This window comes from Klebsiella sp. PK01 (assembly GCF_057624675.1).
The window spans coordinates 287,292-333,511 of the sequence record NZ_JBYEZM010000006.1 but is presented as its reverse complement, the minus strand read 5'-3'; the positions used below and the strand labels follow the sequence as shown (position 1 = coordinate 333,511).

32 protein-coding genes, 1 tRNA gene, 1 rRNA gene and 1 pseudogene (1 of these 35 only partly in view) are annotated in these 46,220 nt (G+C 53.7%); 24 read left to right on the top strand and 11 right to left on the bottom strand.

The window, feature by feature from the left end:
* Positions 1-81 (bottom strand): 16S ribosomal RNA (locus AC22LX_RS20325); the annotation flags it as partial.
* A 594-nt stretch (positions 82-675) separates the two neighbouring features.
* Between AC22LX_RS20325 and AC22LX_RS20320 the strand changes: the two genes are divergently transcribed.
* A complete protein-coding gene (locus tag AC22LX_RS20320) occupies positions 676-1,797 on the top strand; it encodes a ribosomal protein uL16 3-hydroxylase (RefSeq protein ID WP_045394793.1) in 1,122 nt (373 codons plus the stop codon).
* Between the two features lie 92 nt (positions 1,798-1,889).
* Here AC22LX_RS20320 and AC22LX_RS20315 read toward each other — a convergent pair whose 3' ends face one another.
* The 3 genes from AC22LX_RS20315 to cusR all read right to left on the bottom strand — a co-directional run bounded on the left by AC22LX_RS20315 (position 1,890) and on the right by cusR (position 4,435).
* A complete protein-coding gene (locus tag AC22LX_RS20315; protein ID WP_045394792.1) occupies positions 1,890-2,210 on the bottom strand; it encodes a hypothetical protein in 321 nt (106 codons plus the stop codon).
* A gap of 109 nt (positions 2,211-2,319) precedes the next feature.
* Positions 2,320-3,762: a Cu(+)/Ag(+) sensor histidine kinase gene (locus AC22LX_RS20310; RefSeq protein WP_047078540.1), complete on the bottom strand. Its 1,443-nt coding sequence runs from the start codon at positions 3,760-3,762 to the stop codon at positions 2,320-2,322.
* The gene (gene cusR, locus AC22LX_RS20305) at positions 3,752-4,435 is read right to left on the bottom strand and encodes a copper response regulator transcription factor CusR (RefSeq protein ID WP_008807068.1); all 684 of its coding nucleotides are present in this window, start codon (positions 4,433-4,435) and stop codon (positions 3,752-3,754) included. The genes AC22LX_RS20310 and cusR overlap by 11 nt, the downstream gene beginning before the upstream one ends.
* A 173-nt stretch (positions 4,436-4,608) precedes the next feature.
* Here cusR and AC22LX_RS20300 point away from each other — a divergent pair, with 173 nt between their 5' ends.
* The 6 genes from AC22LX_RS20300 to AC22LX_RS20275 all read left to right on the top strand — a co-directional run bounded on the left by AC22LX_RS20300 (position 4,609) and on the right by AC22LX_RS20275 (position 12,320).
* Positions 4,609-5,994 (top strand): efflux transporter outer membrane subunit, encoded by a 1,386-nt coding sequence (locus AC22LX_RS20300; RefSeq protein ID WP_087876791.1) that lies wholly within the window; start codon positions 4,609-4,611, stop codon positions 5,992-5,994.
* Between the two features lie 17 nt (positions 5,995-6,011).
* Complete coding sequence (gene cusF / locus AC22LX_RS20295; RefSeq protein WP_015368490.1) at positions 6,012-6,356, top strand: cation efflux system protein CusF; 345 nt, start codon at positions 6,012-6,014, stop codon at positions 6,354-6,356.
* Positions 6,357-6,401: 45 nt separating this feature from the next.
* A complete protein-coding gene (locus AC22LX_RS20290; RefSeq protein WP_087876790.1) occupies positions 6,402-7,664 on the top strand; it encodes an efflux RND transporter periplasmic adaptor subunit in 1,263 nt (420 codons plus the stop codon).
* A 10-nt stretch (positions 7,665-7,674) separates the two neighbouring features.
* The gene (locus tag AC22LX_RS20285) at positions 7,675-10,827 is read left to right on the top strand and encodes a CusA/CzcA family heavy metal efflux RND transporter (protein ID WP_487334175.1); all 3,153 of its coding nucleotides are present in this window, start codon (positions 7,675-7,677) and stop codon (positions 10,825-10,827) included.
* Positions 10,828-11,140: 313 nt separating this feature from the next.
* On the top strand, positions 11,141-11,860 hold the full coding sequence (locus AC22LX_RS20280; protein WP_487334174.1) for a DNA/RNA non-specific endonuclease: 720 nt from the start codon (positions 11,141-11,143) through the stop codon (positions 11,858-11,860).
* Positions 11,861-11,975: 115 nt separating this feature from the next.
* Complete coding sequence (locus AC22LX_RS20275) at positions 11,976-12,320, top strand: DUF1294 domain-containing protein (RefSeq protein ID WP_047053152.1); 345 nt, start codon at positions 11,976-11,978, stop codon at positions 12,318-12,320.
* A gap of 126 nt (positions 12,321-12,446) precedes the next feature.
* On the opposite strand, the gene AC22LX_RS20270 is transcribed toward AC22LX_RS20275, so the two are convergent.
* Both AC22LX_RS20270 and AC22LX_RS20265 read right to left on the bottom strand, forming a co-directional pair.
* Positions 12,447-12,716: a hypothetical protein gene (locus AC22LX_RS20270; protein WP_042894158.1), complete on the bottom strand. Its 270-nt coding sequence runs from the start codon at positions 12,714-12,716 to the stop codon at positions 12,447-12,449.
* Between the two features lie 233 nt (positions 12,717-12,949).
* A pseudogene (locus AC22LX_RS20265) lies at positions 12,950-14,097 on the bottom strand (IS3 family transposase).
* A 235-nt stretch (positions 14,098-14,332) separates the two neighbouring features.
* Here AC22LX_RS20265 and queD point away from each other — a divergent pair.
* The 9 genes from queD (at position 14,333) to dpdD (ending at position 32,734) form a co-directional block, all read left to right on the top strand.
* A complete protein-coding gene (queD, locus tag AC22LX_RS20260; RefSeq protein WP_047053975.1) occupies positions 14,333-14,695 on the top strand; it encodes a 6-carboxytetrahydropterin synthase QueD in 363 nt (120 codons plus the stop codon).
* A gap of 383 nt (positions 14,696-15,078) precedes the next feature.
* A complete protein-coding gene (gene dpdE, locus AC22LX_RS20255; RefSeq protein WP_047063876.1) occupies positions 15,079-18,186 on the top strand; it encodes a protein DpdE in 3,108 nt (1,035 codons plus the stop codon).
* Entirely contained in the window at positions 18,186-20,666 is a 2,481-nt protein-coding gene (gene dpdF / locus AC22LX_RS20250) for a protein DpdF (RefSeq protein WP_047053971.1), read from the top strand. The genes dpdE and dpdF overlap by 1 nt, the downstream gene beginning before the upstream one ends.
* Positions 20,653-21,528 carry a protein DpdG gene (gene dpdG / locus AC22LX_RS20245; RefSeq protein WP_047053969.1) on the top strand — a complete coding sequence of 292 codons (876 nt, stop codon included), beginning with the start codon at positions 20,653-20,655 and terminating at the stop codon, positions 21,526-21,528. Before dpdF ends, dpdG begins: the two co-directional genes overlap by 14 nt.
* Complete coding sequence (gene dpdH, locus AC22LX_RS20240; protein ID WP_487334173.1) at positions 21,525-24,731, top strand: protein DpdH; 3,207 nt, start codon at positions 21,525-21,527, stop codon at positions 24,729-24,731. The genes dpdG and dpdH overlap by 4 nt, the downstream gene beginning before the upstream one ends.
* Entirely contained in the window at positions 24,728-25,576 is an 849-nt protein-coding gene (locus AC22LX_RS20235) for a hypothetical protein (protein WP_047053965.1), read from the top strand. Before dpdH ends, AC22LX_RS20235 begins: the two co-directional genes overlap by 4 nt.
* A 3-nt stretch (positions 25,577-25,579) precedes the next feature.
* On the top strand, positions 25,580-30,016 hold the full coding sequence (gene dpdJ / locus AC22LX_RS20230) for a protein DpdJ (protein ID WP_487334172.1): 4,437 nt from the start codon (positions 25,580-25,582) through the stop codon (positions 30,014-30,016).
* 11 nt (positions 30,017-30,027) lie between these two features.
* Positions 30,028-30,558 carry a phospholipase D-like domain-containing protein DpdK gene (gene dpdK / locus AC22LX_RS20225; RefSeq protein ID WP_047053963.1) on the top strand — a complete coding sequence of 177 codons (531 nt, stop codon included), beginning with the start codon at positions 30,028-30,030 and terminating at the stop codon, positions 30,556-30,558.
* Positions 30,551-32,734 (top strand): protein DpdD, encoded by a 2,184-nt coding sequence (dpdD, locus tag AC22LX_RS20220; protein WP_047053961.1) that lies wholly within the window; start codon positions 30,551-30,553, stop codon positions 32,732-32,734. Before dpdK ends, dpdD begins: the two co-directional genes overlap by 8 nt.
* A gap of 23 nt (positions 32,735-32,757) precedes the next feature.
* Here dpdD and dbpB read toward each other — a convergent pair whose 3' ends face one another.
* The 5 genes from dbpB to AC22LX_RS20195 all read right to left on the bottom strand — a co-directional run bounded on the left by dbpB (position 32,758) and on the right by AC22LX_RS20195 (position 38,112).
* Complete coding sequence (gene dbpB, locus AC22LX_RS20215) at positions 32,758-33,885, bottom strand: DGQHR domain-containing protein DpdB (RefSeq protein WP_047063873.1); 1,128 nt, start codon at positions 33,883-33,885, stop codon at positions 32,758-32,760.
* A complete protein-coding gene (gene dpdA, locus AC22LX_RS20210) occupies positions 33,882-35,132 on the bottom strand; it encodes a tRNA-guanine transglycosylase DpdA (protein WP_047053959.1) in 1,251 nt (416 codons plus the stop codon). The genes dbpB and dpdA overlap by 4 nt, the downstream gene beginning before the upstream one ends.
* Before the next feature lie 73 nt (positions 35,133-35,205).
* Positions 35,206-36,057 carry a hypothetical protein gene (locus AC22LX_RS20205; RefSeq protein ID WP_176555971.1) on the bottom strand — a complete coding sequence of 284 codons (852 nt, stop codon included), beginning with the start codon at positions 36,055-36,057 and terminating at the stop codon, positions 35,206-35,208.
* A 539-nt stretch (positions 36,058-36,596) separates the two neighbouring features.
* The gene (locus tag AC22LX_RS20200; protein WP_227504708.1) at positions 36,597-37,784 is read right to left on the bottom strand and encodes a tyrosine-type recombinase/integrase; all 1,188 of its coding nucleotides are present in this window, start codon (positions 37,782-37,784) and stop codon (positions 36,597-36,599) included.
* Between the two features lie 243 nt (positions 37,785-38,027).
* A tRNA-Leu gene (locus tag AC22LX_RS20195) sits at positions 38,028-38,112 on the bottom strand.
* Between the two features lie 573 nt (positions 38,113-38,685).
* Here AC22LX_RS20195 and AC22LX_RS20190 point away from each other — a divergent pair.
* The 8 genes from AC22LX_RS20190 to AC22LX_RS20155 form a co-directional block, all read left to right on the top strand.
* Complete coding sequence (locus tag AC22LX_RS20190) at positions 38,686-39,324, top strand: carbonic anhydrase (protein WP_487334171.1); 639 nt, start codon at positions 38,686-38,688, stop codon at positions 39,322-39,324.
* On the top strand, positions 39,321-40,790 hold the full coding sequence (locus tag AC22LX_RS20185; protein ID WP_045394735.1) for a SulP family inorganic anion transporter: 1,470 nt from the start codon (positions 39,321-39,323) through the stop codon (positions 40,788-40,790). The genes AC22LX_RS20190 and AC22LX_RS20185 overlap by 4 nt, the downstream gene beginning before the upstream one ends.
* A gap of 113 nt (positions 40,791-40,903) precedes the next feature.
* Positions 40,904-41,923 carry an NADPH-dependent aldehyde reductase Ahr gene (gene ahr, locus AC22LX_RS20180; protein WP_487334170.1) on the top strand — a complete coding sequence of 340 codons (1,020 nt, stop codon included), beginning with the start codon at positions 40,904-40,906 and terminating at the stop codon, positions 41,921-41,923.
* 142 nt (positions 41,924-42,065) lie between these two features.
* Complete coding sequence (locus tag AC22LX_RS20175; protein ID WP_015368525.1) at positions 42,066-42,938, top strand: carbohydrate ABC transporter permease; 873 nt, start codon at positions 42,066-42,068, stop codon at positions 42,936-42,938.
* Positions 42,928-43,815: a carbohydrate ABC transporter permease gene (locus tag AC22LX_RS20170; RefSeq protein ID WP_487334169.1), complete on the top strand. Its 888-nt coding sequence runs from the start codon at positions 42,928-42,930 to the stop codon at positions 43,813-43,815. The genes AC22LX_RS20175 and AC22LX_RS20170 overlap by 11 nt, the downstream gene beginning before the upstream one ends.
* 10 nt (positions 43,816-43,825) lie before the next feature.
* Positions 43,826-44,650 carry a phosphodiesterase gene (locus tag AC22LX_RS20165; RefSeq protein WP_045394731.1) on the top strand — a complete coding sequence of 275 codons (825 nt, stop codon included), beginning with the start codon at positions 43,826-43,828 and terminating at the stop codon, positions 44,648-44,650.
* A 5-nt stretch (positions 44,651-44,655) separates the two neighbouring features.
* A complete protein-coding gene (locus AC22LX_RS20160) occupies positions 44,656-45,729 on the top strand; it encodes an ABC transporter ATP-binding protein (RefSeq protein WP_045394729.1) in 1,074 nt (357 codons plus the stop codon).
* Positions 45,722-46,220, top strand: partial view of an ABC transporter substrate-binding protein gene (locus tag AC22LX_RS20155; RefSeq protein ID WP_047063867.1) — the 5' portion only. 812 nt of this gene lie beyond the right edge of the window; only the first 499 of its 1,311 coding nucleotides appear in the window; it begins with the start codon at positions 45,722-45,724; the stop codon falls past the right edge of the window. The genes AC22LX_RS20160 and AC22LX_RS20155 overlap by 8 nt, the downstream gene beginning before the upstream one ends.

Here is a 46,220-nt window from a genome sequence, read left to right as displayed (position 1 = left end):
CTCTCTGTGCTACCGCTCGACTTGCATGTGTTAGGCCTGCCGCCAGCGTTCAATCTGAGCCATGATCAAACTCTTCAATTTAAGTTTGATGCTCGTGAATTAAACTTCGTAATGAATTACGCATGTTCACTCAGAGACTTGGTATTCATTTATTGTCCGAAGACATTAAGAATCCATGTCACTTTGAGTGCCCACACAGATTGTCTGATAAATTGTTAAAGAGCAGTTGCAACGCGGCTTTCAGCTCACCGTTGCGAGGTCCCGTATATTACGTTTTCCTCTTTCAGAGTCAACCCTGAATTTCAGAATTTTTCTCTTCAACCGAACCGGCTGTTTGTGTGAAGTGATTCACATTTGCCGTGTCAGTGGGAGCGCATTATAGGGAGCTGCTGAGATATAGCAAGCCTTAAAATACAAAAAACTTATCAAGCGCTCATTAATTAAACTTTTCACGTTTATCCGCGTTAAGACCGAACCGACAAAACCCAGTATTCACGCGGCCTGCAGAGCATTCCCTACCGAAACCACTTTTTTGCGAAAACGCGATTTTTCTCGTTCTCCCATCGCCGCTATTACGCCAATGGTGAATTAAGCACCACTCTTGACCCATGACAAAGCGCTCAGCTTCCTCTCCTTTCTATAATCAGAGCCGTTTCTTCCTACTGGTAATAATCTATGGCTTATCAACTCAACATTAACTGGCCCGAGTTTTTAGAGAAGTACTGGCAAAAGCAGCCGGTCGTATTAAAGAAGGCGTTTCCGAACTTCATCGACCCCATTACGCCAGACGAACTGGCCGGGTTAGCCATGGAGCCGGAAGTCGATAGCCGGCTGGTCAGCCTGGTTAACGGTAAATGGCAGGCCAGTAACGGTCCATTTGAGCATTTCGACGGGCTGGGCGAAAGCGGCTGGTCATTGCTGGCCCAGGCGGTAAACCACTGGCATATGCCGGCCGCCGAACTGGTGCGCCCGTTCCGCGTGCTGCCTGACTGGCGTTTAGACGATCTGATGATCTCCTTCTCCGTCCCCGGCGGCGGTGTGGGCCCGCATATCGATCAGTATGACGTCTTTATTATTCAGGGAATGGGCAGCCGCCGCTGGCGCGTGGGCGATAAGCTGCCGATGCGTCAGTTCTGTCCGCATCCGGCACTGCTGCACGTCGATCCGTTCCCACCGATCATTGATGAAGATCTGGAGCCGGGCGACATCCTCTATATTCCACCGGGATTCCCGCACGACGGCGTAACCCACGAAACGGCACTGAACTACTCCGTCGGCTTCCGCGGGCCAAACGGCCGCGACCTGATCAGCAGCTTCGCCGACTATGTGCTGGAAAACGACCTCGGCGGCGAACACTACAGCGATCCTGATCTCACCTGCCGCGAGCATCCGGGCCGGGTTGAAGAGTATGAACTCGAACGTCTGCGCAACATGATGATCGACATGATTCGCCAACCCGAAGACTTCAAGCAGTGGTTCGGCAGTTTCGTCACCACGCCGCGTCACGAGCTGGACATTGCTCCGGCGGAACCGGCATATGAAGAAGCGGAAGTGGTCGATGCGCTGCTGGGCGGCGAAAAGCTTTCTCGCCTGAGCGGCCTGCGCGTTCTGCATATCGGCGACAGCTTCTTCGTACATAGCGAACAGCTGGATACCACCGATGCCGGAGCGCTGGATGCATTGTGCCGCTATACCTCATTAGGTCAAGAAGAGCTCGGCAGCGGCCTGAAAAATCCGGCATTCGTTAGCGAACTGACGCGCCTGATTAATCAGGGCTACTGGTACTTCGAAGAGTAAGAGAACGGCAATACTGCGGGCAGCCGCCTGGCGCTGCCCGCTATCTCTCAGACATTATCCAGACAACTCGCCCCCATCACCTCCACCACTGATTAGAGAGCTGGAATTTGTTGGCGATGCGCTTTTGCTTCCGCCTGATGGGCAAACGCCTGGCCATTATTCAGCGATTCATGAAATACCGCAGCCTGTTCATGTTCATTCATTTGTGAAAAAGAACGCGGCTGTTTCGGGGAGGCAAGATTGTCGCCCACCTGCGCAAGATGCCCCTGCGCCATCTGCTGATGGGCCGGCGACTGCCCGTTGTTCATCATCTCATGCGCCAACGCCGCGTTGTGATGGGTCATTTCCGCAGCATTCGCCACACTTGCTGCAAAAATAACGCTGATAGCCACGATAGTGCGTACTGTGTTCATTCTATTACTCCCTGAAGATTAACAAATAGTGAGTCATCAACAGGAAGGATAAAATAATGGCTCTGTCGCCAGCGTGACCGCATTATGACGAAGCCGTCAGATGAGGTCGTTATTGCGCATATTTTGGTAATACCACAATAAAACGCGTAGATCGTTGATCGGACTGCACCGCCACGCTGCCGTGATGGGCGCTGACAATCGATTTTACAATCGCCAGACCGATACCGCTGCCCTCGCCTTTGCGCTGGCGTGACGGGTCGACGCGATAGAAACGGTCAAACAGGCGCGGCAAATGTTCAGCAGCAATCGGCGCGCCGGGGTTCTCCACCACCAGGCGAATCTTCTCGGCGCTTTCGCTCAACTGAATGGTCACCGCCTGTCCGGCCGGCGTATAGCGGATCGCGTTCGACAGCAGGTTGCTGATTGCCCGCCGCAGCATCAGCGGGTCGCCAATCACCCGGCAGTGGCTACCGACAAAACGCAGCGCCACCTCTTTTTCTTCCGCCCACGCTTCAAAGAACTCAAACACCTTATTCACTTCCTCGGCCAGATCCAGCGCCCGCTGTTCAGGGATCAGCTGGTTATTATCCGCCTGGGCGAGGAACAACATATCGCTGACCATCCGCGACATACGCGAAAACTCTTCGAGATTAGAATAGAGCACCTCTTCCAGCTCCTGCTGGCTGCGGCTCTGGCTTAAGGCGATTTCGGTTTGCGTCACCAGGTTGGTTATCGGCGTACGGATTTCATGGGCGATATCGGCGGAGAAATTAGACTGCCGGGTAAAGACATCCTCTATCCGCTCCAGCATATGGTTAAACGACAGCGCCAGCCGCTCCAGCTCGATGGGTACCGCCTGTGGGTCAAGGCGTACATCGAGATCCCGGGAGGTAATATTCTGGATCTGGCGGCTGATCTGGCGAATCGGCTTATGCCCCTGATAGACCACAAACAGCACGATGGCGATAATCAACAGGCTGATTATCGACGCCGCGGAAATCAGCTTTGCTTTGAGCTCATTAATATAGTGCAGGTGAAAGTCGATCGATAAAGCCATCAGCAGATGCCAGGCCGGTTTACCGTCCGCCTGTTTGCCCAGCGGCAACATGATTAGCCGCCAGGAGCGGGTCTCCATTTGATGATTATCATGAACCATTTCCCGCGGCTGCGGGTCGGTCCATGAAATCACATTACCGTCGCGCAACTTCATCGCCAGCCCCGGCGTGCTCATAATATGGCTGAGTTCCGGGCCGTCTGGCGACTGAAACAGAATATTGCCCTCGGCATCATCCAGACAGATAAAGACGTTAGCGTAGCCGCCGATCACGTTTTTTAAGATCTCCAGCCGCCGCTCCTGCGGATAGTCGGCATGGTTGAGCACCGTCTCAAGCGTGGTACTGAGCTGCTTGAGGTCGTGAACGTCGCGCTCTTCAAAGTGAGCCTTCACCGAATGGATCATGATCCAGGTGAAGGCAAAGAAAGCGATGATGGTGGCGAGGCTAATAAAGAAGGTCAGCCGGGTGGCCAACGAAAAGGGGCGCTTAGCGGCCATCCGGCACCTCAAGCATATAGCCGACGCCGCGCACGGTCTGGATAAGCTTCGGCTCGAAGTCGTTATCGATTTTGGCGCGCAGCCGCTTCACCGCCACGTCGATGGCGTTAGTGTCGCTGTCGAAATTCATATCCCACACCTGCGACGCGATCAGCGAACGGGGTAGCACCTCGCCCTGATGGCGCAAGAAGAACTCCAGCAGGGTAAACTCTTTGCTGGTCAGGGTGATACGAGTCGCGCCGCGCGTCACCTTGCGGCTCACCAAATCAACGCTGAGATCGGCCGCCTGAAACTGGCTTTCTACTATTACCGCCGCCCCGCGACGCAGCAGAGTGCGCACCCGCGCCAGCAGTTCCGCAAAAGCAAAGGGCTTCACCAGATAGTCGTCGGCGCCCAGCTCCAGCCCCTTCACCCGATGCTCGATAGTGCCAAGCGCGGTGAGCAGCAGGATCGGCATCCCTTTATTGGCGGCGCGCAGCATGCGCACGATATCCCAGCCATTGACGTCCGGCAGCATGATGTCGAGGATCAGCAGATCGTAGTCGCTGGTCATCGCCAGGTGATAACCGTTAAGGCCATTGTCGGCCAGGTCGACGACGAATCCGGCTTCGGTAAGCCCTTTGGTCAGGTACTCCCCGGTTTTCTTCTCATCTTCGACAATCAAAATCTTCACGGCTGGCTCCTTCACGCGCGCTCTGTGCGGGTATTCAATTTTAGAGGAGCCCCTCCGGATAGCAATGAAATATCAGGAAAATGACAGCTTTGTCATTTTCCTGTCACGCGTTGAACAGAGCCCGCTGCGTAAAGTATCCGCCATTGATAAATCACCGAAAACCGTCTGTCGCCATGCGCCCAATAAAGCTTCTTACTCTCAGCGTGATATTCGCCTTAACCGGCTGTTTGTCACTTGCTCCGGACTATCAGCGCCCCGCCGCGCCGGTACCGCAGCAGTTCTCTCTCAGCCAGAACAAACTGGTTACCGCGACGGCGGGCTACCAGGAGACCGGTTGGCGCACCTTTTTCGTCGACCCGCAGGTGAAAAGCCTGATTAGCACCGCGCTAACCAACAACCGCGATCTACGGATGGCGACGCTGAAAGTGCAGGAAGCCCGCGCCCAGTACCGGGTGACCGACGCCGACCGCTACCCACAGCTTAACGGCGACGGCAGCACCACCTATGGCGGCAAGCTCAAAGGCGACACCACCACCAGCAGCGATTATGCCGCCGACTTGAATCTCAGCTACGACCTCGACTTCTTTGGCCGGTTGAAAAACCTTAGCGAGGCCGACCGACAGAACTTCTTCGCCAGCGAAGAGGCGCGGCGCGCGGTGCATATCCTGTTGATTGCTAACGTTTCACAAAGCTACTTCAACCAGCGGCTGGCGGCGGCGCAGCTACAGGTGGCGAACGACACCTTGCAGAACTATCAGCAGTCTTACGCCTTCGTTGAAAAACAGCTGCTGACCGGCAGCACCACCGTGCTGGCGCTGGAACAGGCGCGCGGCATGATCGAAAGCACCCGCGCCGATATCGCCAAACGGCAAGGCCAGCTGGCGCAGGCCAATAACGCCCTGCAGCTACTGCTCGGCAGCTATCAACGGCTGCCGGACGATAACGCCAGCAGCGCGGTGGACCTGAAAGGCGTAACCCTGCCGCCGTCGCTCTCCTCAGAGATCCTGCTGCAGCGGCCGGATATTTTAGAGGCCGAACACAGCCTGCTGGCGGCCAACGCCAATATCGGCGCCGCGCGGGCGGCCTTCTTCCCGTCGATTACCCTGACCAGCTCGCTCTCTGGCAGCAGCAGCGAGCTCTCCAGCCTGTTTAACGCCGGCAGCGCGATGTGGAACTTCATCCCCAAAATCGAACTGCCGATTTTCAACGCCGGGCGCAATCAGGCCAACCTTGACCTGGCGGAGATCCGCCAGCAGCAGCAGGTAGTCAACTATGAGCAAAAAATACAGTCCGCCTTTAAAGAGGTGGCCGACGCGTTGGCCCTGCGCCAAAGCCTGGCCGATCAGATTGCCGCCCAGCAGCGCTATCTCGCTTCACTAAATATCACCCTGCAGCGCGCGACTGCGCTCTATCGTCACGGCGCGGTCAGCTACATCGAAGTCCTGAGCGCCCAGCGCGACATTTTCACCACCCGACAAACCCTGCTGGAACTCAACTATTCCCGTCAGGCGAATGAAATCACCCTGTTCACCGCCCTCGGCGGCGGCTGGATGGAATAACCCGAGGAGTCTTGATTATGAATTCACTGTCTAAAATCGCCCTGTTCACCCTGCTCTCTGGCGCAGTGTTCGCGGCCCAGGCTGCCGAACCGCACGCCGGCATGGCTATGCATGAACAACCCGCCGCCGCGCAGACGCAAAGCATCACTGGTAAAGGCGTCATTAAAGCCATTGATATGGATAGTAAAAAAATCACTATCGCCCACGAGGCCATCCCGGCGGTGAACTGGCCGCCGATGACCATGCGCTTCACCATCACCCCGCAGACGCAGCTCAACAATGTGAAGGATGGCGACAGCGTGGACTTCACCTTCGTTCAGCAGGGCAATCTGTCGCTGTTACAGGATATCCGCGCCCAATAACGGCCCGGCGACGGTAGCCTACCTCAACAACTGAATGGACGACACATGGCATCCCTGACACTGAAAAATACGGCGCTGATCCTCGGCAGCATGCTGATTGGCGGCGCGCTTACCGCGGCGCTGTATACCCGACTGACGCCGACCCACGCTGCCGCTCCGGCGGCCGAGCAGCAGCGTAAAGTGCTGTTCTGGTACGACCCGATGTACCCGAATACTCGCTTTGATAAACCGGGTAAATCGCCGTTTATGGATATGGACCTGGTGCCGAAATACGCTGATGAGGAGAGTGCCGCCGTCGGTGCGCCGGGGGTGCGTATCGACCCGACGCAGACCCAAAACCTCGGCGTAAAAACCGCCGCGGTCACCCGCGGGCCGCTGCGCTACGCCCAGACCTTTCCGGCCAACATCAGCTATAACGAGTACCAGTACGTGATTATGCAGGCGCGGGCGGCGGGCTTTATCAATAAAGTCTATCCGCTGACCGTCGGCGACAAAGTCAAGCAAGGCACGCCGTTACTCGAGCTGACCATCCCGGACTGGGTGGAAGCGCAGAGCGAATATCTTTTATTGCAGGAGACCGGGGGCACCGCCACGCAGGTTGAGGGGATCCTTGAGCGTCTACGCCTCGCCGGAATGCCGGATGACGATATCCGCCGCCTGAAAACCACGCGTAAAATCCAGACCCGCTTTACTCTCAAAGCACCGATCGATGGCGTTATTACCGCCTTCGATCTGCGCGCCGGAATGAATATCGCCAAAGATAATGTGGTGGCGAAAATTCAGGGCATGGACCCGGTGTGGGTCAGCGTGGCAGTACCGGAATCCATCGCCTGGCTAATTAAAGACGCCTCGCAGTTCGCCATTCAGGTTCCCGCCTGGCCGGGAAAAACCTTCAGCATCAACAAATGGACCATTCTCCCCAGCGTCGATAGCGCCACCCGTACCCTGCAGCTACGCCTGCAGGTTAACAACCCGAATGAAGCGCTGAAGCCGGGGATGAACGCCTATCTGAAACTGACCAGCGAAAGCGCGCCGATGCTGCTTATCCCATCAAAAGCGTTGATCGACAGCGGTAGCGAGCAGCGAGTGATTACCGTGGATAACGAGGGCCGCTTCGTACCGAAGCTCGTACAGGTATTCCATGAATCCGCCGGCGTCACGGCCATTCGCAGCGGTCTGCAGGAGGGCGAAAAAGTCGTCGCCAGCGGCCTGTTCCTGATCGACTCGGAAGCCAATATCTCCGGCGCGCTGGAGCGCATGCGCGCACAGGCTCCTGATGTCACAGCCCCTGCCGCCCACGCGCACTGAGGAACGGAACATGATTGAATGGATTATCCGCCGCTCGGTGGCCAACCGCTTCCTGGTGATGATGGCGGCGCTGTTTCTCAGCATCTGGGGGACCTGGACCATCATCCAAACTCCGGTGGACGCCCTGCCGGACCTCTCCGACGTACAGGTAATCGTCAAAACCAGCTACCCGGGGCAGGCGCCGCAGATCGTTGAAAACCAGGTCACCTGGCCGCTGACCACCACCATGCTGTCAGTCCCCGGCGCCAAAACGGTGCGCGGCTTCTCGCAGTTTGGCGACTCCTACGTGTATGTAATATTTGAAGACGGCACCGATCCTTACTGGGCGCGCTCGCGGGTGCTGGAGTATCTCAATCAGGTGCAGGGCAAACTGCCCGCCGGGGTCAGCGCCGAAATGGGCCCTGACGCCACCGGGGTTGGCTGGGTCTTCGAGTACGCGCTGGTCGACCGCAGCGGCAAACATGACCTCGCCGAACTGCGCTCGTTGCAGGACTGGTTCTTAAAATATGAGCTAAAAACCATTCCAAACGTCTCGGAAGTGGCGTCGGTAGGCGGCGTGGTCAAGGAGTATCAGATTGTCGTCGACCCGATGAAGCTGACCCAGTACGGCATCAGCCTCGGCGAGGTGAAATCGGCGCTGGACGCCTCTAACCAGGAGGCGGGCGGCTCTTCCGTCGAACTGGCGGAAGCCGAATATATGGTGCGCGCCAGCGGCTACCTGCAGACGCTCGACGACTTCAAAAATATCGTGCTGAAAACCGGTGACAACGGCGTGCCGGTGTATCTCGGCGACGTTGCGCGGGTGCAGATTGGCCCGGAGATGCGCCGCGGTATCGCCGAGCTTAACGGCGAGGGCGAAGTGGCCGGCGGCGTGGTGATCCTGCGCTCCGGCAAGAACGCCCGCGAGGTGATCTCGGCGGTCAAAGAGAAGCTGGCGTCGCTGCAAAGCAGCCTGCCGGAAGGGGTTGAAGTGGTTACCACTTACGACCGCAGTCAGCTTATCGACCGCGCCATCGACAACCTCAGCTACAAGCTGCTGGAAGAGTTTATCGTCGTTGCGCTGGTCTGCGCCCTTTTCCTGTGGCACGTGCGCTCGGCGCTAGTGGCGATTATCTCGCTGCCGCTCGGCCTGTGTTTCGCCTTTATCATGATGCATTTCCAGGGGCTCAACGCCAACATCATGTCGCTGGGCGGGATCGCCATTGCGGTAGGGGCGATGGTCGATGCCGCCATCGTGATGATTGAGAACGCCCATAAGCGGCTGGAAGAGTGGGAACATCAGCACCCGGGAGAGAAGCTAAGCAACGACATCCGCTGGAAAATCATTACCGATGCGTCGGTGGAGGTCGGCCCGGCGCTGTTTATCAGCCTGCTGATCATTACCCTGTCGTTTATCCCAATTTTCACCCTCGAAGGCCAGGAGGGCAAACTGTTCGGCCCGCTGGCCTTCACCAAAACCTGGTCGATGGCCGGGGCGGCGCTGCTGGCGATCGTGGTGATCCCGATCCTGATGGGCTTCTGGATCCGCGGCAAGATCCCGGCGGAGAACAGCAATCCGCTGAACCGCTTTTTGATCCGTATTTATCACCCGCTGCTGCTGAAGGTACTGCACTGGCCAAAGACTACCCTGCTGATCGCGCTCCTGTCGATCCTGACGGTTATCTGGCCGCTAAACCGGGTCGGCGGCGAGTTTCTGCCGCAGATTAACGAAGGCGATCTGCTGTATATGCCGTCAACGCTGCCGGGGATCTCCGCTGCGCAGGCGGCGGATATGCTGCAAAAGACCGATAAGCTGATCATGACGGTGCCGGAAGTGGCGCGGGTGTTCGGCAAAACCGGCAAGGCCGAAACCGCCACCGACTCGGCGCCGCTGGAGATGGTAGAGACCACGATTCAGCTTAAGCCACAGGACCAGTGGCGACCGGGGATGACCATGGAGAAGATCGTCGAGGAGCTGGATAAAACCGTGCGTCTGCCGGGGCTGGCGAACCTGTGGGTGCCGCCGATCCGCAACCGCATCGACATGCTCTCCACCGGCATCAAGAGCCCGATCGGCATTAAAGTTTCCGGCACTAACCTGGCCGATATCGACGCCATCGCCGAACAAATTGAAGTGGTGGCGCGCACAGTGCCGGGAGTTACTTCGGCATTAGCCGAGCGGCTGGTCGGCGGGCGCTACCTCAACATTGATATTCAGCGTGAGAAGGCGGCCCGCTACGGCATGACCGTCGGCGACGTGCAGTTGTTTGTTTCGTCCGCCATCGGCGGCGCGATGGTCGGCGAAACGGTAGAGGGCGTCGAGCGCTATCCGATCAACATCCGCTACCCGCAGAGCTATCGCGATAGCCCGGAGACCCTCCGCCAGTTGCCGATCCTCACGCCGCTGAAGCAGCAGATCGTGCTCGGCGACGTCGCCGAGGTTAAAGTCGTTACCGGGCCATCGATGCTGAAGACCGAGAACGCCCGCCCGACCAGTTGGATCTACATCGACGCCCGCGACCGCGATATGGTCTCGGTGGTGCGCGATCTGCAGCATGCCATCGGCAAAGAAGTAAAGCTGAAGCCGGGCATCAGCGTCTCCTACTCCGGGCAGTTTGAGCTGCTGGAACGCGCCAATCAGAAGCTGAAGCTGATGGTACCGATGACGCTGATGATTATCTTCGTGCTGCTGTACCTGGCGTTCCGCCGCTTCGGCGAGGCGCTGCTGATTATCACCAGCGTGCCGTTCGCCCTCGTCGGCGGGATCTGGTTCCTCTACTGGATGGGATTCCATCTGTCGGTGGCCACCGGTACCGGCTTTATCGCCCTCGCCGGGGTGGCGGCAGAATTTGGCGTGGTGATGCTGATGTACCTGCGCCACGCCATTGAGGCGGAGCCATCGCTGGAGAACCCGCAGACCTTCAGCGCCGATAAACTCGACGAGGCGCTGTATCAGGGCGCGGTGCTGCGCGTGCGGCCAAAGGCGATGACCGTGGCGGTGATTATCGCCGGCCTGCTGCCGATTTTATGGGGCACCGGCGCCGGGTCGGAAGTGATGAGCCGTATCGCCGCGCCGATGATTGGCGGGATGATCACCGCGCCGCTGCTGTCGCTGTTTATCATTCCGGCGGCATATAAGCTGATGTGGCTGTATCGGCATCGGGGCAAGCCGGGGAATAAATAATGGCAAGCCCGTTGGTATTTCACCAGCGGGCCTTTTAATTATTAGACCCACAAGTCATTCCCTCATTTAACCAACATCCACACTCATATTATCTCATCCTCTGCGCCAATCGGCCTTCACCCCACGTTATTCCCTTTAGCTTCATTGATTTTCCTGCTCACTCTGACTGCGTATTTATCACACAGAGAAAAGGTGGGCCTTAATTCAATGAGCGCTATCGATGAACCTGAATCCTTTTCCACCCTGTTTATTTTTGCTGTTATTACTTTCTGCCCTGAATACGATATCAACCTGCCATGCCGCGACAGCAAAGGTGGATAATTGCGAAGTTGGCTGCCCAACCGGCGGCAGCCAACAGACGCTCTTCCGCGCAGCCTACACGCTGAACAACAACCCTCACCGTAAGCTGGCCAACTGGGTAGCGTATAAAATCACCCGTGCCAGCGAGGCCAGCAACCGGGAGAGAGTGTGGAAGCAGGACCCCGATTTACCCGCTGCCGATACCCTGGCGCCCGCCGACTATCGCCTGGCCAACACCTTACTGGCGGTCGATCGCGGCCATCAGGCGCCGCTGGCGAGCCTCGGCGGCGCGGCGGACTGGCCTGCGCTGAACTATCTGTCGAATATCACCCCGCAGGAAGCGGCGCTGAATCAGGGAGCATGGGCGCGGCTGGAAGACGCGGAGCGCGCGTTGGCCGAGCGCCCGGAAGTGACGGCGGTTTATGCGGTTACCGGGCCGCTGTTCGAGCGGCATATCGCCACCCTGCCCGCCGCGCCGGGCGTGGAGATCCCCAGCGGCTACTGGAAGATTATTTTCCTCGATAGCGGCCCGCAGAGCGGCCAGTACGCAGCATTTGTGCTGGACCAGGCGACGCCGCGCGATGCTAATTTTTGCGACCATCAGGTGACGGTGGCGGAGATCGAGCGCCGCACCAGTCCGCATTTGACGCTGTGGTCGGCACTGCCGGCCTCTGTTTCTACATCGCTAAAGACTCTGCCGGGGACGCTGGCGCGGGAGATGGGTTGCAGGTAGGGAACGGAGGGGTAAAGTTGTCGACCTGTCGCGATTAACAATCGGCGTCTTACCGCCAGCCAACAAACCAGGTATAGTTGCTCTCCCTGCCACCGCTAAGCGCTGTTGATATTGTATGAAGCTCGGTTATTTTTGTTACTTCCTGCTGGCCCTTGCCGCCGTTGGCAGCCTGTTGCTGCCCTATTCCATCGCCATGTGGTTCCTGCTGGCGAACGTGCTGACCTGGCTTATCTACGGCATCGACAAATTAGCCGCCCGTAAAGCCTGGAGCCGGATCCCGGAATCCACCCTGCTGACGTTCGGCTTGCTTGGCGGATGGCCGGGCGCGATTGCCGGGCAGCAGTGTTTTCGCCACAAAACCCAGAAGCAGCCATTCAGAACATATTTCATTATTAGCATCGTGCTGAATGTTGTGGTGCTGGTTGGCGGATATTGGCTGTATCGGGGATATGGGGTGTAGGGTTGATTAGTTGAATCTTGGCTAAGCAAACTATTAACGAGAAAGCAGAAGTAGATCGCGAGGTTTATTGGATGATTGGCAAGAATCGTAACTAAGTGAAGATGAGGGCTGGGACAGTTACTACTTTTAGCCCACCCGCTGATAATCGTTCTCCCTTGATCCCACGGCCACACAGCATGCACTCACCATACTGATGTAATAATGAGAAGGATTAGGAAGTTGTTCCATCAGCCATGGCTGCTCAGTTGAATATTCGCAATCAGTGGTAGCCACCCACCACACCGGCTCGCCATCCAGCATCATCGGCTGGGCTTCATGATAATGTTCATCCCAACCGCGACCACTCGTATCAGCATAGGCTTTAGCTATAGCAATAGCCTGTTCGCGAGAAATCATCGTTGAACTCCGTACCAAACACTATACATTATTCCTCCCACCGTGATTGGCCCTAAAAGCATGCCAGCAGCTTCATGCCTCAATAAAGAGAATGTTATCTCATAAGTATTACCTAGCGGAAATTTAAATCCCTGAATGATGTACTCTCTACTCATACCTCTGGCTCTTAACAAACCAATAGTTTCAGCAAGGGCCTCTTCAAGATAACGTAATATTGAATCGCCACGGATAATCTAGACACTTCCGAGCCGTTGATAATACTGGTTTTCATATTCTGTCGGTGACATCTGATTGCTTGAACCATGCCGACGCTTACTGTTATAAAACATTTCGATGTAATCAAAAATATCGCTGCGGGCTTCTTCCCGCGTTCCGTAGATCTTTTTTCTTTATCCGTTCGCGTTTCAGCAACTGGAAAAAGCTTTCTGCAACCGCATTATCGTGACAGTTACCGCGACGGCTCATACTCCCCTCCAAGCCGTGTGATTTCAGAAACGACTGCCACTCATGGCTTGTGTACTGACTGCCCTGGTCCGAGTGAACCAGCACCTGTTTTTGGGGATTACGCCGCCATACAGCCATCAGCAGTGCGTTCAGGACAATGTCCTTTGTCATCCGGGATTGCATTGACCAGCCGATAATTTTGCGTGAGAACAGATCAACAACCACGGCAAGATACAGCCAGCCTTCGTGGGTCCTGATGTAGGTTATGTCCGTTACCCAACGCTTATCCGGAGCATCCGGATTGAACTGTCGCTGGAGCCTGTTGGGCGATACGATACTGGCCTCGCCTTTGCGTGCCCGCGGGCTCCGGTACCCGACCTGAGCCTTTATCCCGGCACGATTCATCAGTCGCCAGACTCTGTTCACTCCGCACTGTTGCCCGCTATCCCGCAAGTCCAGATGGATCTTGCGATAACCATAAACGCAACCGGACTCCAGCCAGAACTGTTTGATCTGTCCCGTCAGTCTCAGATCTACCTGGTGGCGCTGAGAATACGGTTGCTTAAACCAGGCGTAAAAGCCACTGGGATGAACATCCAGCACCCTGCAGAGCAGACGAACAGGCCAGCAACGGGAGTTGTCACGAATAAAGGCGTACCTCAGTCGGACAGCTTTGCGAAGTACGCCGCGGCTTTTTTAATATGTCCCGTTCGTCAGTAACCCGCTTCAACTCCTTCTGGAGTCGGCGGATCTCGGCCTGAGTATCTGACTGTTCTTTATTAGTGGATGAGTCCGGACCGAACTTCTTTATCCAGGCGTAAAGGCTGTGGGTGGTGATATCGAGACGTGTTGCAACGCTGGAAACAGAATGACCGCGATCAATAACCTGTTTGACTGCTTCAATTTTAAACTCTTCGGGATAACGTTTACCGCTCATGGGCACCTCTCTTTAAGTCATCTTAAATGACTCTGAGGTGTCTGTTAAACCCGTGGCGATTCAGAGACTTAAATCAGCCAACAGGAGGAGTATCATGGGGCCAATGCCAAAAACAACCTGATTTGGATACGACCGAAATAATTTTGCCTATCCAATAGAGTGTTAATAGCTAACTCAGAAAAGCTAGGAAATCGTGCTTCTTATTGTTACTGTATAACAAAAAAATGAGGTCACCATGAAAACTACGCTATACAAAGATTTCACCTTTGAAGCCGCACATCGACTGCCCAACGTGCCTGATGGCCATAAGTGCGGACGCTTACACGGACACTCTTTTGTGGTTCGCCTTGAAATCACAGGCGAAGTAGATAATCACACCGGGTGGATTATCGATTTCGCCGAACTGAAAGCAATTTTTAAACCCACGCTAGATAAGTTGGACCACTATTATCTCAACGACATCTCCGGCTTAGAAAACCCAACCAGTGAAGTACTAGCAGAATGGATTTGGAATCAGGTTAAGCCACAACTGCCTATCCTTAGCGCAGTGGTAGTGAAAGAAACTTGTACAGCTGGTTGTATTTATCGCGGCGAATAAGCACACGTTTAGATGGCTGGTTGCAACTCCGCCAGCCCTGCTATCTCGTATTGATGTATAAAAGCTGAAAATGAAAAAAGTTTAATCTTTAACAAAATCAACAATATATTCACACCAACTTTGGTAGTTGAAAATACGAATTTAATCCCCCCTGAAGATCCATAATCATTTGACTCACATACATTTTTCACTTGAATGTGGTGCTATCTCATTTTTACCTTTTTTCACTTGAGTATGAATTTTATCTTAGTATCCTATTCATATTCATGTATTTATAGCAACCGCACATAACATCATTCAGATTTGGGTGAATTTCAACCCAAAAAAATAACATACTGTTTTTTCTAGATAAAGAATGCAATCTTCTATTAAGGACTAAGAGGATGAACATACTACCAATCGGGTCACTGGTGGTCTCTGAGCATTTTGAGGGTACTGGCAAAATCGTCAGCGTCAATATCGATTCAAATTTCGCAACAGTTGCTTTTTTTGAGTCTCCTGCGCAACCTTATGCACGTCAAATTGAAGTAAACCGGGATAAATTATCACTAACAATACCGCCCGAAGAGGCTGTAATTTATTGCCTTGAACCTCAAAGTCAGCGCTGGGCACGCGCACGCTTTGGAGGATCTAGACCTAATGGTGATTTCCTGGTCATTTTTCGTGAAGAAGAATATGCAACGCTCCCGATTGATAAAATCTTTGTTCTCAACAAAGCCTATGATACTCCAGTAAACCCTGCTGACTTTCTTGCCTTACAAGCAAATGACGCGCCGTTTTTTTTTCCTCTTCGACAGTCCTTTATTGAAACCTACATCCAGCAACGCGCTGCATGCCGCGCGATGGCGTCCATTTCCAGTAGTGCCGTTGAACTCGAACCCCACCAATTGGCTGTGGTACGCCGTGTGCTTCAGGATAAAAACCCCAAGTATATTCTGGCCGATGAGGTTGGTCTGGGGAAAACCATCGAAGCCGGAATGGTCGTCCGTGAACACGCGTTAGAAGCAACTGGCCACGTCAGCATGCTTATTGCGGTTCCGGCACCGCTCGTTAACCAGTGGCGGGAAGAACTGGGTGAACGCTTTCAACTGAAACAACTTATTATTGATGCCTCTACGGCCCTCGCAGGTTTGCGACAAAATGAGGTCACAGAAGGCATCGTGATTTGCACCCATTGCGATGCCTGTACCCTGATTGAACGGGGATTCACCCCTTCACTTATCGCGGTCGATGAGGTCCACCAGATTGCCTCCTGGCCGTGGTCAGGAGATAAAGATGAACGTTATGACTTCAACCTGATCGCTAAGGGTTGCCGGAAAGCCCACTACGTTCTGTTACTCACGGGGACCCCTCTGCATGGGCATGAAAGGAACTTCTTGTCGATGCTGCACTGTATTAATCCCGAAGCCTACCAAGTGGATGAGACCCATCTGCAAGACTTTACCGAACTGGTCAAAAATCGTGAAAACCTCGGCGGGATCTTCTCGGGGTTAGTACCTTCCGTCTCAAACGTCAGCTTACGCCGTAATCTGGAAACACTGCAGCAGCAGTTCCCAGAAGATACTGTTCTGATGACACTCTGCCAGCAACTCATCCCGCTTATTGGGACGTTCTCCCCCAATACCCAGGAGCGTGAAGAAAGGATCCGGGATATTCGTCGGCACCTAGGGGAAAACTATCGCATTCATCATCGACTGTTGCGTAACCGCCGTCAGGTTTCACTCAGCTTCGATGAAACGAAAAACCTCAACCTAAACCTTCTGTTTCCAGGGCTAAATGGAGCAGCGGAGTGCCGCTGGTATTGCGATGGGTTAGCGTTAGACGAACTGATTGATGAGTATCGTTCATTATCTTTACTACCGCAGAATACGCAGTGGGCAATGAGTGAAGACACGTACCTCTTCTGGATTGACGATCTCCTATCCAGCCCACTCTGTGTCATGCAACGCGCTAAAGTACATTTGGGTGAAGCGGAACGCACTCAGGAAGAACGAGATCTGTTAGAACACATTGTTTCAACTGCAAAAAATGAACTTCAGGCCATTGATAACAAGCTTGCCATCACCCTGAATGAGTGGCTGCAAAAGAATTCAACAGGAAAAGCCATCGTCTTTTGCGATCGTCCGGATCTTGCCCAGCACTTGGCAATAAAGCTCGAACTGCTGCTGGAGTACCCCCTGGAGCGCTATCAGCCGGATCAACCCCTGATGTACCTGAAACCCGGCAGCCCCATTCGGATCCTGATCTGCGATAAAAGCGGCGAAGATGGTCTGAATCTCCATGGGGGTCTGCGACTGGCCGTTCACTACGGTTTACCGCGCTCTTGTAGCCGTATTGAACAGCGCCTTGGTCGTCTGAACAGGTACAGTGCAAACCTGAAAGGCGTAAAACCCGTCCAGAGTCTGATCCTGAAAAATCACGCCGACCGCGGATTACGCAACGTGTGGGCCAGTATTCTGAAAGACAGCATTGGCGTATTTAATAACACCATTGCCAGCCTCCAGTTCGTCCTCGACGATTATCTGGAAAATGCGTGGCAAAATGTCTACCAAGAAGGTCCGGTGGCCCTTGAACGTATTGCCAGCGAATTCCCTGGCGAACAGGGCATTCTGGCCAACGAAACGCATAAAATTAACATGCAGGAAAAGCTGCTGGCGATGGATGACGAGATTGCAGAGGCGGCGATTTTTGCGCAACAGATAAGCGCTGACGATCATCTTGCAGTAGCGCAGTGTAATGCGCTGACAAGTTGGATCACGCGTGCACTGCGTTTTCGCGCCACCGGCACCGCAGAAAAAGGTATCAAGTTTCAGTTCGAACTCTCTGACCGCAGCACAGGGACGTTGGTCGATTTTAAAACCTTTCTCACCACCTGCATGCTCAGCTTCGATAAAGAAGGGGGTAACCCACCGTCAACGCATCTGATGAGCGCTGAACGCATTCCGGCGATCGACGGAACAACCGTTTATCCGCTGCGTTATGGGCAGCCATTTGTCGATACGATCTGGCAACTGTTAAACCAAGATGCCCGGGGCAGTTCCATGGCGGTACTGCGGGTGCTCCCAAAGCCATTGAATGAGCCCAATTACTTCTTCCAGTCTACCTGGCTTGTCACCCATCGCCAGACGCAGGACACCTACGCCCAACGCCGTATCGCAGACGAGTTGTACCCGCCGCGTATTGTGCAACACTGGCTGTCCTCTAAGGGTACACCGGTGACGAATCCGCAGTTGCTGGAACTGCTCAATAGCGAGTACGCCAAACATGAAACATCGCAGAAATTCTATGCAGATATGAATCTGCGCCCTAATCTCTGGCAAGAAATTGAAGAGCTTGTCTCACCGGACACCTGGAAAGAGATGGTGGAACGAGTCTATGCCAGTGACCGGGAACAACAACAGGCAACCTTCGGCGAACAAGCCAGACTCCAGTTAATGGCCGTCAAAGCCGTGGTGGTGTGCAGCAGAAATCTACTGGAGGAAATCGTCTGATGGAAGAGGAATGGTCACGCCTGCAGCAGGCGCTAACCACCTGTTTTAGTCAAGGGGTCACCTTTAAGGACGGTATCGAAAATCAGTTTCTGAACAGACTGATTCAGATCATCACCGATGCCTCGGCAGGTCATGGTGACATTTTTGCCGGCTACGCCGATGCGTTACGTGCCGCTCACGCAAGTGGTATTAGCGCGCCGTGGCTACCCCTGCCGCCGGAACTGACCGACGCTCCGGCGCCTGAGTGGGGCATGACAAAGTCGCCTGCCGCGCAACAAATTCAACTGGCTGAAGATGCGGACCTGGCGCTGACCAGAGCCACCTATCAGCGTAAGATCCGCAGGAACTTGCTGCGCCCCGAGACCGATCCGGCACTGAAGCGCCTGTTACCCGAGGAGCCCTGGCTGACTCACTATCAGGGATTCGGTCAACAGGCCGCCATCCGGACGCTGCTAACGTCTGATAATAACTGTACATTGCTGGTGAATCTGCCCACCAGTTGCGGTAAAAGTCTGCTCACCCAACTCCAGGCGCTCAGCGCACCGACAAACACCCTCACGCTGGTGATCGTCCCCACCGTCGCCCTCGCAATTGAGCAGGCTGACGACATGCAAAAACTGCTTCGCGGCACCGACCAAGATCATGGTGGAAGTTATGCTTGGATCGGAGGACAAGATCAGCCCTCGCGTCAGGCAATTAAGGAAAGAATCAAAGCGGGGACACAGCGTGTGCTCTTCTGTTCCCCGGAATCCGTTCGCTCTTCTTTGGTTCCGGTGCTGTTTGAGCTTTCCAGACTGAATATGATTGGCGCGATCGTCATCGACGAAGCGCATTTGATCGATCAATGGGGCGCAGAGTTCCGCCCTGACTTTCAGCTGATTGCCCCTATGATTCGCTCACTGAAAGCCCTAGGAAAATGCCGTTTTCGTACGCTGCTACTTTCGGCGACTTACAGCAAAAGCACCCGGGACATTCTGGTCGAGCAGTTCCATGATGAAAACAGCGAACTGATTGAAGTGTCAGCTAATTTCCTACGCCCGGAGCCGGAATATTTTGTGCATCATGAGGCAAATGAAAACGCGCATCGTCAGCGGGTCGAACAGCTTCTGATGACCTTACCCCGCCCGCTGATTTTGTATTGCACTACCCGTACAGATGCGGAAATGTGGTCTGCCCGTCTGAACGAACTGGGCTACTGGCGAACCGGCATGTTCCACGGTCAAATTGACACAAACAATCGCAAGAAATTGATTTCAAAATGGAAAAATGACCAGCTCGATATCATGGTCGCTACCTCTGCCTTTGGGGTAGGGATGAATAAAAAGGAAATCCGCAGCATCATTCATGCTGCCATTCCGGAAAATATCGACCGCTATTACCAGGACTGCGGGCGTGCTGGGCGTGACGGCAGATCCTGCCAGGTGCATCTGGTATGGCATAAGGCGCAAATGAAAACGGCAAAATCGCTGGCCGTTGAGACGCTGATTGGCGTAGAAAAAGGTTTTGCCCGCTGGAAAGCAATGTTTGACGATCGTAAGAAAAGCCCGATCGCTGACTACATGATTTCACTGAACACCAAGCCCGTTCATATTGATCACCAAGGCGATAAAAACGAAGCCTGGAACCGTCGGACATTGCTGTTAATGCAAAGAGCCGGACTCATCAAACTGGTCTTTGCTGATCCGAAAATTCCTGACGACCTGCGAGATAATCTGGATGACAACAACACGCAACTGATTGAATGGTTCGAAAGCTACTATAACCACGTTCATATCCGTCACTGTGACGATGCGCATTATTCAGAAGCGCACTGGAACACCCATGTGGAGAAGATCCGCCAGTCCGAGTTGAATAACCGCCGGGCAGCCTTTACGGTAATGGAAATGTGGTTGGAGGATCCTGGCAAACCACTGTGTAAAATTCTGCAGAAATTCTATGAATATCAGAGCCATCCTCCCGAGTTAACCTGTGGAGGTTGTCCGGGATGTCGTCAGAAAGGGAAAGGAGCGTTTTCGCCCACCGTGGGCACAGATGTACAAATTTTACGCTCCGAGCCGAAGAAAAAAGCACTCTTCGTAGGTGCGGAAAAGAAAGTTTATTACAACGAAAATATGAAGTTACATTCGTTGTTGATGGAACTTCGTGTGACGTTGCGGTCGCTGATCACCTCTGGCGAATACGTGTTTATTCGTGCAGACAGGCCAGTGTTCCTGCAACTAGAGAACAACCTGGATTCGCTTTCGCATTTCTGGAGCGCACAGAAAATGACAGCACCTGCATCGGATGGACCAGAGATTGTGATCATCCCTAACACGGCCAATGCGTTCCCAGACCTACCCATGACGCGCTTTGAGCGAATTATTATTGCACCTGAGCATCTCGCCGATCCTCAGTTCCCACATCGAACATGGTGTGCAAGCGCCGCTAATGCGCTGTCGCTGGACACTTTTATCAGGCAACTACAACATGTCAATAATTAACAACGCAAACCCAGGAAGCGGCCTGATACTGCTTCCTTTGATTGAACGCGTTCTGCAAAGCGCACAGGAACCGTTGTCTCAGGACACGCTGCTCGCCCGCTATCGTCCTGATAACCTGCCCACTAACGATAACGCATGGGGAAAATTAAAAGAGAACCTGAGCTTCTGGTGCAATCTGGGACTCTGGCCGATGCTCGACGGAAAGATGTTACCGCTTGAAGCAGGTGTGCGTCCGTTGGCGCATCGGTTGCTTGCCTGTACGATTGATGCTTGTCGTGAAAACGGCGTTGCCAGTGGGAATGAATGCGAACCGCTGTGGCGGGTACTGAGTTGCCTGTTGAGCCTTCAGCAACACTCGCTCGGGGGCCTGGAACCTCTCTCCCCTACGATCATCACCAACAAAGTGCATAAATGGTTACCCGGCGAAACCATCAATACCAACACCGAAAAACTAGTGAGAGAATTTGGTCGTTTTCTCGGTTTTCTCGAGTTAATGCCGGACGGAAATTATGTCACCGATCCTACCCGGGCCATTCAATATTTTCTGCCGGAGATCTTTGACGATACGCGTACCCTTCCCGCCAAAATCTTTATGGCAAACATGGCGGAGGTCATGCCAATGATGGACGGGGGCCAGTTCAGAAACTCCGTTCATGACGTGATGCAGCAGGAAAAAGACTGGGTCGCGCCGGAAGGTGACAATATCTGCACCAGCACATCCGTTGCGCTGCAACGACTTGAAATCAGTAAGCGCATTATCCTCGCCATCGGCAGTGATGATAAAGACGCCTTATCACTCCACTTACCTGGCGGTAAAATTCGCCGGGTTAGCCAAATCACGCTAAGGGAGGATGCAGAATGAGCATGATGGAGTACTGGCCATCCAGGAAAAATATCGTCCAATGCATTCGCAATGAAGCAGAAGAATTAGAGGATCATGTGCTTCTGGCCGTGCATGAACCGATGCTACTGACCCGACGCGACGTCAATGAAAATCATAAAATATTACGTGACGAAGACCTGTTCCAGCAGTTACTTCATACGGAGCGCGCCATCCCACTGATTGGCCGCTCGGGGATGGGGAAATCACATCTGGTGCGCTGGTTAGACTGCCGGTTCAACATGTACCTGGCGGAAAACGACCAGAGCGAGCAATGGGAAATTGTCCGGATACCCAAAAACTCCAGTCTACGACAGGTGCTTTTACGCATCCTGAAAAACTTGACGGGGGAATTTTTCGACAACGCACGCATGCGCGTTAATGAAGTAACAGAACAGTATCCGGCGAAAGATCTGGCAGATCTACTGTTGACCATGATGGCCCATCAGTTGCAGGACATGCAAAAAGCGGTCATGGAAGAAGGTCAAACGCTGCTGGCACAAGGTAAAGACATTCCAGCAGACCGACTCGCCTATATGGAAGCCATCATTGAAGAGGTGGAAAACGGTATCTGTGATCTGATCACCGACCCCAACTTCAAACAGAATCTTCTGAAGCCGGGCCACTGTATTTTCAAACTTGCCAGTCGGATGAGTAGTGGTCTGGAAGAAGGAGAAGAAGATCATGATAAATATGAACTTCTTCCGGAAGATCTCTATTTTGTCTTTGAGCCTGACGATCTGTCCGCGCGTGCACGCCGCTATCTTAACCATTCTCAACTGCATGAGTCAGACCAAGTGGAGGCGCGTACCCGTGCAGCGCGCGTGCTCAATGAAGCCATGCATACCTCGCTGAAATCACTCTTCAAGCGCCTGTTCACCTTCAATGGAGGATCTTTTCAGGAGCTTTTTCAGGAAATCCGCAAGGAGTTTCTGCGACTTAATCGCCGTCTGGTGATTCTGGTAGAAGATATGGCGGCGATCTCCGCCATTGAAGATGTCCTGATCGACAGCCTGATCGAAGAAGCGGCACCTGGCGGCGTGCAAATTCTCTGCCCTGTCCACTCAGTGATTGCAGTCACCGACAATTATCCCGGCTATAAACGCCGCCAGGAAACGTTAATCACGCGTGCTGGCTACGAGTGGGTCATCGAGAACGTCGATAAAGACAATAACGAAGATCGTATTGTCTCGCTCTGTGGTCGCTATCTGAACGCCGCACGCTTTGGATCAGAGGAGTTAAAAAACAGTCCTGAGCAAGGTAAGCCCCAGTGGCCACCTGTCTGGCACAGTGATGAGATCCCCAATGCACTAGAAGATTTTGGTTATTCTGCCAATAAGAAATTCCCGCTCTTCCCGTATAACCGCAATGCCATTTTGGCATTGGCGGATAAGCATTGCCGCGACAGCAGCGGCGAGTTGATTTTTAACCCGCGTACAATCATTAACCGCATCCTGTTAGATATTCTGCGCGATTGCAGAATAGAAGCGGAAAAAACACAGTTCCCGCCAGCAAATTTCGCTGGAATTCATGCCGTTCCCGAGATCGAAGACAAGATTTCACAGATAGTTGTCAACCGGGTTGGCAGTTCGGTGACGCTTGCCGCCATCTGGGGATATGGCATTGATTCATTTGATGAACTACGCGAAAAACTGCCGGGCAGCGTTGCGAGTGCCTTTGGCCTCGATGAACTAGCAGCGCAACTGAATGGCAAAGGTCCCACCATGGAGTCGGCGGAACCAGCAACAAAGAACGCACACGAAACGGCGGGCAAAATAGGCAGTACGCCGGCGGGTAAAAAGATTGACAATCCGGAATTCAAACCGAAAGAAGAGGCAAAATACACTGCCAAATCCGAACTACCCTTTATCAGGGCGGTCCGTGCATGGGTGAATGACAATGTCATTCTGCCGCAGGATGTTGCCCGTGATTTGCGTGCGGCACTGAACGCCTGTTATGAAATTCATGCACAGCCAGAGTTGTTCGGTATGTCTTCTCGGCCACCGCTGAAAGAAGGTCGTTTTACGTTGATTTCACTGCCAAAAGCGGCGTCTGACCCCTCAAGCATTATTACGAACTTTTACTCTGAGCAGGACCTGACCGATCCTTCCCGACGGGTAGATGTGTATAACGCTGCGGTAGCCCTGTTACGTATCCAGTATTACGCCGGTTTAAAGCAAGGCTTTAATTATCCAGAGGCGCAGGAAGACTACACTCGCTATCAAAACTTCATCCAGTGGTGGGTGCCGCAGGCTACGGAAAGCGCCATTAATCACTTCCGGGCGCGTAACTTACAGGATGCGCTTAAAAAGCATCTGCAAAAAGCTCTGCTGCTTGGCCTGGTGACGGGTAAAGAAGAACCGGCGGAGATCGTCAATACCCTATGCCTCACCCAGAAAGGTGTCGGGAGAACCGAAGGGAAAAGTACCGGTCGAACGCTGACGACCTCTCCTTCCGAGATCTGTTTCAGAGGGATTGAGGCGACCCTGCATCCGCACGCCAGCGCCAGAGTCGCCGAAGCCAGGGCGCAGGCGCTCGTAGGATGGGATGATGCCAGAAAAGCGTGGCTTGAACAGGTTGCCATCACTGAGCAAGGCTCAGGCTTGGGCAGCAGTCGTGCGCTGGATGCCGATGTAATATATTCCTCGCTGAAAACAGTGTTAAAACAGCCGCTTGGTGCGGAAATTGAACGTGCGGCGCTCTCCGTCAAACAGGAACTTGCCAGCACGCTAAAAAATGTTCATCTCTTTGCCAACATTAAAGATAGCGACGATTTCCTCAGCCAACTGAACGACTGGCAGACGTTTATTGAGACTGTGCGGACCGAGCACTATCCCACAGGCAGCGCTCAGTACAAACCATCTTCGTGGCTGCTGGGTGAAATTGAAGCCCTCAGAACCGACGCCGAGGAGAGTCTGGCGACTTTAATTGCGTTACTTTCCATTGAAAAACAGAAAGATAGTTCGAAATTGTGGCTGGAGATCTGTCGACTTGACGGTGACTACGTTTCAAGAATCAGCAGCGTACTTGCGCAATGGCAACTGGTACAACCCAAGATCGCGTTCACACTCCAGCAGATGAACGCCAAAGGGGATATCCAGCAACTGACTCTTGCTCTGAATAAAGTGAATGACCGTCTGAAAACACTTGTGAGCGATATCATCGCCTCTGGAGCCGATCAATGACCACCTTGCGCCAACAACTGGCTGAAATGCAAAAAGAACTCGATCTTAGCGTTCAGGCTGGTAAGGCCTCACAAATCATCGATAAATGTAATCTGGTGTGCAGCAAAACTAACACCATTGCCGATAAGTTTGCATTGCTTAAACAGCAATATCCAGCCCAGCAACAACTCCCGCGGGGCATTGCGGTTACCTGGAATGACGAGCAGCGTAGCGAACTGATCGCTGCCGCGAACAGCGTCAAAAGTCTCAAGTTACAGTGGGGACGCTGGCTGAAAAACCAGTCGGTAAACAATCCCGGCGAGGAAGAAAACCTTGTAGATCAGGAAGAGTCGCCACAGAACTCTCTAGATGAGACGCTGGCCGCTTCAGAGGAACCTACCGCTTACGACATCATCCAGAATGATTCCTTGACCCATTGCGTCAGCCAACTCGGCACCCTACACAAGGACCTGAGCAAAGAACTAAAAGATGCCTGGGATGCATGGTTGGAAGAGTTACATCAGCAGGTTCATGTCGATGACAAGACACTGAATTTCCAAAAAAATGCGAACAAATTTGACGATATCGCCTCCGACTATGAGCGTCGACGTCAGGATTTCGAAAACTTAACGCAGTGCCAACCAGTTAGCGGTGAAAAGATTCACCAAATCAAAGCGCTCGCCGAAAAACTGTATTCCCTGCGCGGCATGATGAAAACAGACTGGCCTGACGTGGTGCAAGCATTTTTCAATAGCATTAATGGCCCGCAGAGTCTCCGCCCGACGTTAAGTGCCCTGACGCCCGAGGTGCTTGAGTGGTTAAGGGATGAAGAGATGCTGGATGAGTTCGTGATCACAAGGAAATAGTTTATGTCTACGGCTGATTTGTCCCACTTGCACCAGGCGCTGGACCTGCTCGAAGAGCGGGAAGCGGAACTGCTGGTCTGGGGGGATACGGATGGCGCATTTACCCATGCCGATATCATCTCACTCTTTACCCGGCACCTGCCCTACGAAGATGCAGAGTCGTTACTGGCAGAACTGCAGAATGCTGCCATGCTCTTCAGCGTCCCGACCAGCAAAGGGGGGACGCGCTACCGCACGCGTATGGCGGAATCGGTCTACCTGTTCCGCCACCAGCGTCAATGGTTCCGCGATCAACCGCTTCAGCGAGCCCGGACGCTTGTCGCCGACTACCGTTTCGTCCGTCGCCCGCGCAACTATCCGAAGCGGGAACTTCCGGCGCAAACGGTGCTGAGCAAATGGGTCGACGTCCCGTGGATGAACGAGATTAAACGCAAGGCGCTTTCCCGACTGATCGGCGACTTTTCCATTGCCGGCTTTCAGGAACGCTCAACCGAACGTATTTTGCGCGCCTGGCACTTTCATAGTCATCATGCTCACGCGAAAGAAGCCACCGGGACCATTGTCTGTGCCGGTACGGGGAGTGGTAAAACGCTGGCGTTCTATCTCCCGGCACTCACCTCGCTCCTCAATGATATTCAGCGCGACAACGCACAGCGGGTCAGGACGCTGGCACTGTATCCGCGTAAAGAACTGCTTAAAGATCAGTTCATGGAAACCTGGGGCAAATGTCGTAAACTCGACAGTCAGGCCCTAGCACTGGCAGGACGCAAGATCCGTATTGGTTCTTTTTTCGGTGACACCCCGTTCAACCATCAATACGCAACGAAAGATAAAGACAAGGATATGCCCTTTGATTTACTCCGTTGCACCACGCCGAAATGTCCGGGGCAAATGCACTGGAAAGCAGAAGATATCAAAGCGAAAAGAGAGATTCTTCGTTGTAGCCACTGCGATCACAGCGTAGACAGTGACGAAGTGATCCTAACCCGCGTCTCGCTGATGAAAAACCCGCCTGACATCCTGTTTACTACCACCGAAATGCTCAATCAGCACCTCGGGAATAACCAAACGAATCACCTATTTGGCGTTGGCATCGGCGTAACACCGCCGCCGGTAGTCCTGCTGGATGAAGTACACACCTATGTGGGGAATACCGGTGCGCAGACAGCCTATCTGCTGCGACGCTGGATGCAACTTGCACGCAGTCGCCCCCATTTTGTCGGGCTGTCGGCAACGCTAAGTGACGCCGAACGTTTCTTCGCCGATCTGGTAGGCGCGCATAAAAAACATGTGGCTCTTATCGAACCGAAGCTCCACGAAATGGAAGATGAAGGGGCTGAATATCTGCTGGCATTACGCGGTGATCCGGTCTCGCAAACCGCCCTGCTGTCTACTACTATCCAGACCAGCATGCTCGCCCGGCGTATTCTGGATACGAAAAGGAAAAAATCACGCGGGACATGGGGGCAAAAAACCTTCGTCTTCACCGACGATCTGGATATCAATAACCGACTTTATCATCAACTGTGTGACGCCGAAGGCTGGCGGTCACGTGGTCAAAACTTATACGTTGCGAAACCGCCGCTGGCCGCTCAGCGTCTGGAAACACCGCAAAACAGCCATACGCTGACTCTGGCAGGACAGAACTGGCGTATCGCGCAGGATATTGGTCACCCACTTGACGAAAATGACCGGGCCATCGTTGCCCGAACGTCCAGTCAGGACGTCGGGGTCGATCCTAGAGCGGAAGTGGTTATTGCAACCGCGTCGCTGGAGGTGGGCTTTAACGACCCCTCAGTTGGCATGGTTATTCAGCATAAAGCGCCACGTAACGTTGCCTCCTATTTGCAGCGTAAAGGGCGTGCCGGTCGTTCAAGAACTATGCGTCCGTGGATGGTCGCAGTCCTGTCCGAATTTGGCCGCGACCGCGTCGTTTATCAACGCTATGAAGAGCTCATTAATCCAGAGATAAAAGGACAGTCGTTGCCGATGGGCAACATTCATATCCAGAAAATGCAGGCGGCAATGGCGACACTTGACTGGCTGAGCATGAAGATCCCCGGAAGTAATATCTGGTCATTGCTGAATAAACCGCAGACAAAGCGAGAGTCTCTTGACCATCTTGATCGTATGTTCCACCTGATTACCGCCGTGATCGAACAACATGCGTGGCAGCAGGAGTTGGAAAAGTATCTGTTCTACGCGCTGCGCATCACTGACGAGCAACTTCAGCGTGTACTGTGGTCGCCGCCCCGTTCGATCATGATGGAGTTGCTGCCGACATTAAAACGACAACTCACCACCCAATGGTCGCGGATGGGCCAACCGGAGGCAGACCGTTCGACGGGACGTTCCCCGCTGCCGGCCTTTATTCCTTCAGCGCTATTCAGTGAACTCAATCTGCCGGAAATGGAGATCCATCTCGAGCGGAAGTTCAAGAAACGTGAACATTTGCCCTTTATTCAGGGTCTGAAAGAGTTTGCGCCGGGGCGCATTTCCAAGCGCTATGCCGTTTACTCCGACAATGAAGCAGACTGGCTTATCCCGAACAACTTTGTTCCGGCGATGAATTGCGTTTCGGATGTTGATTTTGAAATTGAGCAGGCTTTCGGCGATACCTGGCAGCCCGAGTGTATCATTGAGTATGAAGGTCAGCCCCCTATTAGGGTCATTCGCCCGATGCAGGTGCTTACGCGCGCGCTGCGATTCGAGCAAAATCTCACCGAGAAAAGCAACTCGCAACTGTACTGGCATACCCGGTTTAACCCAGACGATCAGGCCGATCCGCTCCCCATTCCTGCCGGCCCGTGGACGGACACCCTCCGCTCCATTACGTTCTTTACCCACCAGAACATGACACCTCTCGACGTCACGCGTTACGCCACCCACGCAACAGCCTCATTACGCAATAAAACCAAGCAACAGGCGCATGTGAACTTCAGGTGGGTCGACAATGGCGAGCCTGTCGGGGTTGGCGTGCGGCAGTGGGTGGATGGCGCCCGGCTCAGATTTACGCTGCCGCCCACTCTGCTGCAACGCCTCCGGCATGACCCGGCCATTCAGCGCGCACTGCGAACGCTCTATTTCCAGCATCGGATCAAACATGAACCACGCTTCGAATATGACACGTTCACCGCTGACTGGATCTACGAGTGCTACCTAGCGGCGGTTACGCGGGAATTGGCCACACAGTCGTCTCTGGCAGACTCTATCGCGGAATTAAAAACCCCGGACGGCCTACGTCGACTGACTGATATCGCGGACACACTCTTCCAGGCAGAGAATATCTTTGAAAATAGCGAGGATGGTGAAGACGACGCCGAAAGCCAGGAACTGCAGCAACATTTGCGCAACCTGTTTAAAGAGACCGACATTCAGGAAATGGTGGACAGGCACAGCGCGATCCTGACTCAGGATCTCAGTGATGATGTCGATTTTCAGGACTGGCTACAGCATCTGCTGACAACGACCCTTGCCGGAGCGGTCAAACAAACCAGCCACCTGTTGCTGCCGGATGTCGATGAACGCGGTCTGGTGGTGGATACCGAACTCAACGACGAAGTACTGGACATCTGGCTGACCGAATCAGAACCCGGCGGCTGTGGCATCATTACCCGTCTGGAAGACGTTTTTCATCAGGATCCGGTCTCCGTACTGAATCTGTTTATGCGTAGTTTTGCCGCCAGCGATTACGAGCAGATCGACTACGACCTGTTCGAAATGCTTTCGCGGCTCCCCTCTTCCAGCGAGCTCCAGGAGGCCTTAAATGCGATACGTAAGGCCAGCAGCCATCCGCAGCGCCGTGAGGCTAACGCCCACCTCAGAGCGCTGTTAAAGGCGCAGGGATTTGCACTCAGTCACAGTTTTATGTCGGTGCTGCACACACGGGTACTACGTCCGGGCAGCCAGGCATCACATGATGCGCAGATGCTTGCATATCTCAACGCATGGCGGGAACTGGAAGACAAAGCCGGATACGAAATCGCTCTGAATATTTTTGCCCATACCCAAGCGACGCAAGAACTGCCTGACGCCAGTGTGATTAAAGTTTTTGAGCGCTTTTGCAAAATTCAGGGAATGCTCTGGCAGCGCGGCAATGCCATCCGTCAGTCGGTTCTCAGCTATTACAATCCGTTTAAGTCCGGTAACAACCTGACTGAACGACTGCTGCTAAGCTCACTGTTTCAACAGACGGCGTGCAGCATCAGCATCAGCGAGAACGACTGGTTAGCGCAGTTACATCACGCCATTACCCAACACGGCTTTGCAGAACTGCATATCCCGCGCGAGGCCCGCCATCGTATTGTGGAAGTGATCTCTCTGGTGCAGGTGACCCCGATTGAGTACTTTGGTTTGCATCTTTATCCCCGCGAATCCGCCGTGGATTATCAGGGTGGCAATCTAGTGTTACGTATTGAACTGGCCGAAGCGCTGCTGTAAGGAACGCAGAAATGGAAGAACAACGACAAATTTTCCTACATGGCCCACTGGGCCAGCGACATTTGCGAGAAATTCTAAGCGCGCAGTTTAGTGGCTTGATCCTCTACCCAGAACCGATCTGGCTGATCTCACCGTGGATGAGCGACTTTGACGTGATTGATAACCGGGGCGGTCAGTGGAGTTTTCTTGATCCTTCATGGGGGGCCCGGATGGTCAGCTTCCAGGAATTGCTCGCCACCGCCGTCAACAATGGCTGTCCGCTACGCATCGTGACACGTGAAGACACGCGCAGCGTGGTCTTTATCGAGCGACTGTTGACGCGCTTATCGCCCGATCACGACATGCAATACCTATATCACGAGAACCTGCACGCCAAGGGGTTGCTGACCAAACATTTCTTTCTGAAAGGATCCATGAATTACACCTGGAGCGGCGCAAACCTGAACGATGAGCATCTGCTGTTTTCAACTAATAATACGGTGATTTCAGATGCGTTGATTGAATTTAGCGGCCAGTACACCTTTGGAGACACCCATGACTGATACTCCTCAATGGGTGCGTGACTTCTTTGGCAACGGAAATTTACTGAAGCTGGACAGGTTGCTAGAAAACGTTGAAAACGCCTACCCTGCGGACTTAAAAACCGTCTTACTGCCGCTCTACGAGAGCGCGACTGACGCTCAGTGGCCGATCATTCTGCCCTGGTGCGATGCTCATCGCTGGGTATTTTTTGCCGCGGCAGAAACGGATCGCACCACGCTGGAGCTCAGCAATGTGTTGAATGCCAGGCTGGGGTCTGCCGATGTTATTGCCGATAGAAGGGTGACTTTCGTCCCCGCACAGGGAGCGACATCGCTGTCTGAAACGGCTCTGCTGACGCACTGTCCGGCCGGATTTATCCGGATCGAATTACTGCCCACAAAGCAGAAAGATAAACCAGCAAAAGAGCGGGTCTTCGCCGCGCTCAAAGACGTTATCGCCCTGTTTCGTGATAGGCCATCAATCGTACGCACGGTCAAACGTCCCTTTGGGCGGATCTTGAGTGATTTCATTCTGGCGAATAGCCAAAAAGACGAAGCCACAAGCGACGCTTTACTACAGGAACTGAAGAACAACGGCGCGCTTTCGCGACGCAACCTTATGCTGCTTGAACTCCAGCAGGCGGGTAAGTTAGAGAAGTGGGACACGCTGCTGAATCACGATTCGCTTGCTGATTTGGTTCGGGGACGCATTCCCACAACTCTGATGCGGATGCTGCTGAAAGCATACCAGCAGCGCTTTTTTACACCCGACATCCACGGGTATCCGCAGGCCTCCCCGGCGGATCTTCGCCCGCAATGTCTGGCGCTACACCCTCTGTTTACGCAGATGCCTTTTTTATCCCAGGATGAGGCTGACTTTGCGGCGTGGAAAACCTGGGCCACCGGCGTGATGCTTATTGGCGAAGTCGACCTGCTCAACGCGTTACCAGAACGCCTAAAAACCGACTGGTTGAGTGGATTGCACACCTGGGCCAGTCGGCCGTTCTACGTTGTGAGTCCGTCAGCAGCGACAGCGACGGCGTCGCTCCCGGATACGCTGCAACAGCTTGCCGCATATCTGCAAACCTCCCTGACCGCAACGCAAGAGGAGATTACCGGCTACGCACAAACGCTCCACACGCTTGATCAGCAGTTGATAGAGCAGGCGATGGCGGTACCACTGCTGAAAACACTCATCGAGGAGATCCGCCATCTGACCAATCCGCAAATCGTGGGCTGGGATATCTGTTTCTCCCGACTATGTCAGTCAGAAGTCGACAGCAACAGCCTGGTGCAACTGGTCGCGCTGGAAAGTGAAAACTGGCCCGCCGACTCGTTCCATGAAGCGACGATGCTCCAGTTACTATCAAGTCAGGTTCCACCAGACGCGTTCCCGATCCTGCGTAACGTGATGCCTGCCTTTATTGAATGGCTTGAACGTCATCAGTTCAGTCTGAGTAGTACGACGTGGCTAAAGTGGCTGGATGTTCTTGCGATGGAACAAAGCGTCAGTCAGGCGGATATCAAGCTGGCCACAATGGTGACGGACCGCTTCCTACAAGGCTCTGTTAGCCAGGAAGCGTATCAACAGTCCGGTGCCATGCTGGAACTGATCGTCGAACGCGCCAGTTCATTCCGCAACCTGCCAGCGCTGGGCGAGTTGATCGAACTCTTCCTTGATGCTCCGGTGCAGGATCGGGCGACGCTCACCTCGCTGTGGCTCAGCGTTCAGTCTTTTGTGAGCGGAATATGGGCGCGATTAGATCCGACTACTCGTACAGTGATGCGCAACTTGGCGACTGACGTGCTAGGGGAAGGTGCAGAGCGCGTATTTCCGGCTGAGCAGGATAGCTGTACGGCAGATGCAGAAGATGAATTGCCGGACTTATCCGGAGCCAGAGTGGCGATTTATAGCCTGACAGAAGGCGCGGTAAGACGCGCGAAACGGATGCTGGAAACGCTGTTCCCCGGGATCAGAGTGGAGATCAGCCATGCGCACACTGCAACCGACAAGTTGATTAATCAAGCAAAACAGGCTGATTACTTCATCTTTTCTGCAGGCAGCGCCACTCATCAGGCCTTTTACGCGGTCTCAGCACAGCGCAGAGATTTAATCTACCCTACAGGTAAAGGTGCCGGGTCAATGCTGAACGCGTTTATTGCGCACGTTCAGCAGGTCTCTGCAGTAGTGGCATAAAAAAAGGGGCAAATGCCCCTTTTTTATATATTGGCGTTCGCTGCTTTGATATAACTTGTGACCAGATAATCCGTCACTAATGAGATATCTTTCGACAGGTTCTGCAGTTCATTCCATTTACGGACGATAGGCTGACCATCAATATCCGTACCGAAGTTCCACGCGCCACTACTCCATGCACAAAGCGACTTGATGCGATTTAACTCTTCGACAAAACGAGTATAGGAAGGGATCTCAGTCCAGCCAGGTTCACCTTTATAGTCCTGATGCACCTGATCAATTTCATCCATCAGGCTACCCAGTGCAAGAATACCGACGCCGTGTAATAGACGGGAATAGCGCGGCTTTTTGTCCCAGTCATCGGTAAACACGGTTTCCACCGCCGACCAGAAGTTATTCAGCAGTTTCACCATCTTCCCTTCATCCCCCAACCCTGTCGCAGGGTCACGGAAGCGATACAATGCTCCCTCACGAAGACTAGCATCGATCATTTTGATCATCGAGTTGTCAGCAATAACCCCATCAGGATTGGTTGCCGTTTTGATGCGCCCCGCAAGTGGACCTTCCCCGAAGTTCAGTCGTTGAGTCAGCAGCGAAGGAAACTTACGCATTTGCAGATCGGATGGCAAACGACCGTGGGTATGCGGTGCCAGTTCGTATAACAACGTTTTGGGCAGCGGTTTTGTGGAGTTAACCAGCATAAACTGCTCGCGTTGTTCTTCTGCATCATTAGCGATAAATGCAGAGACCGGCATCATAAACGAGTCGATTTCCGCATCCCGCAAAGCAGCAGTACGTTGTTGACCATCCACAATAAACCCTGGCTTCTCAAAATCCTTATCTTCGGAGAAAGGTATCACCAGATGCCCCATGTCGCCATTATCTGTAAGCGGTTCAAAACGCACACGCTTATCAAAAGCGATAATCACCGGGTTTGGTATCATCGGGTTTTTACTCTCAATATAGCGCTGAATTTCGCGAATATGGTTACGTACTTCTGGACGCTGATAACCAACCAAATTCTCTTCACCGCGACGAATTCGCGAAATCGCTGCAATTTTGCTGATCTGTTTACCTTCTATCGCAAGGCTATAGAGTTGCCTCTCCTCACCCTGTCGGATTCGCAGGGCGGGAACACGATATTCACTCATGGCAGTTCCTCTGAGCGTAATGACAATGTGTGCTGTAAACGGTTGTACAACACCTGAATATTATGGAAACCGCGGCGACGGTTACGTTCTGCTCCGCGGAAAATGATGACGTTGATACCGATGGCCTGGCAAATATTGCACTGGCATTGTTTCCAAGGACGTTCTCCCAGCGTACGCTCATAATCCGCACGGATTTTATCGGCCTCTTTTTCACCCGAATGGAGGCGTTCATATGCCAGGACTGCATCAAGAGTTTTCTCAAGGGACAAAGCCCCTTTATCATATTCAAACAGGGCAGTCATGGCATCCTTTTCCAGATGTCGTGCAATATCCTGATCAATCACGCCAGATTTTATTTTGCGACTCAAGCTTGGATTCGCATCAAACTGAGGGACACGCACAGCGGTATAGGCCGGGCCATCAGGCGTATGATAGTTGTTTTTCCGATCTTTGAAGGCTTGCTGCAGCGGTGTTGTTGAGTCAATACTGGTCACACCAAACTTGATAAAGTCGGCGAAACTCTCTGGACGGGCAATGCCAAGCAAGTGAACACGTGTATCACTTTTCAGCAGCGGTTTAATCTCTTCGAGAGTCTCAAGGATCTGCGCCGTTTTCAACGGCACCATCCCCCCCATGGTGATATTTCTGTATCCCATGGCCAGCAGGGCCTCTACAGACTGACGATAGGAAGTTTTGCTCCATCCATGTGCAACGCCAAAGGGAGTAAAACAGGACTTTTGAGACTTGTTTAAAAACTCTTGAGCCAAGGTCAGAGTGATATCTTGGCGTCGGCGACATTCAGCCAATACTTCGCCACTGAATACTTCACCTGGCTTCTCATAGCCAAAGACAATGTGATCGAGAGAAACGCCATGGTTAAAGCGGGAAGTTTCGTAGAACTCAATCACCTCTTCCACACGGTATGGGGGGACGTCCTGGTTAACATAGGTGAAGGCTCCGCAATCACCCATGGTTTCCATATTTTCCGGAAGACGGAAAAAGTGCTTCATTCCATTACGGAAATAACGCAAACGCTGGGCACGGGTATATTTGCTCTCACCGCCACCAAGACCATCTACTACAGCTTTAGAAACCAGCATACCATCATAAGGATGAGGAAAAACCTCATGCGGATAATGATCGTCACGTTGACGCACGCGATGTTCGTTACGCGTTTCGCGGAAGAAGTCAAAACTGGGATCGATAAAATCCTGACTATCAGGGAAAAAATACTTTAGCTTCGACAACTTACTCTCCTGTGACGCCACTGCTAAGCCTCAAAAAACGGGGGATTCTACCATGAAACCCAGGCAAGTAGCATTAAGGTTTAGCCTCTCTAAGGGCCTTAAACTCAGCCCGAAAACGTTTTTCCTCAAATGAATTTCCCGAGTCACGAAATTCACGCAACGCATGTGTTGCACTGATACCAGGATTTTGTTCCATAAGCTTTAAAATGAATGACTTAACTTCCTCCGGGCTACGACGAATTCCTTTTTTCACTTCACGCTCAGGTAACTCCTTGAGTTCTTCTATTAACTTTTGAGATAGCTCATTTAAATCATTGAGTTGTTTTGACGTAAATTCGTTCACAATGTATTTTGCCACACTGATATTAAGCATAAGCATATTGCATCTCAACCACTGAGCTATATTTTGGTTGGTTTTGAAAAGGTATGCATTCAGCCTACTATTGATTTTTTTGGAAGTTATAATAAGCAGTTGTTTTTTTGCATCAACCAAATATTCAAGACCATTAATGATATCCAGTTCAATCGCATTAATATAATCTGGGGAACCACAGATTATATAATATTCTTTTTTTCTTTTTTTCATTAACTCTACAATAGATGTAGGATGCTTAGATTTAAAAATAGATCTATTGGTTATTTCTTTCCACCATGTTCTATGAAAACTTTTTCCTGCATATTCTTGAGAATACAATGGTATTGATTCGTCATATCCAACAGCAAAGGTCGCTTTATAAGGTACAACATTGTCTTTGTAGTGAAGGAGGCCTAAGCCAGCAGAAAGAACCCATAAATCAATAGGATAATCATCTAAGATGGCTTTAGCTGTCGCCCAATGTCCACCTTTATAAAGATCCTTTGCACATACAGTTGCAGAGGTAGAAATAGCTTCATTCAGAGCATTGCACCAAGAATTCACGAGCACATTTGAAGGTGTTCGGCCTGATGAAAATTGACTCAGACTCAATATATCCCTACTACCGTAGTGTTTGCCGTTTGTACATGTTGTTATTAAGTTAATGTTGCTCACAATCGCCCCCCAGAATCGTGTTACACAAGCTACAGGAGAAAAAAGGGGATGACAAGAACGGAGTTATCAGTCCCTGAAAAAATTTTCAGGGACTGATGTTAGTGAGGAATATACTCGAAATACTCATCTTGAGAATGAGAACATTTTTGGCATCGCCTCAGAATGCCTTTTTCCTCAAGAGAGAGACAAAAATTTCGACATGACTCAAGAAGAATGTCGGGGCTTTCATTTTTATTCTTAGAAATCAAAGCTCTAGCTAGAGTGTCGTAACTAAAACCTCCCGTTGAGTGCGATACAATACTCATCGCAAGTTGAGTATCGAAAGTTTTCATAGTGCACCTCTGAATCGCCAGAACAATACAGTTATAAAAAAGTATGGGTTATAGTTCAAGCTGGCTTTTCAAATTCACGCATAGCAAGCGTCAGGAATTAGATTATTTACCAAAGTCATAAGGACTAACTTCCTTTTCCCGATTCGCATCCAAAAAATCAGCCCACCACTGCAGCATCAGTCTGCGCTCATCCAGATGCTCGGCCTTATGAATATAAGCCGCACGTACAGAGTTACGCTCCATATGGCTCATCTGCCGTTCAACCGCATCCCTCGACCACAATCCCGATTCTATCAATGAACTACAGGCCATTGTTCTGAAACCATGTCCACAAACCTCTACCTTCGTGTCATAACCCATAACGCGCAGCGCCTTGTTCACCGTGTTCTCACTCATCGGTTTACGATGGTCGTGATCGCCAATGAAAACAAAATCGCGCTCGCCACTAAGTTTGTGTACCTGTTTAAGGATTGCTAACGCCTGACGAGATAACGGCACCAAATGAGGCGTACGCATTTTTGAACCACGCTGGGAGTGCTTCACCCCTTCAATAGCTTCTCGCTCTGCTGGGATCGTCCACATCGATGTTTCAAAATCGATCTCAGACCAACGAGCAAAACGCAGTTCACTTGAACGAATAAATACAAGGAGGGTTAGCTCAACGGCAAGGCGGGTCAAAGGTCTACCCGTATAGCTGTCAATGCGCTGAAGCAGTTCGGGGGTACGTTTCAACTCCAATGCAGGTCTATGCTGCCTGTTACTTGAAGCAACAGCACCAACCATTTCCTGTGCGGGATTGTAATCAAGTAAACCACTCAGAACGGCATATCTCATAATTGCAGTAGTGCGCTGCTGTAGACAGGATGCCACCTCAAGTCGCCCCGACAACTCTACCGCTTTGATTGGGACTAGCAGGTCTCTAGTTTTAAGATCAGCAATATTTCGCTTACCTATGGCAGGGAAGAGATTATCCTCCAGACTTTTCAGTACTCGTCGGCTATGTTCTTCCGACCACTTTTTATTTGTGGCATGCCACTCAATAGCAAGTTGTTCGAAAGTACGTGCTTCTTCCTGCTCAACCTTATCATTTTTCTTTTTATCTCCCGGATCGATGCTGTTTGCCAAAAGCTTACGAGCCTCATCACGACGAGCCCTTGCATCAGCGAGTGACACATCAGGATAAACACCCAGAGCCAGCATCTTTTGCTTTCCGCCAAATCGGTATTGCAAACGCCAGTATTTAGAACCATTGGGATGGACGAGAAGATGCATACCGTTGCCATCAGTCAGCTTTTATTGCTTATCCGTTGGCTTGGCTGTTCTGACTTTGATATCTGTTAGAGCCATGCTTATCCCCTCCCTGTTGGTACAAGCATTATCGAACCGGAAATACCATCATCTGTACCAACATCTGTTGGTAGATGTACGTTGAAGTAGGTTGACCTTGAGAGAGTTAATATAGCGGGAATAATGGGTAAATACTGGATTTCAGGCACAAAAAAAGACGTCCGTTGACGTCTATTGATGTTCCGATGGTGCCGAAGGCCGGACTCGAACCGGCACGTATTTCTACGGTTGATTTTGAATCAACTGCGTCTACCGATTTCGCCACTTCGGCACTGAAGGGATACGGAAAACGTTTTGGATTATACCTGTCGATAGCCGCCATGCAAGCGACAGCATGCATCAGTAGTGCTAAGTGTTGAAAAAAACAGCGTAATCCCACAAACGCGCGGTGCGGCGTCACATTTTTCAGCCATCAATGCGCAACAAACCAGCTTCCTGACCTTAACTTCCCTGCCCCTACGACCAACACATCACCAATTCCGCGCCAATTTTTCTCAAATCCATCTCACATTACACTCTCATCGCGCCAACGTTTTATCGCCGCCAACCATAAGCATTTACGCTTCCTCAAACACTCAATATAAGATTCCAGAATAATTAATGTAGTTGATTTATATATTCCATAAAAAACTATCCCATCGCTTTTTCTTATTACCGCAATCCTTAAGAACTTATTAATTACGTCAATATTTTTATAACTTTACATTAATGAAAAGTTTTGTGTTCGTTCTTTATTCCAGGATTTTCCTCAGGCGTGAAAGTTCCGGTAAATACTATTTTTACTAGTCGCTGTACGAGTCTCGATGGACATCTTCACTCGGTGAATAAAATCAGGAGAAAGACTGTGACTACCTTAAAACCTTTACTGGCGCGTAACCGCAGCTGGGCGCTGCAGAAGTGCCAGCATGACCCGGAATATTTTGAAAAACTGGTAGCCGGCCAGCGGCCGCATTCGCTGTGGATAGGCTGCTCCGATAGCCGCGTTCCCGCCGAAGTACTCACCGGCAGCCATCCCGGCGAACTCTTCGTCCACCGTAATATCGCTAACATGATTGACCCCGCCGACGACAACTTTATGAGCGTACTGCAATATGCCCTCCACTATCTCGAGGTCGAACGGGTGGTGCTCTGCGGCCACTACGGCTGCGGCGGCGTGCAGGCGGCGCTGTCGTTGCCGGAGATGCCGCTGGCCCGCGAGTCCTCGGCGCTGGCCCGCCGCATCGGCTCGCTGCGCGATACCCTGCAGGGTGATATCGCTGCTCTGACGCTCACTGACCCTGACGCCGATGCGGCCGCGGCGCTCAATGCCCTGGTGGAGGCCAACGTTCGCGCCCAGTTCAGCCGCCTGCTTGACTGTGACCCCGTACAGACGCTGCTCGCCAGCGGACGGCCGCTCAGCCTGCACGGCTGCGTCTACGATCTGGCATCCGGCCATCTGACCACTCTCGTCGAACACCTCTCACCTCAGGAGCATGCCCCATGAATACTCTTCGTCAGGACTCTCTCGCAGGCATTGTCGTCTTCCTTGTCGCCCTGCCGCTGTGCCTCGGCATCGCCCAGGCCAGCGGCTTACCGCCCTTTGTCGGTCTGCTGACCGGTATCATCGGCGGCCTGCTCGTCACCGCCCTCAGCCCCTCCCGCTTCGCCGTCAGCGGCCCCGCCGCCGGACTGGTCACCATCGTCGTCGCCGCCATTGAATCCCTGGGTTCCTTCTCCATCTTCCTGATGGCGCTGGTGCTGGCCGGCGTACTGCAGCTGCTGTTTGGCATTCTGCGGGCCGGGCGCTTTATCTCGCTGGTTCCCGTCAGCGTCATCAAAGGTATGCTGGCGGCGATCGGCATCCTGCTGATTATGCAGCAGATCCCCGTCGCGCTTGGCAGCGCAGAAGAGACCGGGCTCGCCGATATCGTGCAGGGTAACGCCACCTTCTCCCTCAGCGCTATCGCCGTCGCCCTGGGCGGCCTGCTGGTGCTATGGCTGTGGGGTTCGCCGCTTATCCGCCGGGTGAAGAGCCTGCGCTGGATCCCCGGCCCGCTGATCGCGGTCCTGCTCGGTTGTGCCACCACCGTATTAATGACCCAGGCCGCGCCACAACAGCTTGCCTCCCTGCCGCGCATTACCCTGCCGGAGTTCGGTAGCCTCGGCGACCTGCTGGGCGAGCTGGAGTCTCCTGCGTGGAGCGCGTGGCGTAATCCTTCGGTGTGGGTGGTGGCGCTAACCCTCGCGCTGGTCGCCAGCCTCGAAACCCTGCTCAGCCAGGAGGCGCTGAAAAAACTGCGTCCGCAAAATCCGCCGCCTTCGCCGAACCGCGAAATGGTCGCCCAGGGCGTCGGCAACCTGCTCTCCGGCGTACTCGGGGCGATGCCGATCACCGCGGTCATCGTCCGTAGCTCGGTCAACGTCAGCAACGGCGCACAGAGCAAACTGTCGATCTTTATCCACGGCGTGCTGCTACTGATCTGCGGACTGTGGTTTAGCGGCCTGCTGACGTTAATCCCGCTCGCCAGCCTCGCCGCCGTGCTGCTGTATACCGGCTATAAGCTGGCGACGCCGCGGCTGTTCATTGAACAGTTCCGCCAGGGCGCCGCGCAGTACGTCCCCTTTCTTGCCACCATTGGCGGGATTATCGGCTTCGGCATGCTGGCGGGGATCGGGATTGGCCTCGCCACCCAGGTGGCGTTCAGCATCTGGCGTAGCCATCGCCATTCGCTGCAGCTGGCGCGCTACGACGACCACTACGTGCTGCGCATCCAGCAGAACCTGACCTTTTTACACAATCCGCATCTGCTGGCGCTGCTGGCGAAAATTCCGGAAAAGAGCGTGGTGATCGTCGAGCACGATAACGTCGGCTATCTTGACCCGGATGTGCAGGCGGTGCTGGATGATTTTGCCGAGAGCGCGCCGCAGCGCGGTATCCGCCTCAATCAGTGGCCGCTTGCCAGCCGCTGACCGTCTCCCGGGCGGCTGGTCCGCCCGGTTATCCACCCCTCCTAATGCCAAGCGACGCCTGTTGCCATGCTCTACACTTTCTTCGTTACTACGCCAACCCCAAGGAAACAAACATGAGCATCATTAAAAGTTACGCCGCCAAAGAAGCGGGCGCCGATCTGTCGCTGTGGGAGTACGATGCCGGCGAACTGTTGCCGGAAGATGTTGAAGTCGAGGTAGAGTACTGCGGGATTTGTCATTCGGACCTGTCGATGATCGACAACGAATGGGGCATGTCGAGCTACCCGCTGGTCGCCGGTCACGAAGTGATTGGCCGGGTGGCGGCGCTGGGCAGCGCGGCGCAGGATAAAGGGCTGAAGATTGGTCAGAAGGTCGGGATCGGCTGGACGGCGCGCAGCTGCGGCCACTGCGACGCCTGTATCAGCGGCAACCAGATCAACTGCCTGGAAGGCTCTGTGCCGACCATTATGAACCGCGGCGGCTTCGCCGATAAGCTGCGCGCCGACTGGCAATGGGTGATCCCGCTGCCAGAGAGCATCGATCTGGCTTCCGCCGGCCCGATGCTGTGCGGCGGCATCACCGTCTTCAAACCGCTGCTGACCCACCACGTGACCGCCACCAGCCGCGTCGGCGTGATTGGTATCGGCGGCCTCGGCCATATCGCGATTAAACTGCTGCGGGCGATGGGAGCGGAAGTGACCGCTTTCAGTTCCAACCCGGCGAAAGAGCAGGAAGTGCTGGCAATGGGCGCCGATCGCGTAGTGAACAGCCGCGATCCGCAGGCGTTAACCGCGCTGGCCGGTCAGTTCGATCTGATCATCAACACCGTGGCGGTGGACCTTGACTGGCAGCCGTATTTCGAGGCGCTGGCCTACGGCGGCAACTTCCACACCGTCGGCGCGGTAATGAAGCCATTCCCGGTTCCGGCCTTTACCCTTATCGGCGGCGACCGCAGCATCTCCGGCTCGGCGACCGGTAACCCGTCCGAACTGCGTAAGCTGATGAAATTCGCCGGGCGTAGCAAAGTGGCGCCAACCACCGAACTGTTCCCGATGTCGCAAATTAACGAAGCGCTGAAACACGTGCGCGAAGGTAAAGCCCGCTATCGCGCGGTACTAAAAGCCGACTTCTGATTGGTATTTACCGCCGGGCGTCCCATGCGCCCGGCGCTTTTCTTCTTGCTTCATCAAACCGTCATCTCCCCGCCATTCCCCTGTAGTCATCGCTTCCCACAATCCGGGCTTCCATAAACGCCTGAACGAGACGCCCGTCACCATGAATAAGCGCTGGCTCCCCTGGCTGATACTGTCGCCTTCCCTGTTGTTTTTACTGCTGTTTACCTGGTTTCCGCTTGGCCGTTCGGTCTATGACAGCCTGTTTGATACCCGCATGGCCAGCGATGGCGCACAGTACGTCGGGCTGGATAACTTCGCCCGCCTGTTTGCCGACGGCGTTTTCTGGCAATCGCTGGTCAATAATCTGCTCTATATCCTGCTGACGGTGGTACCCGGCGTGACGCTCGCCCTGCTGCTGGCGGTGGCGCTGAGCGAGAATCACCGCGTCAACCGCTGGCTGCGCACCGCCTTTTTCTTCCCGATGATTATCCCGATGGTCAGCGCCGCCGCGCTGTGGCTGTTTATTTTTATGCCCGGCCTCGGCCTGCTCGATCACTATCTGGCGAAGCTATTTGGCCCTCAGAACAACAACTGGCTGGGGCGCAGCAACAGCGCGCTGCTGGCGCTGGCGCTGATTGGCGTGTGGAAGTTCGCCGGTTATTACATGCTGTTTTTCCTCGCCGGGCTGCAGAGTATTCCGGCCTCGACGCGGGAAGCAGCGCTGATGGAAGGGGCCAGCCGCACCCAGGTGTTTTTTAAGGTGACGCTGCCGCTGCTGCGCCCGACGCTGAGCTTTGTTATCACCACCGCGCTGATTTACTCCATTACCCAAATTGATCACGTCGCGGTGATGACGCGCGGCGGGCCGGATAACGCCACGACCGTGCTGCTCTATTACATCCAGAATCTCGCCTGGGATACCCACGACCTCGGCAAAGCCTCCGCCGCCACCTTCCTGACGCTGGCCGGGCTGTTTGCCTTCTCGCTGATTAACCTGAAATTGCTGGAAAAAGGAGCCCACTATGAGCGCTGAAATCTCGCCGCTGATGGTCCGCTCGCCCACCGCTGCGCGTCCGCTGTGGTTGCGCCTGCGTCGCTCACAGCCCTTTACCCTGACGGTAATCATGTGCTGCCTGGCGCTGCTATGGGTGAGCCCGTTTATCTGGATGCTGGCGACCTCGTTCAGCGCCACCACCTTCGGCGAAGATATGGCCTCATTGCTGCCCCGTCTGCCGCTGACTCTCGATAACTTCCGTGACGCCTGGGACAGCGCCGACTGGCTGAGCCTGTACGCCAACACCCTTATCTTTACCTTCGGCACTTTCTTCGCGCAGCTACTCACCATCACCACCGCCGGCTACGTCTTCGCCTGCCACGAATTTCGCGGCAAGAAAACGCTATTTCTGCTGTTCCTCGTCCAGTTGATGATCATGCCGGTGGTGATGATGGTGCCGAACATGCTGACCCTGACAACCTTCGGCCTGCTTAACACCCTGACCGGCGTGATGATGCCTTACTTTACCTCGGCGTTCGGCGTGTTTCTGATGCGCCAGGCGTTCCTCGCCATCCCGAAAGAGCTGGAAGAGGCGGCGCTGATGGAGGGCTGCCGCTGGTGGCAGGTGCTATTCCGCGTACTGCTGCCGATGTCCTGGCCGTCGGTGCTGGCCTTCGCCACCGTCAGCATTACCTACCACTGGAACGAGTACCTGTGGCCGCTGATGATGCTCAACGATCCCGATAAGCAGGTGCTGACCGTCGGGCTGGTCTCTTTCGCCATGGGCGCTGAATCCGGCGGCCAGTGGGGCACCATCGGCGCCGGGACGCTGATGGTCTGCCTGCCGCTGATGCTGGCGTTCATCCTTTTCCAGAAACAGTTCCTGCGAAGCTTCGGCTTCTCCGGGATCAAATAAGGAGTTATTCATGCTGTTAGCGCACATTTCCGATACCCATTTCCGCAGCCGCGGCGAAAAGCTGTACGGTTTTATCGACGTCAATGCCGCCAATGCTGATGTGGTTTCTCAACTTAACGCGCTGCGCGAACGCCCGGATGCGGTGGTGGTGAGCGGCGATATCGTCAACTGCGGCCGCCCGGAGGAGTATCAGGTCGCCCGCCAGATCCTCGGCAGCCTGAATTATCCGCTGTATCCGATCCCCGGCAACCACGATGATAAAGCGCTGTTTCTGGAGTACCTGCAGCCGCTGTGCCCGCTGCTCGGCAACGATGCCAATAATATGCGCTATGCGGTTGACGACTTCGCTACCCGCCTGCTGTTTATCGACTCCAGCCGCGCCGGCACTTCAAAAGGCTGGCTGACCGACGAGACCATCAACTGGCTGGAGGCGCAGCTGTTCGACGGCGGCGACAAACCGGCAACGATCTTTATGCACCACCCGCCGCTGCCGCTGGGCAACGCGCAGATGGACCCGATTGCCTGCGAAAACGGCCACCGTCTGCTGGCGCTGGTGGAACGTTTCCCGTCGCTGACGCGCATCTTCTGCGGCCATAACCATAGCCTGACCATGACCCAGTATCGCCAGGCGCTGATCTCCACCATCCCCGGCACCGTCCATCAGGTACCGTACTGCCACGAAGACACTCGGCCGTATTACGATCTCTCGCCGGCTTCGTGCCTGATGCACCGCCAGGTCGGCGAACAGTGGGTGAGCTACCAGCACTCGCTGGCCCACTACGCCGGGCCGTGGCTGTACGACGAAAACATCAGTTGTCCAACGGAAGAGCGCTAACCGCCATGCTCAGTCTGCAAAACATCAGTAAACATTTCGACGGTAAACCGGCGCTCAGCGCGCTGTCGCTTGATATCCACGAAGGCGAATTCGTGGTGCTGGTCGGCCCGTCGGGCTGTGGTAAAAGCACCCTACTGCGCCTGCTTGCCGGGTTGGAGCAGGTCAGCGAAGGCGAAATCTGGCTGCATGATGAGAACATCACCGACACCACGCCGCGCGAACGCAATTTTGCGATGATCTTCCAGAACTATGCGCTGTTTCCACATCTCTCTGTGCGCGACAACATCACCTTCGGCATGAAGGTACGCAAGGAAGAGAAAAGCGGCTGGCAGCCGCGGGTAGATAAAGTCGCGCAGATGCTGCAACTAGAGGCACTGCTCGATCGCAAACCGGCGAAGCTCTCCGGCGGCCAACGGCAGCGGGTAGCGATGGCGCGGGCGATCGTGCGTAATCCGCGGCTGTTCTTAATGGATGAACCGCTGTCCAACCTCGACGCCCGCCTGCGCAGCGAAGTCCGCGACAGCATTATGGACCTCCACCAGCAGTTGAAAACCAGTACCGTCTACGTCACCCACGATCAGACCGAGGCCATGTCGATGGCCGACCGCATCGTGGTGATGAACGGCGGCCACGTGCAGCAGGTAGGACGGCCAGAATATCTGTATGCCAACCCAGCCAATCTGTTCGTGGCCGGATTTATCGGTTCGCCAGCGATGAACCTGCTATCGCTCCCCTGCGTTGACGGCAACGTTCAGCTTGGCGAACTACGCCATCCGCTACCGCCGTACTACCGCAGCCAGACCCGCGTCTGGCTGGGCATTCGCCCGGAACATATTACCGACCGCGTGGAGCAAGGCCATCTGCGCCTGCCGGGCACCGTCCTGCAACGAGAACTGATGGGAGCCGATTATCTGCTCCACGTCAGCACGCCGATCGGCACCCTGCGCTTTAGCCGCCGCCACCGCGGCACGGTACCTGAAAAAGGCGAATCGCTGATCCTCGGCTTCTCGCCTGCCGATGTGCATCTTTTTCATGCTGAGACCCAGCATAATTTACTGATGGAGACAGACCATGTTTAACCCCCTCACCGCCCTGACGGTTGGGCTCAGCCTCGCCCTGAGCGGCGCGGCGCTGGCGAAAGAGAAAATAGACTTCATGTTCCCGGCTCCGGTAGACGGCAAGCTGACGATGGAGATGACCCGCGTTATTAAAGCGTTCAACGACTCGCAGCAGGATGTCGAAGTTCGCGGCATCTTCACCGGCAACTATGACACCACCAAGATCAAAGCCGAATCCGCACAGAAGGCTGGACAGCCGCCGGCGCTGGTGATCATGTCCGCCAACTTCACCACCGATCTGGCGCTAAAGGATGAGATCCTGCCGATGGACGAACTGTTTAAATATGGCGATCAAAAGGCTGGCGATTTTCTGCAAAAGGAATTCTGGCCCGCGATGCATAAGAACGCCCAGGTGATGGGCACCACCTATGCGATCCCATTCCATAACTCGACGCCAATCCTCTACTACAACAAGACGCTGTTCGATCGGGCTGGGATCGCCCAACCACCGC

What these genes read in the sequence shown, in the direction of transcription:
- dpdH (WP_487334173.1), top strand. Translation starts at nt 21,525, where the DNA reads ATGAGCATGATGGAGTACTGGCCATCCAGGAAAAATATCGTCCAATGC.
- dpdE (WP_047063876.1), top strand. Translation starts at nt 15,079, where the DNA reads ATGAACATACTACCAATCGGGTCACTGGTGGTCTCTGAGCATTTTGAG.
- dpdJ (WP_487334172.1), top strand. Translation starts at nt 25,580, where the DNA reads ATGTCTACGGCTGATTTGTCCCACTTGCACCAGGCGCTGGACCTGCTC.
- AC22LX_RS20235 (WP_047053965.1), top strand. Translation starts at nt 24,728, where the DNA reads ATGACCACCTTGCGCCAACAACTGGCTGAAATGCAAAAAGAACTCGAT.
- ahr (WP_487334170.1), top strand. Translation starts at nt 40,904, where the DNA reads ATGAGCATCATTAAAAGTTACGCCGCCAAAGAAGCGGGCGCCGATCTG.
- AC22LX_RS20185 (WP_045394735.1), top strand. Translation starts at nt 39,321, where the DNA reads ATGAATACTCTTCGTCAGGACTCTCTCGCAGGCATTGTCGTCTTCCTT.
- dpdD (WP_047053961.1), top strand. Translation starts at nt 30,551, where the DNA reads ATGACTGATACTCCTCAATGGGTGCGTGACTTCTTTGGCAACGGAAAT.
- AC22LX_RS20275 (WP_047053152.1), top strand. Translation starts at nt 11,976, where the DNA reads ATGAAGCTCGGTTATTTTTGTTACTTCCTGCTGGCCCTTGCCGCCGTT.
- queD (WP_047053975.1), top strand. Translation starts at nt 14,333, where the DNA reads ATGAAAACTACGCTATACAAAGATTTCACCTTTGAAGCCGCACATCGA.
- AC22LX_RS20175 (WP_015368525.1), top strand. Translation starts at nt 42,066, where the DNA reads ATGAATAAGCGCTGGCTCCCCTGGCTGATACTGTCGCCTTCCCTGTTG.
- AC22LX_RS20310 (WP_047078540.1), bottom strand. Translation starts at nt 3,762, where the DNA reads ATGGCCGCTAAGCGCCCCTTTTCGTTGGCCACCCGGCTGACCTTCTTT.
- AC22LX_RS20160 (WP_045394729.1), top strand. Translation starts at nt 44,656, where the DNA reads ATGCTCAGTCTGCAAAACATCAGTAAACATTTCGACGGTAAACCGGCG.
- AC22LX_RS20320 (WP_045394793.1), top strand. Translation starts at nt 676, where the DNA reads ATGGCTTATCAACTCAACATTAACTGGCCCGAGTTTTTAGAGAAGTAC.
- cusF (WP_015368490.1), top strand. Translation starts at nt 6,012, where the DNA reads ATGAATTCACTGTCTAAAATCGCCCTGTTCACCCTGCTCTCTGGCGCA.
- AC22LX_RS20270 (WP_042894158.1), bottom strand. Translation starts at nt 12,716, where the DNA reads ATGATTTCTCGCGAACAGGCTATTGCTATAGCTAAAGCCTATGCTGAT.
- dbpB (WP_047063873.1), bottom strand. Translation starts at nt 33,885, where the DNA reads ATGAGTGAATATCGTGTTCCCGCCCTGCGAATCCGACAGGGTGAGGAG.
- dpdG (WP_047053969.1), top strand. Translation starts at nt 20,653, where the DNA reads ATGTCAATAATTAACAACGCAAACCCAGGAAGCGGCCTGATACTGCTT.
- AC22LX_RS20285 (WP_487334175.1), top strand. Translation starts at nt 7,675, where the DNA reads ATGATTGAATGGATTATCCGCCGCTCGGTGGCCAACCGCTTCCTGGTG.
- AC22LX_RS20165 (WP_045394731.1), top strand. Translation starts at nt 43,826, where the DNA reads ATGCTGTTAGCGCACATTTCCGATACCCATTTCCGCAGCCGCGGCGAA.
- AC22LX_RS20300 (WP_087876791.1), top strand. Translation starts at nt 4,609, where the DNA reads ATGCGCCCAATAAAGCTTCTTACTCTCAGCGTGATATTCGCCTTAACC.
- AC22LX_RS20170 (WP_487334169.1), top strand. Translation starts at nt 42,928, where the DNA reads ATGAGCGCTGAAATCTCGCCGCTGATGGTCCGCTCGCCCACCGCTGCG.
- AC22LX_RS20315 (WP_045394792.1), bottom strand. Translation starts at nt 2,210, where the DNA reads ATGAACACAGTACGCACTATCGTGGCTATCAGCGTTATTTTTGCAGCA.
- dpdF (WP_047053971.1), top strand. Translation starts at nt 18,186, where the DNA reads ATGGAAGAGGAATGGTCACGCCTGCAGCAGGCGCTAACCACCTGTTTT.
- dpdK (WP_047053963.1), top strand. Translation starts at nt 30,028, where the DNA reads ATGGAAGAACAACGACAAATTTTCCTACATGGCCCACTGGGCCAGCGA.
- AC22LX_RS20290 (WP_087876790.1), top strand. Translation starts at nt 6,402, where the DNA reads ATGGCATCCCTGACACTGAAAAATACGGCGCTGATCCTCGGCAGCATG.